Source organism: Pseudoneobacillus rhizosphaerae, assembly GCF_917563885.1.
Taxonomy (GTDB): Bacteria; Bacillota; Bacilli; order Bacillales; family Cytobacillaceae; genus Pseudoneobacillus; species Pseudoneobacillus rhizosphaerae.
In genome coordinates this window covers 29,550-87,220 of the sequence record NZ_CAKJTG010000004.1, presented here as the reverse complement: position 1 = coordinate 87,220, position 57,671 = coordinate 29,550, and the positions used below count along the sequence as shown (strand labels likewise).

At 37.2% G+C, this 57,671-nt stretch carries 45 protein-coding genes and 1 pseudogene (1 of these 46 only partly in view); 34 read left to right on the top strand and 12 right to left on the bottom strand.

Translation table 11 applies throughout. The features are described from left to right. The 10 genes from LRP83_RS04105 to LRP83_RS04060 all read left to right on the top strand — a co-directional run. Nucleotides 1–940, top strand: partial view of a spore germination protein gene (locus tag LRP83_RS04105; protein ID WP_230495408.1) — the 3' portion only. 527 nt of this gene lie to the left of the window's left edge; 940 of the gene's 1,467 nt are visible here — the last part of the coding sequence; the start codon falls outside the window, past its left edge; its stop codon occupies nt 938–940. Nucleotides 941–949: 9 nt separating this feature from the next. Continuing rightward, nucleotides 950–2,026 carry a GerAB/ArcD/ProY family transporter gene (locus LRP83_RS04100; RefSeq protein WP_230495407.1) on the top strand — a complete coding sequence of 359 codons (1,077 nt, stop codon included), beginning with the start codon at nt 950–952 and terminating at the stop codon, nt 2,024–2,026. Beyond that, complete coding sequence (locus LRP83_RS04095; protein WP_230495406.1) at nt 2,023–3,123, top strand: Ger(x)C family spore germination protein; 1,101 nt, start codon at nt 2,023–2,025, stop codon at nt 3,121–3,123. The genes LRP83_RS04100 and LRP83_RS04095 overlap by 4 nt, the downstream gene beginning before the upstream one ends. 99 nt (nt 3,124–3,222) lie before the next feature. After that, nucleotides 3,223–3,402 (top strand): histidine kinase, encoded by a 180-nt coding sequence (locus tag LRP83_RS04090; protein WP_230495405.1) that lies wholly within the window; start codon nt 3,223–3,225, stop codon nt 3,400–3,402. Between the two features lie 366 nt (nt 3,403–3,768). Beyond that, nucleotides 3,769–5,211: a GntP family permease gene (locus tag LRP83_RS04085; protein WP_230495404.1), complete on the top strand. Its 1,443-nt coding sequence runs from the start codon at nt 3,769–3,771 to the stop codon at nt 5,209–5,211. A 50-nt stretch (nt 5,212–5,261) separates the two neighbouring features. Then, nucleotides 5,262–5,963, top strand: a complete 702-nt coding sequence (locus tag LRP83_RS04080) for a CoA transferase subunit A (protein ID WP_230495403.1) — start codon at nt 5,262–5,264, stop codon at nt 5,961–5,963. A gap of 16 nt (nt 5,964–5,979) precedes the next feature. Next, nucleotides 5,980–6,633 (top strand): 3-oxoacid CoA-transferase subunit B, encoded by a 654-nt coding sequence (locus LRP83_RS04075; protein ID WP_435531326.1) that lies wholly within the window; start codon nt 5,980–5,982, stop codon nt 6,631–6,633. 13 nt (nt 6,634–6,646) lie between these two features. Beyond that, the gene (locus LRP83_RS04070; protein ID WP_230495401.1) at nt 6,647–7,432 is read left to right on the top strand and encodes a 3-hydroxybutyrate dehydrogenase; all 786 of its coding nucleotides are present in this window, start codon (nt 6,647–6,649) and stop codon (nt 7,430–7,432) included. A 212-nt stretch (nt 7,433–7,644) separates the two neighbouring features. Further along, nucleotides 7,645–9,186: an IS200/IS605 family accessory protein TnpB-related protein gene (locus LRP83_RS04065; RefSeq protein ID WP_230495400.1), complete on the top strand. Its 1,542-nt coding sequence runs from the start codon at nt 7,645–7,647 to the stop codon at nt 9,184–9,186. 480 nt (nt 9,187–9,666) lie between these two features. Then, on the top strand, nt 9,667–11,082 hold the full coding sequence (locus tag LRP83_RS04060; protein ID WP_230495399.1) for a sigma-54 interaction domain-containing protein: 1,416 nt from the start codon (nt 9,667–9,669) through the stop codon (nt 11,080–11,082). A gap of 66 nt (nt 11,083–11,148) precedes the next feature. Here the strand turns inward: LRP83_RS04060 and LRP83_RS04055 are convergent, their stop codons facing one another. Continuing rightward, entirely contained in the window at nt 11,149–11,994 is an 846-nt protein-coding gene (locus LRP83_RS04055; protein ID WP_230495398.1) for an SAM hydrolase/SAM-dependent halogenase family protein, read from the bottom strand. A gap of 346 nt (nt 11,995–12,340) precedes the next feature. On the opposite strand from LRP83_RS04055, the gene LRP83_RS04050 reads away from it, so the two are divergent. Both LRP83_RS04050 and LRP83_RS04045 read left to right on the top strand, forming a co-directional pair. Further along, nucleotides 12,341–13,504, top strand: a complete 1,164-nt coding sequence (locus LRP83_RS04050) for a YecA family protein (RefSeq protein WP_230495397.1) — start codon at nt 12,341–12,343, stop codon at nt 13,502–13,504. 280 nt (nt 13,505–13,784) lie between these two features. Then, nucleotides 13,785–15,023, top strand: coding sequence for an MFS transporter (locus tag LRP83_RS04045; protein ID WP_230495396.1), 1,239 nt, complete (start codon nt 13,785–13,787; stop codon nt 15,021–15,023). Between the two features lie 62 nt (nt 15,024–15,085). Here LRP83_RS04045 and LRP83_RS04040 read toward each other — a convergent pair whose 3' ends face one another. Next, nucleotides 15,086–16,702, bottom strand: coding sequence for a glycosyl hydrolase family 18 protein (locus tag LRP83_RS04040; RefSeq protein WP_230495395.1), 1,617 nt, complete (start codon nt 16,700–16,702; stop codon nt 15,086–15,088). 1 nt (nt 16,703) lies between these two features. After that, nucleotides 16,704–17,465 carry a hypothetical protein gene (locus LRP83_RS04035; RefSeq protein WP_230495394.1) on the bottom strand — a complete coding sequence of 254 codons (762 nt, stop codon included), beginning with the start codon at nt 17,463–17,465 and terminating at the stop codon, nt 16,704–16,706. Between the two features lie 226 nt (nt 17,466–17,691). Between LRP83_RS04035 and LRP83_RS04030 the strand changes: the two genes are divergently transcribed. The 6 genes from LRP83_RS04030 (at nt 17,692) to LRP83_RS04005 (ending at nt 23,050) form a co-directional block, all read left to right on the top strand. After that, nucleotides 17,692–17,949: a hypothetical protein gene (locus LRP83_RS04030; RefSeq protein ID WP_230495393.1), complete on the top strand. Its 258-nt coding sequence runs from the start codon at nt 17,692–17,694 to the stop codon at nt 17,947–17,949. A gap of 11 nt (nt 17,950–17,960) precedes the next feature. Next, the gene (locus tag LRP83_RS04025; RefSeq protein WP_230495392.1) at nt 17,961–18,449 is read left to right on the top strand and encodes a hypothetical protein; all 489 of its coding nucleotides are present in this window, start codon (nt 17,961–17,963) and stop codon (nt 18,447–18,449) included. Between the two features lie 169 nt (nt 18,450–18,618). Further along, nucleotides 18,619–20,004: a M20/M25/M40 family metallo-hydrolase gene (locus tag LRP83_RS04020; RefSeq protein ID WP_230495391.1), complete on the top strand. Its 1,386-nt coding sequence runs from the start codon at nt 18,619–18,621 to the stop codon at nt 20,002–20,004. Nucleotides 20,005–20,089: 85 nt separating this feature from the next. Continuing rightward, a complete protein-coding gene (locus tag LRP83_RS04015) occupies nt 20,090–21,427 on the top strand; it encodes an MFS transporter (protein ID WP_230495390.1) in 1,338 nt (445 codons plus the stop codon). Nucleotides 21,428–21,605: 178 nt separating this feature from the next. Next, nucleotides 21,606–22,316, top strand: a complete 711-nt coding sequence (locus tag LRP83_RS04010) for a glucosaminidase domain-containing protein (protein WP_230495389.1) — start codon at nt 21,606–21,608, stop codon at nt 22,314–22,316. A 32-nt stretch (nt 22,317–22,348) separates the two neighbouring features. After that, nucleotides 22,349–23,050 carry a gamma-glutamyl-gamma-aminobutyrate hydrolase family protein gene (locus LRP83_RS04005; protein ID WP_230495562.1) on the top strand — a complete coding sequence of 234 codons (702 nt, stop codon included), beginning with the start codon at nt 22,349–22,351 and terminating at the stop codon, nt 23,048–23,050. 53 nt (nt 23,051–23,103) lie between these two features. Here the strand turns inward: LRP83_RS04005 and LRP83_RS04000 are convergent, their stop codons facing one another. The 3 genes from LRP83_RS04000 to LRP83_RS03990 all read right to left on the bottom strand — a co-directional run bounded on the left by LRP83_RS04000 (nt 23,104) and on the right by LRP83_RS03990 (nt 28,353). Then, nucleotides 23,104–24,438 carry an amino acid permease gene (locus LRP83_RS04000; RefSeq protein ID WP_230495388.1) on the bottom strand — a complete coding sequence of 445 codons (1,335 nt, stop codon included), beginning with the start codon at nt 24,436–24,438 and terminating at the stop codon, nt 23,104–23,106. Between the two features lie 577 nt (nt 24,439–25,015). Further along, the gene (locus LRP83_RS03995) at nt 25,016–27,328 is read right to left on the bottom strand and encodes a thiamine pyrophosphate-dependent enzyme (protein WP_230495387.1); all 2,313 of its coding nucleotides are present in this window, start codon (nt 27,326–27,328) and stop codon (nt 25,016–25,018) included. Between the two features lie 17 nt (nt 27,329–27,345). Beyond that, a complete protein-coding gene (locus LRP83_RS03990; RefSeq protein WP_230495386.1) occupies nt 27,346–28,353 on the bottom strand; it encodes a 2-oxoacid:acceptor oxidoreductase family protein in 1,008 nt (335 codons plus the stop codon). Between the two features lie 378 nt (nt 28,354–28,731). Here LRP83_RS03990 and LRP83_RS03985 point away from each other — a divergent pair, with 378 nt between their 5' ends. The 4 genes from LRP83_RS03985 to LRP83_RS03970 all read left to right on the top strand — a co-directional run bounded on the left by LRP83_RS03985 (nt 28,732) and on the right by LRP83_RS03970 (nt 31,985). Next, nucleotides 28,732–29,148, top strand: coding sequence for a GNAT family N-acetyltransferase (locus tag LRP83_RS03985; protein ID WP_230495385.1), 417 nt, complete (start codon nt 28,732–28,734; stop codon nt 29,146–29,148). A 183-nt stretch (nt 29,149–29,331) separates the two neighbouring features. After that, nucleotides 29,332–30,135, top strand: a complete 804-nt coding sequence (locus LRP83_RS03980; RefSeq protein ID WP_230495384.1) for a hypothetical protein — start codon at nt 29,332–29,334, stop codon at nt 30,133–30,135. A 197-nt stretch (nt 30,136–30,332) separates the two neighbouring features. Continuing rightward, nucleotides 30,333–30,905: a TetR/AcrR family transcriptional regulator gene (locus tag LRP83_RS03975; protein WP_230495383.1), complete on the top strand. Its 573-nt coding sequence runs from the start codon at nt 30,333–30,335 to the stop codon at nt 30,903–30,905. Nucleotides 30,906–31,034: 129 nt separating this feature from the next. After that, nucleotides 31,035–31,985: an SDR family NAD(P)-dependent oxidoreductase gene (locus tag LRP83_RS03970; RefSeq protein ID WP_230495382.1), complete on the top strand. Its 951-nt coding sequence runs from the start codon at nt 31,035–31,037 to the stop codon at nt 31,983–31,985. Nucleotides 31,986–32,301: 316 nt separating this feature from the next. On the opposite strand, the gene LRP83_RS03965 is transcribed toward LRP83_RS03970, so the two are convergent. Continuing rightward, a complete protein-coding gene (locus LRP83_RS03965; protein ID WP_230495381.1) occupies nt 32,302–32,814 on the bottom strand; it encodes a DoxX family protein in 513 nt (170 codons plus the stop codon). A 242-nt stretch (nt 32,815–33,056) separates the two neighbouring features. Continuing rightward, nucleotides 33,057–34,358 carry a TraB/GumN family protein gene (locus tag LRP83_RS03960; protein ID WP_230495380.1) on the bottom strand — a complete coding sequence of 434 codons (1,302 nt, stop codon included), beginning with the start codon at nt 34,356–34,358 and terminating at the stop codon, nt 33,057–33,059. A 199-nt stretch (nt 34,359–34,557) separates the two neighbouring features. Here LRP83_RS03960 and LRP83_RS03955 point away from each other — a divergent pair, with 199 nt between their 5' ends. The 4 genes from LRP83_RS03955 to LRP83_RS03945 all read left to right on the top strand — a co-directional run bounded on the left by LRP83_RS03955 (nt 34,558) and on the right by LRP83_RS03945 (nt 38,932). Continuing rightward, the gene (locus tag LRP83_RS03955; RefSeq protein WP_230495379.1) at nt 34,558–34,743 is read left to right on the top strand and encodes a hypothetical protein; all 186 of its coding nucleotides are present in this window, start codon (nt 34,558–34,560) and stop codon (nt 34,741–34,743) included. A 128-nt stretch (nt 34,744–34,871) separates the two neighbouring features. Next, nucleotides 34,872–35,006 (top strand): RAxF-45 family protein, encoded by a 135-nt coding sequence (locus LRP83_RS23195; RefSeq protein ID WP_290369489.1) that lies wholly within the window; start codon nt 34,872–34,874, stop codon nt 35,004–35,006. Nucleotides 35,007–35,196: 190 nt separating this feature from the next. Continuing rightward, entirely contained in the window at nt 35,197–37,089 is a 1,893-nt protein-coding gene (abc-f, locus tag LRP83_RS03950) for a ribosomal protection-like ABC-F family protein (RefSeq protein WP_230495378.1), read from the top strand. Nucleotides 37,090–37,270: 181 nt separating this feature from the next. Further along, entirely contained in the window at nt 37,271–38,932 is a 1,662-nt protein-coding gene (locus LRP83_RS03945; RefSeq protein WP_230495377.1) for a glycerol-3-phosphate dehydrogenase/oxidase, read from the top strand. A 245-nt stretch (nt 38,933–39,177) separates the two neighbouring features. Here LRP83_RS03945 and LRP83_RS03940 read toward each other — a convergent pair whose 3' ends face one another. The 4 genes from LRP83_RS03940 to LRP83_RS03925 form a co-directional block, all read right to left on the bottom strand. Further along, a complete protein-coding gene (locus tag LRP83_RS03940; protein WP_230495376.1) occupies nt 39,178–39,849 on the bottom strand; it encodes a GGDEF domain-containing protein in 672 nt (223 codons plus the stop codon). Nucleotides 39,850–39,878: 29 nt separating this feature from the next. Then, complete coding sequence (locus tag LRP83_RS03935) at nt 39,879–40,856, bottom strand: HD-GYP domain-containing protein (RefSeq protein WP_230495375.1); 978 nt, start codon at nt 40,854–40,856, stop codon at nt 39,879–39,881. A 420-nt stretch (nt 40,857–41,276) separates the two neighbouring features. After that, nucleotides 41,277–41,693 (bottom strand): MarR family winged helix-turn-helix transcriptional regulator, encoded by a 417-nt coding sequence (locus tag LRP83_RS03930; RefSeq protein ID WP_230495374.1) that lies wholly within the window; start codon nt 41,691–41,693, stop codon nt 41,277–41,279. Nucleotides 41,694–41,737: 44 nt separating this feature from the next. Then, a complete protein-coding gene (locus tag LRP83_RS03925) occupies nt 41,738–42,217 on the bottom strand; it encodes a glutathione peroxidase (protein WP_230495373.1) in 480 nt (159 codons plus the stop codon). A 190-nt stretch (nt 42,218–42,407) separates the two neighbouring features. Here LRP83_RS03925 and LRP83_RS03920 point away from each other — a divergent pair, with 190 nt between their 5' ends. From LRP83_RS03920 to LRP83_RS23190, 8 genes and pseudogenes are all read left to right on the top strand, one after another. Then, nucleotides 42,408–42,566 carry a hypothetical protein gene (locus tag LRP83_RS03920; protein ID WP_230495372.1) on the top strand — a complete coding sequence of 53 codons (159 nt, stop codon included), beginning with the start codon at nt 42,408–42,410 and terminating at the stop codon, nt 42,564–42,566. Between the two features lie 210 nt (nt 42,567–42,776). Beyond that, nucleotides 42,777–43,985: an MFS transporter gene (locus LRP83_RS03915; protein WP_230495371.1), complete on the top strand. Its 1,209-nt coding sequence runs from the start codon at nt 42,777–42,779 to the stop codon at nt 43,983–43,985. 257 nt (nt 43,986–44,242) lie between these two features. Continuing rightward, entirely contained in the window at nt 44,243–45,133 is an 891-nt protein-coding gene (locus LRP83_RS03910; protein ID WP_230495370.1) for a cation diffusion facilitator family transporter, read from the top strand. Between the two features lie 62 nt (nt 45,134–45,195). Further along, nucleotides 45,196–45,309 (top strand): annotated as a pseudogene (locus tag LRP83_RS23360) (DUF2935 domain-containing protein); the annotation flags it as partial. A 129-nt stretch (nt 45,310–45,438) separates the two neighbouring features. Continuing rightward, nucleotides 45,439–46,629, top strand: a complete 1,191-nt coding sequence (locus LRP83_RS03900) for a DUF5667 domain-containing protein (RefSeq protein WP_230495369.1) — start codon at nt 45,439–45,441, stop codon at nt 46,627–46,629. Nucleotides 46,630–47,071: 442 nt separating this feature from the next. Continuing rightward, nucleotides 47,072–51,139 carry a S8 family serine peptidase gene (locus tag LRP83_RS03895; protein WP_230495368.1) on the top strand — a complete coding sequence of 1,356 codons (4,068 nt, stop codon included), beginning with the start codon at nt 47,072–47,074 and terminating at the stop codon, nt 51,137–51,139. Between the two features lie 92 nt (nt 51,140–51,231). Beyond that, nucleotides 51,232–53,025 (top strand): S-layer homology domain-containing protein, encoded by a 1,794-nt coding sequence (locus LRP83_RS03890; protein ID WP_230495367.1) that lies wholly within the window; start codon nt 51,232–51,234, stop codon nt 53,023–53,025. A gap of 192 nt (nt 53,026–53,217) precedes the next feature. Further along, a complete protein-coding gene (locus LRP83_RS23190) occupies nt 53,218–57,345 on the top strand; it encodes a S8 family serine peptidase (protein ID WP_290369488.1) in 4,128 nt (1,375 codons plus the stop codon). The last annotated feature ends 326 nt before the right edge of the window (nt 57,346–57,671 follow it).

The following is a 57,671-nucleotide window of genomic DNA, read 5'->3' as shown; positions in this document are numbered from 1 at the left end:
CTCTAAACTGAAGGCAATTAAATTATATGTTGGAAGTCAGGCTAAAAAGGTTGTCTATTTACTTTATTTAGAGGACCTTGTCTCGGAGACAGATATCGACCATTTAAAGAAACGGATAAGTTCTATAAAAAATGATGGAATAGTCGATACCAATATGCTTGTTCAATACATTGATGAACACCCAAATTCGCCATTTCCACAATTTTACACAACGGAAAGACCCGACGTTACAGTATATAAATTGTTTGATGGGAAAATAGTTGGGTTGCTTGATGATAGTCCATTCGCCTTTTGTACACCAGTAAGTTTCTTTGATTTTATGGAATCAATGGACGATTTTGGCCAACGTTGGGTTGTAAGTAGTTTTATTAGAATATTACGGTATATTGCCATCATGATCACGTTAGTCTTTACTGCTTTATATGTATCCGTTACAACCTATCATTACGAAATGATACCTCAAGCATTGTTACCTACCTTGCTTGAATCAAGGAGCAGAGTACCATTTCCACCAGTTATTGAAGCATTGTTTTTAGAATTATTATTAGAGCTATTAAGGGAGGCTGGGGCAAGGCTTCCGACAAAGGTTGGTCAAACAATCGGGATTGTAGGAGGAATTGTAATTGGCCAAGCTGCTGTAGAAGCAGGGATTACAAGTAATATCCTTATAATTGTGGTGGCAGCTTCTGCCATTGCATCCTTTGTTATTCCAAGTTATTTGATGAGTGCATCCATTCGAATTGTCCGTTTTAGTTTTATTATTATTGCAGGATTTTGGGGGAATATTGGGATTGTTTTTGGCATGGGAATCGTCATCATTCATTTATCAGGCTTAACCAATTTAAACTCTCCATACCTACTACCTATTTCACCAATGTATCCTAAATTTTTAAAATATACGCTTTTAAGAGGTCCATTTAAGAAAAAACTGAAAGGATAAGATGTGCATATGAAGGAAAAATTATCGCCCATTCAAGTGTCCATCTTAGTTTATATGATCCAGTCAGGGGTTATTTTGTTTTCCTTACCGAGGCTCACAGGGGAAGCATTTGGGACAAATGGCTGGATAAGTATTATTATCGTAAGCGTAATTGTAAATATCAATCTTATTTTGATATGGTTTGTCTTTAAAGTTGGTGCTGGTAGGTCAATGTTTGAGTTAGTGAATGGCATCCCTAAATGGATTAGGCTAATTCTGTCTTTATTCTTAGCGGGAATATGGCTAGGCTTAGGGACGATGGTAATGGTTAAATACATCCTTCTTCTAAAAATGTTGTTTTATCAAAACGTTTCAACACTATTACTTATGACAATGGGGTTAATATTAACGTATCTCCTCGTAAAAAGGGGGATTTATCATATTGCTAAAGCTACAGTTGTTTTGTTTTATTTTACGGTTTGGACTATATTTTTGCTATTATTTCACCTTCCTGACTTTAGTTTTATCCGACTAACCCCATTTATTTTTCAAGGAGAAAAAGACCTATTAAGAGGGGGAGCAGGAATTTATACGGCTCTTTTAGGTTACGAACTTGTTATTTTATTTTTACATAATGTTGAGGAGAAGCGGCTAAAAGCGATTCTAGTTGGAAATACAATAACATCCATTATTTATCTTGGCGTGTGTTTCGTAAGCTTCGGTTTTTTTAGCTTTGATATGCTACTAGAGGATATGTATCCAGTCGTCACTTTGTTAGAGTATATATCTTTTCCAGTGCTGGAACGGGTAGAAAATCTTATCTTTTCTCTTTTTGGACTTAAGGTGTTGATTACAACGGTTATGTATTTATGGGCTTCAAAGGAAGTATTAGAGCAACAATTTCAACGGATAAAACCAAAGTACCTATTACTGATTATACTATCACTTAGTTTTTTCATATCCATTTTTCAAAAAATCATGAGACAGGTGGATCAATGGTTAGAGTATCTAGCTTGGATAGAAGTAGTAATTGCTTTTTTATTACCGCTCATTCTATTGATTGTTGCCTTTTTTACAAGAAAAGTGAATAAGGAACATAGCCTATGAAAAAAACAATTATTGTATTCTGTATTTTATTAATGACTACAGGCTGTGCTCAAAAACGTATTATTGATGATTTAGCACTCATTAATGCTATCGGTTATGATCTCAGTGAAGAAAATGAGGAAAATCTAAAGGTAACCGCAACCTTTCCGATTATTACTAAAGATGGAAAGTATGATCGGAAAACTATAATTGTCGAAGGAAAGTCTAGTAAATCGGCAAGAGAAAAATTAAAACATAAAACGAATATGCAATTAGAGAGCGGACAAATAAGGGTATCTTTATTTGGAACTGAGTTAGCTAAACAAGGGCTACTAACGCAGTTAGATACATTTGTACGTGATCCCAACATTGGTTCGAGAGTATTGTTAGCTTTAGGCAAACCAGTAGCAAGTGATATCTTGACTTTACAAATTGAGAATGAAGGCCAGAATGCGACCTTTTTAGAACAGGCCATTACAAAGTTACATTCAGAAAGTAAGACCATTAACTATGATATTTTTCAATTCCTCCGGGATTTATATGATGATGGAATGGATCCGATTCTCCCAGCCTATAAGGTCGAAGATAATGATTTGAAGTATGATGGTGTTGGTCTATTCCAAGGTGATAGGCTTATTGACTACTTGAATCCTGAAGATTCTAAGTTGTTATTTTTGTTTCGTAAAGAAATCATACATGGTGATTTAGAACAAGAAATTGAACTGGAAGAGGGTAAAGTGCAACAAATCATGCTTAGCTATGTTCAAACGAAACATCATATTGATGTGAATTCGGTAGCTATGGATAATCTTGTTGCAACTATAGACCTTGAAATTCAAGGAGATGTACTTGAATTTACTGGAGAAGAGGATTTATCTGATCCGAACATTCAAATGAAGGTAGAGAAATTGATTAGTGACCAACTGAAAAGTAAAGGAAACAAGTTGTTATTACAATTACAAAAGATGCAAGTAGATCCAATCGGGATTGGCCAGCATGTGAGAAATCATATGAAATACATGAGATGGAAGAAATTAAATTGGTATGAGGAGTATCAGAATATGGAGATAAATGTGAATATAACAGTCAAATTTAGTAGTAACGGAAAGTGGAAGTAGACCCATATTTTCAAATTAGAAATGCGCATTCTTAATGGTTAATATAATATATAGGTAGAGACAATCATAGGTTGTTATGAATTGAAAGGAAGATATGAGTTGAAAAAGTTAACTATCGTAATTCCCATTATGATCCTTGTTGCCGTTTTGGCAATGTGGATGCTAGGGAAGGATTACGCAGAAATTGAATTACCAACAAGAATGCTCATTGCAGGTGGTGCTGCAATTCTATCTGGTGTCATATCCTATTTCCTTTTTTCTTTTGAAAAAGATAAATGATTTGTTAGAGGATAATTTGGCTATACGAGTGGTTATTCAGAGGAGAACTTTCCGTAAATACGGAAAGTTCCTGAATGACGGAATAGAACTGTTGAAAAATTTCCTGAAAAGCGGAAGTTTTTTTTGTTTTCTCGCCCCATTTACTAACATAGCTACAGGTTATATGTTTAAAACTATGATTCTACAATATTTCGTATTTTATTTTTTGATAATTTTGAATAGACTGTTGTTTTGGCACGGAACTTGCAAAACGGATATTTGTGAAGATTATTTGGAAAAGGAGGTTTTGGTATAGAAATGTAACCGCTTACTAAAAGGGGTTAAGAACAAGGGGTACGTAGAAACAATTTCATAAGGGGGATTTACATGGATTTAATCGTTATTTTATTGGCGCTTGGGCTATTAATGTTTGTAGCTTACCGAGGATTTTCAGTTATATTATTCGCGCCTATTTGTGCACTTTTTGCAGTTTTATTAACAGAACCAAGTCATGTGTTGCCATTTTTCTCAAGCGTGTTCATGGATAAGATGGTTGGATTTATTAAGAACTATTTTCCTGTCTTTTTATTAGGGGCTATTTTCGGTAAAGTTGTTGAAATGTCAGGACTTGCTGAATCGATTGCGAAAACAATCGTCAAAACAATTGGAACTAAAAGAGCGATGTTATCGATCGTTTTATTAGGAGCTATCTTAACGTATAGCGGAGTTAGTTTATTCGTTGCAGTATTTGCCATTTTCCCATTCGCAGCTCAATTGTTCAGACAAGCAAATATTCCAAAAAGACTTATACCAGGAACAATTGCACTTGGTGCATTCACGTTTACAATGGATGCCCTACCAGGAACACCGCAAATTCAAAACGTTATTCCAACAACTTTCTTTAAAACAGATATTTATGCAGCACCTATTTTAGGAATTTTAGGTGGGGTATTCGTCCTTATTGTGGGTCTTTTATATCTTGAATCACGACGTAAAAAAGCAGAGAGAGCAGGTGAGGGTTATTTCGGATTTGCCTCTGAAACAGCTGCAGCTGCAGAAGCACAAAAATTATCAGGTAAAGAAGAAGCAGTCACTACTTTATCAACTGAGCAGCCTCTTGGACGTCAGATTCTAGCTTTTGTTCCACTTATTCTTGTTGGAGTTATGAATAAATTATTTGTCACTATGATTCCCGAATGGTATCCAAGTGGATTTGATTTTACAAAAGTAGGTTTAGATACGCTTGGAGTTGTAGATGTTACAGCATTCGCAGGTATTTGGGCTGTAGAAATGGCATTGGTTGTTGGTATTATTTCGACCATTTTATACGACTGGAAACGAGTAACACTCAACTTTAAAGAAGGTCTTAATACTAGTATTGGAGGCTCGCTATTAGCAACAATGAATACAGCTGCTGAATACGGATTTGGTGGAGTTATTGCAGCGCTACCAGGTTTCGCTTTGATCAGTAATGGTATTTCTGGTACGTTTACTAACCCACTTGTGAATGGGGCTGTGACAACAACGACTCTTGCTGGTATAACAGGTTCTGCTTCTGGTGGAATGGGTATTGCGTTAAGTGCGATGTCTGAAACGTATAATAAAGCGATTGCTGTTGCTAATATTCCTCCTGAAGTCATGCACCGTGTTATTTCCATGGCATCTGGTGGTATGGATACACTTCCACATAATGGAGCTGTAATTACATTACTCGCTGTTACTGGTTTAACACATAAGCAATCGTACCGTGATATTTTCGCGATTACTATTATTAAAACATTAGCAGTCTTCTTTATTATTGCTTTGTACTCTTTATTAGGACTTGTCTAGTAAACTACCATACCGAGATTCATTGAAAAGCAAGAAAGGGGACGGTATCGATGGCAACTGGGAAAGTAATTTATTCTTTTGATGATGTATTTAGCCAAATTCAAGATGGAGCAACTTTAATAGTTGGTGGGTTTGGTCTTTGTGGAATTCCTGAAAAAGCAATCCTGGCTCTACGGGAAAAGGGAGTTAAGGACCTTACGATTGTAAGTAATAACTGTGGCGTAGATGATTGGGGACTAGGCCTTTTATTAGCAAACCATCAAATCAAAAAAATGATTTCGTCATATGTAGGTGAGAACAAAATTTTTGAAAAGCAATTTTTAAGCGGTGAATTAGAAGTCGAGCTTGTACCTCAAGGGACGCTTGCTGAACGGATACGTGCAGGTGGTGCAGGAATCCCTGGCTTTTATACGGCTACAGGAGTCGGCACCCCTATTGCTGAAGGCAAAGAACATAAAGATTTTGATGGGAAGACATTTATTTTAGAAAAAGGAATAGTAGGGGACTTAGCCTTCATTAAAGGCTGGAAAGCAGACCCTCATGGGAATATCATTTATCGAAATACCGCTCGTAACTTTAATCCACTTGCTGCGATGGCTGGGAAAGTAACTATTGCTGAGGTGGAGGAAATGGTAGGTGTAGGAGAGTTAGATCCAAATCATATTCATACCCCAGGCATCTATGTACAGCATGTTTTTGAGGGAACAGCCTACGAAAAACGAATCGAAAGACGGACTGTAGCAACAGTATAAGGGAGGTTTTAGTTTGATGGATGTACGTTTGAAAATCATTAAACGAGCAGTGTTGGAAATTGAAGATGGGATGAACGTCAATCTTGGAATTGGAATGCCCACTCTAGTTGCCAACGAAATTCCAAGCGAATACAATGTGATGCTTCAATCTGAAAATGGTTTGCTAGGAATAGGTCCATATCCTATAGATGATGAGGTAGATGCGGATCTAATTAACGCTGGTAAAGAGACCGTTACTGCAGTTTCAGGAGCCTCATATTTTGATAGTGCAGAATCTTTTGCCATGATTCGTGGTGGACATATTGATCTAGCTATCCTAGGTGGAATGGAGGTTGCCGAAAATGGGGACCTCGCGAACTGGATGATACCAGGAAAAATGGTAAAGGGAATGGGCGGGGCAATGGACCTTGTCAACGGAGCCAAACGAGTGGTTGTTGTAATGGAACATGTGAATAAACACGGGGAATCAAAAGTGAAAAAGTACTGTACACTCCCATTGACAGGACAAAGAGTGGTGCATCGGCTCATTACTGAACTTGCCGTTTTTGATTTTACAAATGACGGAATGCAACTGATCGAATTACAAGATGGGGTAACGATCAAGGAAGTACAAGAAAAAACAGAGGCTTCCTTTATTGTTAGTCCTCAATTGTTGTCAAATCAAAACTAGGAGGTAGTTTAGAATGGGAAAACTCCTTGATGGGAAATCAGCTTTTATTACTGGTTCTGCAAGTGGGATAGGGTTAGAAATTGCAAGGGCTTTTGCACAAGAGGGAGCAAAGGTTGTCATTTCGGATTTAAATAAGGAAAAAAGCGAGCAAGTGGCTGCCAGGTTAAAGGATGAAGGATTTGAGGCACTTGCAGCACCATGTGATGTTACAGATGAGGTAGCATTTAAAAGAAGCCTCGAATTAGCCTATGAAACGTTTGGGAGTTTGGATATTTTAGTCAATAATGCAGGGCTTCAGTACGTATCAAACTTAGAGGAATTTCCGACTGAGAAATTTGAACTTCTAATAAAAGTTATGCTAACGGCCCCGTTTGTAGGTATCAAGAATGTTTTCCCGATCATGAAAAAGCAAGGATTTGGAAGAGTCATTAATATGGCGTCGATAAATGGCCTTGTTGGATTTGCTGGAAAAGCAGCTTATAACAGTGCTAAACATGGCGTAATTGGCTTAACAAAAGTGGCTGCTCTAGAGGGAGCTGTGCATGGGATTACAGTAAATGCTTTGTGCCCGGGTTACGTCGATACACCACTCGTAAGAAATCAGCTAAAGGATCTAGCTACAACAAGAAATGTTCAGCTTGAAAGTGTACTAGAAGAGGTTATCTATCCTTTAGTACCTCAGAAGAGACTGTTAGATGTTTCGGAAATTGCTGATTACGCTGTTTTCTTAGCAAGTGAAAAAGCAAGAGGGGTTACTGGTCAAGCTGTCGTATTAGATGGTGGGTATACAGTTCAATAAGGAAAAAACAATCACTGGACCTTGTTTGCAACTTTTGTGGGCAGGGTTCTCTACAGTTTTAAAAATGTACCCATTTATAGACAAATAACTACAATATTGTCATAATATAAATAAGAACTAATGTTCGTTATTAATTTCGAGCTTTTGGAATAACGTAAGCTTAAAGAGATGTATGTTTTGGGTTGAATATTTATAAAAAAGGGGAATAGAAAATGTTACAAACATACCAAACCAAATTGAGGCGGATCCAATTGAATAATGGGCAGTGTTCCGAAAGCTATCTCGATGTGTTTGGACGGTTTTTTGGTTTCTTAGAACGAAGGCTTTTCTACTTGTTATATGTAAAAAAGCAATCTGCAGGCTCTATTAAATCTAATTTCTGTAAAATCTATCAGATTACCTCCAGGCAATATAATTCCATCCGAATTCAACTAGAAGGAAAAATCTCCTCCGTTCTAGAAGTACGAACTCTTCAGATTGAAAACCTAACACAAAACATCCGTGATATCCAAAAAACTATCCAGCATAAGACCTCCCAAAAAGAAAAGCTATGGATAAAAATTTCTCACCTGAAACAGAACGATTCCCCTTTCATCAAGACCAGCAAAAAATATAAAAATATCAAATTTGTCCTCCATCAGAAAAAAAGAAAACTTCGAAACGTTCAACAAAAACTTAAGAAACTAGAGTCTGATGAACAAGCTCAAATCGTTCGAATTTGCTTTGGCTCCAAAAAACTCTTTCATCAACAGTTCCATTTAGAAGAAAACGGCCTAAATAATCATGAAGAATGGAGGATTAGGTGGGAGAAAACGCGAAGCTCACAATTCTTAGTCGTAGGTTCAAAAGATGAATCCTTTGGGAATCAAAATTGTACCTATAATGGAGAAAATGAAATACGTCTTCGGGTGGCCAATCGATTTGAATCAGAATATGGAAAATATATCACTTTTCCACAAGTGACTTTCCCCTACGGCCAAGAGATGATGGATCTAGCTAAAACTTCTTTTATAGGTTACACAAAAGGTGGGAAGAAGCAAAAATACTTCAAATCCGTCACCTATCGTTTTATAAGAAAAGAAAAAGGCTGGTATCTAAATGCCACCGTAGATACAGAAATGCCTCCTGTTCTGACTACTGGACTTGGTGGGTATATGGGAATCGATTTAAATGCAGGATTCCTTTCCATCTGCGAAGTAGACCGAAATGGAAATCCAATAAAAGAATGGAAGTTAGTCGTGCCGATGTATGACCGCCATCAACATCAAGTCGAAGCAGCCCTCCAAGACGCCATCAAACAAGTGGTGGAATATGCCAAAAAAGCAGGAAAACATGTGGTCATCGAAAAATTAAACTTTACCAAAAAGAAAGCCTCCTTACGGGAGGAAAGTAAGAAAAAAGCTCGTATGTTGTCCGGTTTCGCTTATTCTAAATTTAAAAGGATTCTAGAGTCAAGGGCCAAAAAATTGGGGGTCGGTGTAAAGATAGTGAATCCCGCTTATACAAGCCAAATAGGTCAAATGAAGTTTATGGCTCGTTATGGACTCAGTTCACACGCCTCCGCAGCCTGTATGATTGCCAGAAAAGCGTTTTATTTTAAGATGGAGAAGCCTAAATATGATACCGTATTACAGTTACCCAAGAAATTTGATAAAGAAAAATCAAACTTTAGCAAATGGGTAAGTATCACGAAATCAACGAAAAAAAATTATCTCTTCCACGACAAAATTGAAATTCTAAAAGCAGATATTTAAGAGAATAAGAGTTAAAAATAGAGTGGGAGCAACGCCTCCTTACTACCTGTAAGGAAGGTAGGGACCACGTACTTTCATTCCTGAATCATACTTGAAATGACCTATTAGCGTGGCTAACAGCCTGATGAGAGTAAGGGTGAATAACACCCTTATCCTTTCACGTACTGCTTGTTGTATGACAGGTAGGGATTTGAATGAGACGGAAATATGGAAATTTATTTTGGTTGAAAAACTCGGATAAATGGATGTTTCCATTCTGATCTTGGAGTGTGAATCTCCAACGCGAATCGTAAGAAGCACTGTTCGTCTTACGTTCAAGAATGATCTTGAACAAGACATAGAAGTGTAGTTGTCTACATTTGTCTATGTTTTTAGGAACGGTTCTTTTGTACTAATTTTTCGAAATTTCTAAACTTGAAAGTCTGCCCTGTTTTCTTTTGATATAATGATAGTTAAATACTAGTGGCAAAGGTGAGTCTGATGATAAACACTGGAATTGATCGGATCCCTCATAAATGGCTAGAGGAAATAATAAACCTTTCGGTGGAACGCATTGTGGTAGTCAATCGAGAAGGAATGATTTGTTATATCAATTCAGCCTATTGTGAGTTTTTAGGAACGACTGTGGAAGATGCAACCGGTCGGGATGTAAGGGAAGTAATTGAAAATACCCGCATGCATATAGTAGCTAAAACAGGCAAGGCCGAATTAACCTCCGTTCAAGCTATTAATGGAAGTGATATGGTGGCGAACCGATATCCGCTTATTGTTGAAGGGGAATTGGTTGGGGCCTTAGGAACGGTTATGTTCCGAAATCCTGAGGAATGGTGGGATTATAAACGAAAAATCCAACCTTTACTTGAGGAGCTTAAATATTATAAAAAAAAGTTTGAGAACGAACTAAAAAGTAAGTATACATTTGGAGATTTAATTGGAAAAAGTCCTTCCTTTCTCTCTGCCAAAAACCTTGCCGAAAGAATTTCTGGAAGCCAGTCTGCTGTCTTACTTCTTGGTGAATCTGGTACGGGTAAAGAATTATTTGCTCATGCCATCCATGACAATAGCACTCGGGCATCCTTCCCATTTGTCCCAATAAACTGCGCGTCGATTCCAGAGCATTTACTAGAATCAGAGTTGTTCGGATATGACGAGGGTGCCTTCACTGGAGCTAAAAAAGGTGGTAGAAAAGGTCATTTTCAAGTTGCAAATTATGGTACGATTTTTCTTGATGAGATAGGTGATATGCCACTTTCGATGCAAAGTAAGCTTTTACGAGTCCTACAAGAGAAAGAAATCCAACGGGTTGGAGGACAAAAGTCTATTCCAGTTGATGTAAGAGTAATTGCAGCTACGCACAGAGATTTGGAGAAGATGGTTGAAGAAGGAAAATTCCGAAAGGATTTATACTACCGATTAAATGTAATCAAAATTGAAATTCCTCCTCTCAGAAATAGAAAGGAAGATATTCACCTTATCGCAAATAACTTATTAAAAAAGCTAGAAAAAAGGTTTTTCCAGCAGGGAATTGAACTATCGGAGCAAGTGATTGAGAAACTTCAACAGTATACGTGGCAAGGTAATATTCGTGAACTGGAGAATGTGTTAGAGAGAGCGATTAATGTCCTTGATGGAAAAAGGATTGAATTGATTCATCTACCTCTTTATTTACGCGATCAGGATAAAGAGACTGATTTTGATTTAGAATATCAAGTAGATAAAGATGTGGCTACGAACCATACTGTACAGCCTTTAAGGAAAACGCTGGCACATGCTGAAAAGCAAGCTATCCTTCTTGCACTTCGTGAAACGAACGGCAATAAACAGGAAGCAGCTAAGCTTTTGGAAATAGGGAAAACGAGATTTTATGAGAAATGCAAAATGTACGAGATAAAATAAATGGAGTGTGTCCTAAAAGTAAAGAGTCGGACACACTCTTTTTTGTTGGCACTTTTTGAATTAACCCTATTTGGGGGCTTTCTGAATAGATAGTAACCAATTCGACCCTGTACCAATATCATAGGATCTGGCAAAGGAGTCTTGATTAATTGCAATGGCGATATTGTCTATTGAATTGATGTATACTAGTGGCTCTCCGACTGGTATATCAGCAAACGAACGACCATAGGACATGATATGGTTATATATCATCTTAGATTGATTTTCGATTGTGACTTTTAATTTATCCCCGTATTCAATCCCGAGCTGTTGAAACAGCTCTCGACTAATATTAGTCCAAACATTCCCAAAACGAATATCTAAAATATCAATTAAACCTGTTATAAGTCCATCTGTTATTCTAGCTCGATGAAGGGGTAATTTTATGATGGAATCTTTTCGATAAGCTGGACCTACTTCAGTAAAGGAAATGGCTTTTGAAGCGATTCTTGCACCTGTGTACGCGTAAATATCACGTCCATGAAAGGTATGTGATGCCCCTGACCTAGGTAATCGATTAACTTCTTCATCTATTTCTCTAGCATCCGCGATACCGATACTATGATCTATATGTGTTAATGTTCCGTTATCAGGAGTGACGATATAGTGATTAGAATCTGTTTTCACAACAAGGCTTTTACGGTCACTTCCAACGCCGGGGTCTACTATTGAAACGAAAATCGTACCTTCTGGCCAGTAAATGATGGTTTGCATTAAGCGATAGGATGCTTCCCAAATGTTGTATGGGGGAATATCATGTGTAAGATCGAAAATGGAAATGGATGAATCAACTGACCGTGCCACCCCATACATGGCACTAACCGCACCGTCACTTAGACCAAAATCTGATTGTAAAACTAATGCAGCGCTCATAGGATATACTCCCCCTCTCGTTTTTTAAAAAGGCTGTTTTCGCAAAGATTGTTGCTTTTCGAACTAAGTTTAAACCCGTATTTATTAAGGCTTCGGGGCATCTTTTCGTCATTGTTTCAAGTTTTTTTGTGCTAATCTATGATTTTGTTTGTTATTTTATATGCATTAGCAACAATGTTTACGAAAAGAGCCTTTATTAACAAAGTTCTTTCTATAATACCCACTTTAAAAAATAAAAAAACGCAGATAGAATACAGCATTATTAAAAAATGAGAACTTATTATTAGTTTTTGATATTCTAAGTCTATAATAAGAGCAAGATGACATATTTGGAGGAAAACATTTTATGGATTTTTTACATAGGCTTGAAACTCATTTCGTGAGTGATGATGTTCATATTCAAAATTTTGTTTTACATATAATAGACGATATTCATCAGTTCGTTCCAGCAGAATGGACAGAGCGGCTATTAAAGGACGCAATAGAATCTAAAGAAAAAGAATTTATGAATTTGATGCACACAGATAAGCTTCCGTTAAATCATGGGGCCGTAAAGACATTGATTCAAGGGATGAAGGAGACGGATAAATCTTATTTACATTTATATAAAAGTTTATTGGACAACCTTGAACCAGAGATGGCTTTAGAGTATCAAAAAGAGTTAGCACCCTATATTGAGGAAAGTGGATGGGAATTTTATCAGTTGTTACTAAATGGGGAAGATGAGCAAATTTGGGAAGAGTACGGCTCAATCACAGCGAAGCTGGAAACAGAGAGAAATTTTAATCATACTTTATATGTTAGGGCGAAGTTTTTAGCAAAGACACTGATCAAAAAAGGTTATTTGGACGAACCCGAAATCGACCTTATCCTTCAAGAACAATTGGAAGAGCCGTACTTTAGGTTTTATGGTATTATGGCCATTTATGCCATTCGCCTAAGAAAATTACCGAAATACATACCGATACTAGTTAGCTTGTTAGATCGGGATGAAGATATTTTACTCGAGGAAGTGGCGGATACTTTAATTTCATTTCAAAGTGATGAAGTGGTGAAAATGGTACTCCCTTATGCTAAACTAGCGGATAGTTCCATTTTTGCTATTTCAGTCTTAAGTGGGACGAAAACAGCTTTTGCAACGAAGGTATTAAAAGAGCTCTTTCACGAGGTAGAGTTTGAGGATGAACAAGACCTTGTTTTTGAAGCACTCTGTCACCAGCTTTCAGCAGATGTGCAGCCTGAAATCGAAGAATATATGAATAATGATCCTGTATCTTTCATGATTGAGCCTGAAGAAAACGCATACGGATTTTATAAAATTATGGGCATCGATCATCATGATTTGCCAATATGGAAACAAATAGCCGATGAAAAAGATTCTAGGTTTACGGCTGAAATGGAGATTGATAGGCATTTATCTGTTGCTGAACCTATTCAACAGAAGGTGGGACGTAACGACCCTTGTCCTTGTGGAAGTGAGAAAAAATATAAGAAATGCTGTGGTGCATAAAAGACCAGATTGCGGTAAGTATGTAAGACCTATTTTTAATACTTCTAAACATTCTAAAACACTGTTAGATAACTCTGACAGTGTTTTTTATTCACAGGATGAAGAGGGGATTAAAAAAACTAGTAAGTAGAAATGGGAATGGCGGAAATTGTCGAACATCTCTAATACTCCTTATCTTAGTTTTCCGTGCTTTCAATCATAAAACCAATTAAACTAAAGAGATAAAGCTTCTTAGGTGTAAACTCTGAAAAATTTTTAGGTAGTTAGAGAGGGGTATTACATGTTACAGTTTCTCCGCGGAAATCCTTTGTTTTTACGTTATTGGATATCCACATGGTTTTCAGAGTTTGGTGATTGGGTAAGAAATATGACTCTTATGTTTTTGGTGCTGGATCTTTCCAATCACTCTTCAGTTGCCGTCTCAACAACAATGTTCTTTGAATTTGCTCCCATATTTCTCTTCGGTACTTTTGTAGGTGTGTTTGCCGATCGGTGGGATCGAAAAAAAACAATCATTTATTCCAATTTATCCCGTGCTTTCTTAGTTTTAACCTTTGTATTAGCGCTTTATTTTCAATCAATCGTCTTAATCTATATCGGTGCTTTTTTATGTGCGATTGGGACGTTGTTTTATCGAGCTCCAGGTTCAGCTTTTGTTATGCAATTCGTCCCAGAAGAAGATCGGAAAATGGCAGCAAGTCTACGTCAATTATCGATCAGTACGATGCTCATAATTGGGTCAGGATTAGGTACTACGATTTATTTTTGGCTAGGACCAGTTTGGTCTCTGATTATTAATGTCCTCTGCTTTGTGATTTCTGCTTTGCTAGTGCATACAATTCGAGTTCCCCGTAAAGAAGATATTTCTATTAAAAAAGTAACAAAAGGATTTAGCTCCGTTTGGGGTGATATGAAAGAAGGCTTCCAGTTTACTTGGAGAACTCCGATTGTGAGGTCATTGCTAATATCTAATATTCCTTTTGGAATAGGGGCTGGAATCGTGAATGTTTCAACCGTATTTGTTATAACAGAATTTCTTGGTCTAAGTGAAGAAGTTTACGGGTGGCTAATTGCTATTCAAGGGGCTGGAATGCTACTTTTTTCGCTTATCATTGGTAAAAGCAAACTCTCTAACACCCGTTTAATCTCATACGGAATGGTTATTATGGGAATTGGATTAGCTGGCACGGTCTTCTATCCTAATTTCTTTATCACATCAAGTTTTATTATCTTTTTTTGTGCAGGTCAAATTGCCTTTAATATTGGAATGTCCACACTTCTCCAAACAAAGGTTGATTATGCCTATCAAGGTCGGACGATGATGACAATCAACACAACATTTATGGGTTTTATGGTGACAACCATGCTGCTTACAGGCTGGCTCCATGAGCTTCTAACGATTCAACCACTTATGCTTCTTGGAGGAACTGCCATATTTATCGGAGGTCTCGTCTGCATCTTTATTTTTAAAAGAGTTGAATTAACAAGGCTTGATGTTCAAACTACAGTTGAAACATAAATCAAATGAGGTCAGTTTACCATAGTGGTAAAACTGACCTTATTTGATTTCGATGAATTGCGCTATTGTGCCTTCAATGCTTCAAATTCCTCGGACATTCTCGTCATCATTGTAGCCATTTGGGCTCTTGATGTGTTATCACCTGGTCGAAAACGCCCTTCTAGTCCTGTAATATATCCATGTTGACTCATTGCCTGAATCGCATCAAAATGAGTGTTAAGTGGAGAAACATCGGAAAACGGATTTGGTTCATTTTCATTTGGCGCATATTTAAAAATGTTGGAAAGCATAGTGGCTAATTGTGCTCGTGTTACAGGAGAATTTGGATTATAGTCAGTCCTACTAACACCTTTAATCATACCAAGTTCTCTTGCTATTTCAATTTCTTTTCGAGCATTATGTCTTATTGTATCCTTAAAAACATACTCCTTTGGATTCATCGACTCGTAACCTAATGCTCTAACTAAAATTAACGCTGCTTGTGCCCTAGTCAATGAGCCACCAGGTAAGAATTTTGTATTCGTAGTTCCGTTCATCCAACCTTTTGATGACACATGGAGAATGTCTTCCTCCGCCCAAAAACCGTTTGGTACATCCGCAAAAAACCTGTTATTTAACCATAAGGTATAATAGTCCCAAGTATCTGCAGTTTCATGATAAAGAGCCCAAGAACCAGTACCTTTTATGTTGTGTTTTTTTGGAAGTCGTAATTTTGTTTTAATTGAACGTTCATTTTCATACCAAACTATGTATTCACCTTCTGTAATCTTTAATGATCCAACAAAATCATACTGATTTTTAGGAATAGTGAATTTGGCATACGGTGTTTGTGATTTTTCATCAAAGAAAGATTTTCCGTTGAATTTATTTAAGAGAGGCTCAATCCTCGTACTAGAAAGTCCTCTTCCCGTTATATTTATACCTTCGGTCGTTGGCCCATCCAGCTTCCAAAGCCGACCATAAAAGGGTAAACCATAAACGATTTTACTCTTTGGAACACCTTGATTGATAGCATATAGAATGGAACGTTCTGAAAACGATAGACTTGCAACAGGTCCAATGGGGCTATCAGGAGATTCCCAGCTTTCATCATAAGCCATTATCATCAGATAATCAGAGTGATCTGACAATGTTTTATAATCATAAAACCCATGCCAGCCTTTTTGGTAATTGCTTGGATTAGCAGCAACTGAAACGGAAACCTGTTTTTGTTTTGGTATATACAAGCGAAGCAAGCGAAGCAATTCATTATGATCATTTCGGTAGCTATGACCAAGTCCTTCAATATCTACATTTACACCATCTAAATTATATTGGTCGATTGCTTTGGCAATATCCTTAGCAAGCTTATCACGATTCTTTAATCCATTAATTCCAGCTGTTAAATTCCAATGGTTAGCTAAAAATGGGACAACCTTAATCCCGCGTCGATGCATTTCATTAACAAAGGAAGATTGTAATTTCCAAGTGACCTCCAATTCACCTTGTTCATTTACATCAAAATAATTAGGAGAAACCACCTTTAAACTGCCTTTGGTTTTATCAACCTGTGCAACATAAGTATTCGGGCTTCCAAAATAGATGTAAGACATATTAAACATCGCTTCTTCAGCTTTTAAATCCTTCATTGGTAAGAGTAAAGTAGTCAAAAATATGAGGATTAAAATGAACTTATTCATATTAAGTCCCCCCTTGTAGAGATGGGTTCTTCGATAAATTTGGATAAATGGCCTCAAATAAAATACCAGTTTGGGAAGGAGTTACCTTATACTGAAGCCCTCCGAAGGTAAAAGACACAGTTTGTAAATCTTCAAAATTGGAATTTGGACCAATCCCAATTTCCGAAAAGATCGTGTCTATTTCATGGACCTCAGATTGAGGATTTGTGATTAATAAAACTTGCCACCAACTTGTTAGCATTTGAAGAATCTCACCCTTGGTCTTGCTCGTACTAATGATACTTATCTTGTTAATTTGTTTATTATCCTGTGTAAGGACTTCTATTATAAGCTGTTCTGTTAGAGAAGACTGAAAATGCCTTGCATTAGTCAGTTGCCGAAAATGATGAATATACAAGTCACCAGTTTGTTCATCCGAAATAGCATTCCATCTTTGTTGGAAATCAGTCATGAAAAGAGGAAAGGCTTCCTGGGCTGGTGAGTTTAAATCGATTTCTGCCTGACTGATTTTTTCTTGATCTGAAACATCATCATCGGTTTGTAATGAATCATTTTGAATGGGAGTTTCGTTAGTGTTTTCAGTGTATGGTTCTGTAATAGGGTCTTGGTTTGTATCGTAAGTCATATTTTCAAAGTTTGTATTAGTATTGCTTGTATTTCTTAAATTCCTATACTGGACTTCCTGAAGATCCTTCTGATTCTGATTACATGCAGTGACTAAAAGAATGGTTAAGGCCAATATGATATAGTGAATTTTAGACATATGCGTTTTTCCTTTCTTCAAAGAAAATTTGAAAACGATATCTTCAATAGTATTCGCAAATGTTTAACATAAATGTAAAAATCCTTCCACCTTACTGGTTTTAGTAAAAAAGTCACTTTAAGAATGGAAGAACATTCTTAAAACCTAAACTATAATATACTTCACTTCTTGCATTTAACATTCGAGCTATATTTAAAGTGTAAATATAAATGAAGGTGGAGACTAAATGTTAAATAGGCTAGTAAAATATAAGGAAAGGCAAACAATTATTAATGAATATCATGATGATGAATTGGTGAACAGATGTGGTTTTCATTTTGATAAAATCCAAACGGATAACAACTCGATACTATTTATGAAGGAATGTAAGCCTCTTAGGCAAATTGATCTACCAGCTCACTTTAAAATAAGGAAGGATAGTCAATTTCCGAATTTTTATGTCGTAGAGTGGGATGTATCTGTTATCGAAATCTACTTTCCTTAGGAGGTGTAAAATTGGTTGCCATTTGGCTTTTTGTTAATTTAATGATTATTGTCGGAATGGTGGCTTGGAGTTTACTTCATCAAACCGATGGTCTTTTCCTACAATTCGCCACTGTATTTTCTCAATTTGCGGTCATCCTGATATTATTAAATCTTAATATGTACTTTATTTTTCTCATCATTAGAAAATCGAAAAAGCGAAAAGTGAAATTAACCTTAGCCAAAATTTCAAGAAAGGTTATGAAGGTACACGTACCCATTGCCATATCGGCAGCAAGCTTAATCATCCTACATATTATCTTCATCGTTTTTAGTATTCCCTTTGACTTAACGAAACCGAAATTACTTACAGGTTTACTAGCCGCAATTGGCTTAATTTTCACATTAATAGCAGGCTATCTAAGAAGTAAAAAGGCAAGTGGGACACGGAGAAAGTCGCATATCCTGACAGCTTTTGTATTTTTTTTAATGGCATTACTTCATATTTTTAGTACCTATTAAATATAAAAGTCTAATTAAAAGGGGCGGAAGTTCAAACGAGCTTTTGCCTTTTTTAATTTGTCCTATTTGCATGTAAGTTAAATAATAATTTACTGATTATTCTCAAAAATAGAGGAATACTAATTCGTCTATCGAAATACTAATAAACAGGATAGAAGGGAGATTTAATATGAATCAGGTTAATTTAAATTCGCTAAAACATGAAGCAAATGAATTAGTTCCAACTGCATTAGATGTATTAAAGCAATATCTCAAATTTCCTACTGTTTCAGCACAGAATATGGCAATTCCCGAAACGGTTGAATTTGTTGTAAAAATGATAGAGGATGCAGATGGCGAAGCTGAGATTTTGGATGATTTAGGTGGAAATCCTGTTATCTATGGATTTTTTCCAGCGGGAAGTAATGGTGATGCTACAAAAACATTACTCTTTTATAACCATTATGATGTTCAGCCACCAGATCCACTTGACGAATGGGAATCAGAGCCCTTTGAGTCTACCGTTAGAGACGGAAAGCTTTTTGCTAGAGGAGTAGCCGATAATAAAGGGGATTTAGTAGCCAGATTAACTGCGATAAAAATACTGCAGAATCTTCAAGGGGGATTACCTTGTAACATTAAATTTCTCATAGAAGGGGAAGAAGAAATAGGTAGCCCTAATCTTGCACCATATCTTGAAAAATATCGGGATCGATTCCTAGCTGATGCCTGTATATGGGAATTTGGCGGTAAGGATGAACAAGATCGAATAAGTATGGTAGCAGGTATAAAAGGAATGGCGTACTTGGAGTTTACCTGTTTTGGAGCAGATATTGATATGCATTCTTCTGTCGGGGCATATGTAGATAATGCTGCATGGAGATTAGTTCAAGCACTTGCGACTATGAAAAATCAACAAAATGAAATAATAGTCGAGGGATTCTTTGATGGAATTGAGGAGCCATCAGATGAAGTAAAGAAGGCAGTTCAGGCTTTACCTTTTAGTGAAGAAGCAGTTACAAACTTATATGGCTTAAAAAGGCCATTAATTACGTCCGCAAAAGGTGAAGACCCAAGAACAGCAATGGTCTTACAACCAACCATGACGATTTGTGGTTTCGTTAGCGGCTATACAGGGGAAGGGGCAAAAACAGTCCTGCCTAAAAGTGCAAAGGCGAAAATGGATTGTCGTTTAGTTCCTGGACAAGACCCAAATCATATTCTTGAATGTATCCAAAACCATTTAGAAAAACATGGATTCCATGATATCAAGGTCACGATGGTAAATGGACAAAAGGCGTATCGTTCTGATTTTAGCCACCCATTTATTTCACATGTAATGGACACTGCTACGCAAGTATATGGAAAGGAAGGGATTTTAGCCCCTAACTCTGCAGGTACAGGTCCTATGTTCGAATTTGGTGAAAAGCTCAAGCTTCCCATTGTCAGTACAGGTGTTGGTTGGGTTGGCTCAAAGGCACATGCGCCAAATGAATCCATTAGACTGCAAGACTTTGAAGATGGGATTGTTCATATGGCTTATATGCTACAAGGATTTCCTGGAGCATTAGATTAAAATGATAATCATAATCCCCTTCGTGACAAGGCAGGTCTAAATAAAGTAAAATAATACCTTGGATAGAACATGGGGGTTAGTACATATGAATAGTAGAACTTCAGTAATGATAAGTATAGTCCTGGCGATGCTAGTCGCATCGATGGATACAACGATTATGAACACGACGATGCCGATTATTGCTGGTGAGCTAGGAAGAATTGAGTTGTATGCTTGGTCCTTTGCTTCTTATATGATTGCAAGTACGATTCTTGCACCAGTAGCGGGCAGATTATCCGATTTATTTGGTAGAAAAAGAGTGTTTGCCTCTGGAATTGTCGTCTTCCTTATTGGTTCAATGCTTTGTGGGACTGCAGACAATATGATTCAATTAGTCCTTTTCCGTGCCATTCAAGGGATGGGGGCAGGATTTATGATGCCATTTCCTGCGATTATAGCAGGCGATCTTTTTTCAATCGAGAAGAGAGGAAAAATCCAAGCTTTATTAACAGGAATGTGGGGATTATCAGCAATCCTTGCCCCTTTACTAGGTGCATTCTTCGTTGAATACATGACATGGAGATGGATTTTCTATGTAAATCTGCCTATTTGTATAATTGCTTTATTAACACTTATACCATACAAAGAAAAGTATCAGCCTAAAAAGGCTAGTGTCGATTATTTAGGATCCATTCTTTTTGGTGCAGGGGTCACTCTACTGCTTATGGTAACCATTGTGGAGCAGAATAGATGGATGTACCTTCTCATAGGGATAGTAGTACTTGTTGGTTTTTACTTTTATGAGAAAAAACAGACATCACCCATTATCCCTTTATCTATGTTTAAACATAAAACCATTACATGGATGAATTTAAACGGATTTTTAGGGAATGTTGCACTATTTGGTACTTCAAGCTTTATCCCGCTTTTCTTACAAAATGTAGCTGGGCTTTCGTTATTCGTCAGCGGATTGGCCTTACTTAGCCAGGCTCTTGGATGGATGAGTATGTCGGTTCCGGCTGGAAAATGGATCTTGAAATATGGTTATCGAAAATTGATCATCAGTGGAAATATCTTGTTGTTCATATCAGGGGTTTTCTTAATGTTATTAAATGAAAGTCATGGATTTTGGTATGTATTTGCGGTCATGATTGTCCAAGGAATGGCCTTTGGTTTATTATCGACTGTCGGAGTGATTGGAGTACAACAGCTTGTTGGTCCGCATGAAAAGGGGATTTCCACTTCGTTCTTTATGTTTTGCCGAAGCATAGGTACTGTCATAGGAGTAACGATAATGGGTGCGTTACTAATAAGTGGATCCGATAATATGGAGGGAATTCACCGATTGTTTGTCTATGGCTTTTATGGAAGTATATTAGCACTACTTTCCTCTTGGTTTATAAAGAATGCATCTTCAACCGATGAAAATCGAATGGTTGGGTAAAAGATTATTTGATGAAAGGGTTGCTTTTTAAAGCGATCCTTTCTTTTTTGTCCTGTACTAGTTGGGACACCCATTATAATTAGTTTCCTTTTTGGAGAATTATGCATAGTTTATCTATGATAACTTAATTCTTAAGGTTGTGCTTAATCGAAGTAAAACCACGAAAAGGAGGTGCAATATGAGTAGTTCCATCCTGAAAAACCCCATTATGGGATCCAATCAAGTATCAGCTGAGCAAATGATTCAGTTCGTTAAGCCGGTAAATCCCTCCTTTAATCCAGCGATTGCTGAGCAATTTTTAGCTGTAGGAAGAAAATATGGTGTACGTGGTGATGTGGCATTTTGCCAAGCCATTTTGGAGTCGAATTGGTTCCGGTTTGGAGGAGACATTAGACTTTCGCAAAACAACTTTGCTGGACTTGGCGCAACCGGTGGCACTTCTGGGGCTACTTTTTCTACGATAGAGCAAGGAGTTACAGCCCAAATTCAACACCTTTATGCCTATGCAACGAAGGCGGCATTACCTCCGGGCGAAAAAATAGTGGACCCGCGCTTTCATTTAGTGGTTAGAGGAAGTGCCCCTAATTGGGAAGAACTTGCAGGTAAATGGGCATTCCCAGGATACGACAAAACAAAATATCGTAATATTGATGAAGCCTTAGCGGCAAATGACACATATGGTCAGAAAATTATTGCCTTATATAATCGATTAAAAGGCGTGAATCAAGTAGATCCAACTGCATGGAAAATGGAAGGGATTAATTGGTTATACGAGCAAGGATTTTTAACAAACGAGAGATGGAAGGATCAAATTAATGAGCCTTTACCATTATGGGCAGAAGCGCTAATTTTACAAAGAATGTTTCAAAAACTATCAAGTGAACGATAAAGTCATTTGAGGAATGGATGTTGATGTTGAGTATGAGGAAACCAATCATTGGGGTAACATCTCATGTAGAACTGGATTATAAGCATAGTCTTTCAAGTGATTATATTAAGGCGATTATTGATGCAGGAGGAGTTCCTGTCATCTTACCGATTTGGCTTGATAGTGACGTCAAACAACTAGCCAATATGTTAGATGGACTTGTGGTTACTGGTGGCGGTGATATTGACCCCACGTTTTTCGGTGAGGAACCACACCCACAGCTTGGAATTATTTCACCAGGCAGGGATAGTTTTGAAATCGCGATGATTAACAAGATGCTCGAGTTAGATAAACCGATTCTCGCCATTTGTAGAGGGATTCAAATCTTAAATATTGCCCTAGGTGGCGACATGTACCAAGATATTTATAGTCAAAACAATGAGACATTGCTGCAGCACACACAAAAAGCCACACGTTCCCACCTAGCGCACTATGTAAATGTCGAAGAAAATAGTTTACTAGCGGCTATTGCAGGGCAAACACAATTCAAGGTAAATACCTATCATCACCAGGCGGTTCGTAACGTTCCGAAACCCCTTATCATTTCAGGTGTTGCTTCGGATGGAATTATTGAAGCTATTGAGAGTAAAGAGCATAAATTTGTCCTTGGCGTGCAATGGCATCCAGAGGCATTAGCAGTAAATGGGGATGAAATAGGGAAGAAGATATTTATTGAATTTATTATGAAGTGTTAAACCGTTTTGAGAAAAAAAGGCGCAAGGTGCGAGTGAATGCACCTGCGCCAATTTTATTTTTTTCTAAAGAAATAGGAAAGAATGGTAAGTGTTGATACAGTTACTACGCAAACGATAGTTCCGATAATGTTGTTGCTGTTAAATAGAAAAGCAAAGAATATAATAATTAAAACTATAATGGCCATGATTGTTGTGAATGGAAACCATAATACCTTAAAGTTAGGCGTTTTTTTATATAACCTGCGAAGTTTTAATTGAGCTAAACAAATACTTAGCCAAATTAATATGACAGTCATTCCAGGAATAGCCATTAAATAGCCAATGACTTCATTTGGGATCATATAAGCTAAAAATACACCCAATAAAATGAATATTGTGGTAAGGGTAATACCATTGACAGGAATTCCTTTTTTGGACGTTTTTCCAAGTGATTTAGGCGCCTCTCCATTTTGAGCCATCGAAAACAACGTTCTTGATGTGGCGTAAATACCTGAGTTTGCTGCAGACAGGACAGCGGTGATTAAAACAAAATTCATCACATCTGCTGCACCAGGAATTCCAGCTATACTGAAAACCTGAACAAAGGGACTTTCGTCAGAGGAGACCTGGTTCCAAGGGATAATGCCACAAATAATGAGAATTGGAAGCATATAAAAAAGAATAACTCGCCACACAGTACCTTTTATTACCTTTGAAAGCACGTTCTCAGCATCTTTAGTTTCCGCAACAGCAACCCCAATTAGTTCTGCTCCTCCATAGGAAAACATAACAACTAAGAAAGCGCTAAGAACTCCGCCCATCCCATTCGGGAAAAACCCACCATGTGCCGTGTAGTTTGAGAAGGGATCGGAAATAGAACTTGGAACGATCCCAAATAGAATCATAGTTCCTAAAATAATAAAGAGTGTGAGCGCTAAAATCTTGATACTTGCAAACCAAAATTCCATCTCACCATAGTATTTTACTTGAAAAAGATTAATTCCAATGATTAGAGCTGCGCACAATAGGCTTAATATCCACAATGGAACAGACGGATACCAGTATTGTAAAAAGCTCGCTGCAGCAATTAATTCGACAATTGTAACAAGAATCCAGTTAATCCAATAAAGCCAACCGACAATGAAGGATATTTGAAATCCAAAAGCTCTATGGACAAGACGTTGCACGCTTAAATTTGGATAAACAGTTGCCATTTCCCCTAAGGCTCCCATGACAATGAATAGTAGAATACCTCCGATTAAGTAGGAAATAACTACACTTGGACCAGCCATATTTAATGTTTCAGAGCTACCTTTAAAAATACCTGTCCCAATCATTCCCGCTAACGCCATAAACTGGACATGCCTTGGTAACAATCCCTTTTTTAAATTCTGATGATTTGTTTCCATGTTGGGACCTGACCTTTCTAGATTCTATTATACTATTTAGTTGCTTTATCGCTTTTATGCTTTTAGGTGCTAAAGAACTATATTAATATAACATATTTTAATTCGTTGTCAATTATCCAAATGGTAAGACATTTTAAAAAAATGTTCAAACTTTGCAATAGAAGGGGGGCTATTGGACAAAACGCTTTAAGAGAGAGATGAAATTGTCCGATAGAAGGGGTCTATTGGACAAAACGCAACAGGAGCCAGACTGAATTGTCCGATAGAAGGGCTCTATTGGACAAAACGCTTTAGAAGGCCGACGGAATTGTCCGATAGAAGGGCTCTATTGGACAAGACGGATCAGGAACCCGACGAAATTGTCCGATAGAAGGGGTTTATTGGACAAAACGCATCAGAAGACCGAAGAAACTGTCCAATAGAAGGGTTCTATCGGACAAACCGCATCAAGGAACCAAAGAAATTGTCCAATAGAAGGGCTCTATAGAAAACAAAGATAGCTATTGAAAAAAATTAAGCGGTCCAGAGCATCGCTAGCTCTGGACCGCTTTATGTTATAAAAAGGAACCAATCACTCCTACAAATCTGGACTCTCATGCTTAGCTTTAAGCTGTCTCCAGCGACGTTCAACTTCTTTATCGAACATCTGCAGCATTTCCTGACTACCTTCTTTTAGTAAATGCTTCGTTTTACCCATCATCTTCAGCCATTCAGAAACGTCAATTCGTTTGTTTTTCTCCTCTGGATTATAAGTAACCGTTGTGATTCCGCGCTCCACTTCATAAAGAGGGAAGAAACAGGAGTTTACCGCTGCCTCAACAATGGTTTGGCCAAGCTCATCCTTCGATTTCCAATTCAGTGGGCAGGTAATTAAAATTTTCCCATAAACTAATCCTTCATTTTTCGCATACCACTGCGCTTTTGCTGCTTTTTTCAACAGGTCACGATCAAAGGCTTCCGTTCCAGTGAACACATAAGGAATATGCGTTGCAGCCATAATTTGAGCCGTATCCTTATGATGGAATGGCTTACCATTTTGGAAGCTGCCAACACTTGACGTACTGGTCATATGTCCCATAGGAGTAGAATACGACATTTGTGAACCAGTATTCATATAGCCTTCATTATCATACTCTAAAATAATCATTTTATGGTTTCGTAAAGCCGTACCAATCGCTGGACCCATACCAATATCCATTCCACCGTCGCCAGTTACCATGACAAAGGTAAAGTCATCGCTTAAACCAAGTTCATCCAATTCGCCGCGACGCTTTCTTTCATGGAACATTTCAACTAGGCCAGATAATGTTGCAGAGCCATTTTGGAAAAGGTTATGGATGTAAGTTGCTTTATGGGAACTGTAAGGGTAACCAGTCGTTACAACCATTGCACAGCCAGTGTGGAAAAGGGCAACGATATCGCCTTCAATTCCTTTAAAAAACAATTCTAGCCCTGAGAAAATTCCGCAGCCTGGGCAGGCTCCATGACCGGAAGCTAGACGTTTTGGCTTTTTCGTTAAGCTACGTAATGGTGGGATCTTCACATTAAGCTCACCCGTTTCTTCATTAGGAGTAACGGTGATTAATCCTGTATTTAAATCTTCTTTCTTCATTGGATTCAATACGCGCTGTGGTTTTGAGTTAGCACTGCCTGGATTATGCCCAAAATAGTCAAACGGTTTTTCCACAAAGGATTGTTCTGCAGCTTCTTGTGCAAGCATGAAAAACGCTTCTGCGTCATCCGCATAAAAGTCCTTTCCGCCTAATCCATAAACGCGATTAACGACCTTAGTCGAAATATTGCCGAATGTTTGTAGGGCTGCTCTTACTTCAAGTGCCATATTTCCGCCATGTGCCCCATAAGAATCTGCACGATCGCCAACCGTAATGGCCTTCACATTCCGTAACGCTTCAGCCAATTGTTTTTGAGGGAAGGGACGAATCATATTTGGTGAAATGACACCAGCCTTTATCCCATTAGCGCGAAGTCGGTCGACGACGTCCTTGCAAACCTCAGCAGCTGAATTTAACATAAACACAGCAATCTCTGCATCCTCCATGCGGTATAAGTCAAGGACTGGATACTCACGACCTGTAAGCTCTGCATATTCTTTTGAAATTCTTTCAAAAACTTCCTCCGCCTTATACATAGCTTCAGATTGTTGATAACAGTTGTTAATATAATCGGGTTCATTCATGTAAGGACCAATGGTAACTGGATTTTCACGATCTAAGGCGTGAAGGAAGTTAGTTGGCATCTCACCGATAAACTTCTGAACATCCTCCTTACTCTTAATCACCTGAACACGTCTTTTTTGATGGGAAGTAAAATAACCATCAAAAGAAACAATAACAGGTAAACGAACCTCAGAATCCTCTGCTAGTTTGATAGCTAATAGATTCATATCATAAACAATTTGTGGGTCACGAGCGAGCAAAATAGGCCACCCTGTATTAAGGGCAAAGTATAGGTCGGAGTGATCACCGTGAATATTTAATGGTCCTGACACAGAGCGATTTACTAGGTTCAAAACCATTGGGAAGCGCGTTCCAGATTGAACAGGAAGCTGCTCTAACATATATAAGAAACCATTCGCACTCGTCGCGTTAAAAACACGTCCGCCGCCTGTGGATGCTCCGTAACAAATACCGGCTGAACCATGTTCACCGTCAGCAGGGATTAAGACGATATCATGCTCGCCCTTTGCTTTCATTCCATCAAGGAATTGAGCAACTTCCGTTGAAGGTGAAATTGGGTAATATCCCATAACATGATAGTTAATTTGGTGTGCTGCATAGGCAGCCATTTCATTACCAGATTCGAATACAACAGATTGTTCAACCATCCCAGTTGGAATGGAAACGTTTTCAGTTTTTACATCAGTGGACATGCAATTCCCGCCTTCCTTTAATTTTTAACTAAATCAAATAGGTGAGGTACGCGATTAACTTCGGCGTAGCCGTCATTGTATTCTCTTTCTCCTGACAGTGCTTCCACAGGACATGCTTCAACGCACTTTAAACAGCCTTTACAATATTGATAGTCGATTCCTTTAAGAAACATTTGCGGTCTTCCGCGCTTGTCTGCTCTTTCTTCCCAAACAAAGCAAAAATCAGGACAGGCTGTATCACAGGCTGCACAATTAATACACTTACTATCATGAAAATGAGGTAGCATCCCAGCACGAGATATACTTAAATCTTTTAGGATACTGTTTCCTGGATTAACGACCATTCCGCCAAGAGGCATTGTTTCATAACCAAGCAGCGGTTCAAGTCTCTTGAATGGTTTTGGTTCAATTCCTTCCTCAGGAATATACGTTTTAAATTCCACTTCATTGTAGCCGCGTTCAAAGGTTCGGATATTCGGCTCTACAAAATGAGGATATTTCTGTTCAAAGGTTTTTCGAATGGTATTTTTCATCGAATCAGGGTCTAAGAAGTCCAAGATTCGGTAAAGTGCGCCAAGCATCGCGGTGTTTACTTTTGTTTGTTCTTCCAAAGCGATCTCGGTCGCGTTAATTACAGCGATTGTGCCACCTTGGATATCCATTCCTTTTCTAAGTTCGTCTGGTGATTTTTGTGAGTTTACTAGAATAGTGCTGTCGGGATAGATTCCGCTCGTACAGTCAATGGTTTTAAATAAGGCATCATGGAAAATGCCGACAACGTGAGGGCGTTCAATAGGTGTGGTATCTCGGATGTTAGTGTTTGGTTCACAGAAACGAATATGTGCTTTAACAGGGGAGCCCTTTTTTTCTGACCCATAGGATGAAAAGCCGATGCCGTTTAGACCGTTGCCAACGACGCCATCTTCAGAAAGCATTTTTCCAGCTAAATTGGCTCCCAAGCCACCTATGGATTCGAGGCGGATTTCAAAAAAACCTAGTTCATTCATTTTTGGTAGATTTGCCAAAAAATATTCCTCCAATCTACTTGAGTTTTCTTAATTTTGTGTGATGGAAAATTATAAATATTCAATTAATTTAGATTGTAACAGGATATGAAATGAAATACAACAGATTTTCTTAGACAAACAAATCTTTAGGGGAACTGTTGTAATTACTCAATTTGTTTTCTAATCTGATGTAGTACAGAAGCAACTTTGTTTTATAACAGAAGAAAAAGAATAGTATAGTAGTAAAAATGCGAACAAGACGGTAATAGACAATCCAATTTACCATTTTGTATAGTTAAATATGTCTAAACTTACTAGCAGACTTTCCACACAAAATAGTATCAATGCCCAAATAGCACCAAAAGCATGGCTTATCGGCCTAAGGAGTGATAAATAGTGGAATATCATTTTGTAACTAAACTTAGTGAAAGTCAGATTGAGCAATTGGAGAAAATGTTCCAAGTAGAATGGTGGACAAAGGGGAGAGAATTCGGCGATATTAAAATGATGATTGAAAATTCTGATACTATTATTGGTTGTTGTGACCCTTCCAACAATGAACTAATTGGTTTTACAAGAGTATTAACTGATTATGTTTATAAGGCTTTCATTTTTGATGTGATTGTAAAGGAACCCTATCGAGGCAAAAACTTGGGGCGTGTTTTAATTGATTTTGTTCTTGAAACTCCTTCACTCCAAAAAGTGAAACACTTTGAATTATATTGTCTACCAGAGATGGTTTCGTTTTATAAGAAATGGGATTTTTCAGAAGAATTAGGCGAGCTAACTTTTATGAGAAAGGTTAGGAAGTAAATTAATCGGGTCTGTCTTCTAGAAACTTTGCCAAATAGTCACCTGTGATTCGTTATCGCGGTGACTATTTTTGTCTTATAAAATAACCGCGATTGCTAACGGTGTTTGTCCATACATCCTTTAATAATGATTCATATCTTATTAGTAACATGGAAAATACCTAATGAAAGGTAGGTGAACGGGATGTATTTGGTAGGTTTCTACTCGCCAAAAGCAAAATCAGGTGTAACAGAATTGTCGTTAGTGATCTATAACTGGCTCAAATTGAATACGAATTTAACGGTCGCATTTATTTCCTATGGGACTTTAGAAAAAGAAAAAATTTCAGACGAGCTAATACACGAATTCTCCAATTTAACTATTACCGAACAAAAAAGAAACATGAAAAAAATGAAAAAACAATACGATATCATCATCTATGACGCATCTAGCCAGCTTTCAGATGGAGTACTTAAACTATTACCAATTGTAGATAGACTTTTTGTTGTAGGGGAGGAACATGCTGATTTTGCTGAAAAACTCCACCAAATCATAGAATTCAATAAAATATTTGATAAAAGTGTAAAAAGTTTTATTACCCATTTACAAGGGAATAAAACGTTTATTATTCGTGAAAGCAAGGGGGAACATGTTATGGGTTTTAATCCCTCAAAAAAGGACACGAATGACATTGGCCAAATGGTGTATACAGATTATGTAACTTACTTTTTGGAACAGACTTTTATTAAAATAAATGAAAAATTATTTTATAAGATTAAGAGCATACCAAAAGAAGAGCTATTTCATGGGTTATATGAATTAGGAATTGATTTTGAAGTAGCCTTGATTTTCAATAAATACATTTCATTGCGAGAAGCCATTGGTCAAAATTATGATGAAGCCCTAGAAAACCTTTTCCCCCTCCTAATCAATACCTCATTTAGTGACCTTGTCAATCGATTTCAAAAGGAACTGGATATCATTGTGAGCTTTAAATTAGATTCATGACCACCTAGTATGGAGGAATAGATCCTAAAACCAGGCATGATCCTGAGGAAAGAGGATGGTGCCAGGTTTATCTTATAGCTACCTCTTGATTCGAAGCGATTACAAAAGTTCAAAATTTTAAAAATCCATTTGCTTAAAATGGAAAAATAAGTTATATTATTATTGACCAGTGTTCAAATAACGAAGGGTGAATTATATTGAGTCCTAGAAAATCTTCTCAAGAGGAGCTTTCAAAAGCTATAATCCTTGATGTAGCACGTGATTTATTTGCTTCAAATGGTTATGCCTCACTTTCCATGAGGAAAATTGCAAATGTCCTCCAGTGTAGTCACGGTGCCATTTATTATCACTTTAAAAACAAAGCAGAGATATTTTATGAAATTGTTGAGCATGATTTTGAAAAATTAGATCAAGAGCTACACGATGTCATGTCTGATCGAACGACAACAAGCGATGAGAAACTATTTCTCCTTTTATACCGATATATAAAGTTCGGTCTAACGAATCAAAATCATTATGAAGTCATGTTTCTAATCCGAGACGAAGATGTGAAAAGCTATCTCCAGGAAGGGCCAAATAAAAGTCTACAGCTTTTTGGAGAAGCAATAAGTTCATTAGTAGCAAAGCCAATAACCTCAAAAGAAATCTATTCAATATTCCTAAGCTTACACGGATTTGTAACCCATTTCTGTAGAGCAGAAACCAACTTCGAAGACATAAAAGACTTATCCAAATCACACGCACAATTCCTAATCAAAGCACTGCATTAACGCAGTGAAGCACTGGGGGACAGTCCCCCACTGCTTTAACGTGTTAAAGAGAAGGGGGCTGGAAGTTCTTTTCTTTTTATTTGTTTTTGTTTGAACAGTGGTCAATAAAAATTAATGGAGATGATGGAGATGAAAAAGGCGGTTGTTTTAGGGGCTACGGGGGGAATGGGTTTTTCATTAGTGGAGGAGTTAGTGAGCAGAAATATTGAAACCATTGCCTTTGCGAGGTCAAAGGATAAATTAGAACAGTATAGTCAAGAGTGGGGTCCACTAGCGACTATTTTTGCTGGTGATGTATTTAATGAAGACCAGTTAAAGGAGGCAATTTCCAAAGCCGATTTTGTCTTTCATGCCATTAGTATTCCTTATCAGAATTGGGACCCAAATTTATCAAACATCCTATCGCTAATCCTTGGGGAATGCCAAACTCAGAAAAAACCTCTCATCTATGTCGATAACATCTACGCCTTCGGTATTCAGCAGGAAAAAGTACATGAATTAACAACAAAAAATCCACATACTAAAAAAGGAAAATTTCGCTTAAAGCTTCAACAGCAAATAGAGACTTCTGGAGTGCCGTATATCATTGCACATTTTCCGGATTTTTATGGTCCAAAGGCAGAAAGCACTCTGCTTCAATATACGTTTGAACAATTACTAATAAAGAATAAAGCTGGATATATCGGTGATTTACATCTTCAAAAAGAGTTTATCTATATAAAGGATGGCGCCAAAGCTCTAGTGGAGCTAGCACTTCGAGAGGATACGTATGGTGAAGAATGGAATATACCGGGAGCTGGATCCATTTCTGGATTGGAAATGGTCGAAATTGCATCTACACATTTGGGGAAACCAATCAAGTTCAAACCAATTCATCGCTGGATGATCAATACCCTCGGTTTATTTAATCCCTTTATGAGGGAGTTTTCTGAAATGATGTATTTAAATGAAACGCCAGTTTTATTAGATGGCTCGAAATATGAAAAAAGAATTGGAACTCTTCCAAAGACGTTATATAAGGTTGGTATCTGTAGCAATTTAGATGAAATAGCGAAAAAGAATTCCGAACATATATCTTAATCAATCGTTTGATTAAATATGGATGAGTGCCTGGTATAATAGATTGAATTTGAATTCAATCAAACGTTTGATTGAAAATTGCAAAACCCACACCCTTAGGGATGGCAAAACGAACAGTCCAGTTAAACTGTTCGTTTTATGAATAATAGGTTCATAAAGACTAAATCATAAATTCATAATAAGGTTCGTCTTGCTTTGTATCCTCAAACCATTTTGAGCCTTTTGGATAAATCAGGTAAATTCCAATACTTAAGAAAAATAAAAGCGTCAGTCACCCCAAAAATTTCGAGGTAACTGACGCTAATGCCTTACGATGTTAGGCACGATTTCCTACAGCGTTTGTTTTCTTCAGTACTGTCTTGCGAATGAATGGGATAACCCAACGGTCTAAACCAACTCGACCAGCGTTGAAGCCAGCGAAAAGAATAATAGCGCCAAGGAATAAATCAGTTGGAATATGAGATACTGTGCCTGCTAAGAAGAAAGAGAAGTTCATGACAATTCCAAAGAACATAGCTGCTGTTGTTAAGCATCCTAGAATCAGTCCTAAACCAACTAAAAACTCTCCAAGAGGAACAATTGTGTTAAATATATCAACGTTTGGAATTGCAAAGCTTTCTAAAAATGATACATACCAGCCGTAAACCATGTTACCATCTGGACCTTTAACAGGATTTGCAACAGCATTTGCTAAATAACCAGAAGCATCAAATCCACCACCTGTTAATTTACCCCAACCTGCTGTTAACCAAGAATAACCTATATATAAGCGAATAACGGCTAATAATCCTGCTGCCACTTTATTTTCTCTTAACCAATTTACTAACATAAAAAACATCTCCTTAAATTTGTTTTTAAAAGTTTTATATATTAAGTACATTGCTAATATATCAAACTTGAAGAAAAAATAGGTATGTTTGTTTATTTGTTCACATAGTTGTAAAATCATTTTGAACAAATTTTGAATGAAACAGTATCATAAGGATTTTAATCAAACTTGAATATTTTTTATGTACAGAAGATAAAATGATTTAAATGGAATAAAAAAAGCGAAGGGCACTTCGAACAAGTTCATTCATACGGACTGGCAGCTTTTGAGTTCTGAATGAGTATAATATACTGAAAATAGTTCGTTGTTCCCTCTTTTACTTTTCGATCTGTAACAAAGTAGGTTTGAAGATGAAAAGGTGAATCTTCATTATTGAGTTTGAATAGCATCGCTTCTTGGTCTTTTGCATAGGGTGTTAATAAGTTAATGTTGGTTAGATCTTCATCAGCTGCTTGCGGGCTATTTAATGAAGGGGAATGCAATCTACTATTTTTATAAATAGTAGCAATTGATAATACCTTTCCTTTTGTCTCTTCTATTTCTTCGTTCAAAATTTGACCGAGATGTGGGATTTGCTCCGTATAGCCTTGCGCGGTTAATTCAGATAAATAGATATGTTCTCTTCCCCACAAACCGAAAAACTTTGCGTCAGTTGGCAATTTTTTGACTAAATGACTAAAGTTTTCTTTAAATACTCCTTCTCTAATCACATTGAATTCTGCATTTGAGCGGTTGTTTGCATCAATTAGTTCGGTTCCTTGTATCATATTTTTGACGATAAAGGAGAATTCTTCATAATCGGCCCCGAATGCCTTTTCATATAGATTCTTTCTAGCGATCATATCTTTAGATAATTGATCCAAATAGTTGCGGATTTCTGAGGTTGCTTGCTCTGGGAAAAAAACGTTTGGTTTAATGAGGGTGCTTATTTGTGTCAGTTGATCTGTTAACTCAGCCGGAATATTTTTATCCTTTAAAAATAGTTGTAATGTTGTAAATCCGACATTCATGTTTATATCTGAATCGATTGCTATAAATTGAATCTGCTTATCCTTTGGTTGTTGCTTATTATATTCATAAATATCGACAACAAAGTCATACTGTTCTTTAATGCCTCCAGCCGTACCAATACTTTCCTTTACCACATAATCTAGTATTTCAGTATTTCCTGTCCGTAAATATTCATTAAATAATACCCCATATGTATAAGGTAACTCTGCTAAATAATAGGTAACTCCCGCCTCTTGGTTTAAATATTGTAAAAGTTTTGTTTGTATTGGGAAATTTAAATGGACGGCATGCTGTTCCCCAATTAGAAAAACAGAATGCTTCCCAATATCCTCTTTTAATAAATCTAAATCCGAGAAATCTTTTAAATTTGAAAGTTGAAGAGCCTGAGCGTAATTTGATAAATACTCTACAGGTGTTACATCAGCAATAACGGTTTTAGTTTCTAGCTCATTGGGTGTTGCGATATCTTTTTCTTTAATCGAACAGCCCATCAGTGAAACAGCAACCAAAACCAATGGGATTAGTCTTTGCATTTCTAACCGCCTTTCGGGTAGTTTTTTTGCATGATAAAACGTAATTAATTTCCATATTTTCAAGAAAAATAGTAACAGATTATCGGACTTCTTACTAGTATTTGTAAATATCGTTTTAAACTATTTAAAAAAGGTCAATAAAGATAAGGGTGAGGTGCAAGTACTCTCAAACCCAATCTACAAAATGGAGGGGCTGAAAATGAAGCTCATAACGAAATTAAAAGGGTTATGGTTTTTCTCCTTAGTCGTTTTTGGAATTGGTGTTCTTTTAGAATTATCTAGTGGCCAGCTAAATTTATCTACGTTAATTATATTTTTTATTTACTGTGTTCTGTATTTTATTGCATCGAGGCAGAGTGATCAAAAATCAAATCGAAGTCTTTGAATATGCTTGTTTGTTAACATTACCCATTTCGTTTGAACAAAATAAGCTGAATACAAAGTTGCAGAAATAATCTGAACATCATATAATAAAAAAATAACAAACTGGAATTTTAAGGAGGTGGAATTGAGATGAGTCGTTCTGTCAGGTTGCATGGACAATTTTTAGCATATATCTACATTTGTCGTGCAATTTTTCATGAGATTGCTTTTAACGGGATACGTATGCCCTTTTTTAGCAAATTGAATATGAAAATAGAACGGTAAGAGGTCTCAATTCCAAACTCGATATATAAATCGGTGGCAAATGAGAGCGTCATGCTCTTTTTTTGTTGCACTTGCTTAATTCGTTTAAGCAAGTAAAAATGTCGGTAAGCCATGGAGGAGTATAGCCCCTCTATGGCTTTTTTTGTTTTTTACCTCTACTGATGACAATGGATAGGAAGGAAGAGGAAATATGATACTATGTAGCATTCAACAGATTTCAAAAATGTTTGGTGGGAATTTAATTTTTGAAAACTTATCACTTGAGATAAACGAAAATGATCGAATTGGATTAGTTGGCCGAAATGGTACTGGGAAAACGACGATTTTTAAATTGTTAGCCAATGTGGAAGTACCTGATGAAGGAAAAATTCATTTGAAAAAGGGAGCTAGAGTAGGGTATTTAGCCCAAATCCCTCAGTATCCAAACGGTACAACAGGATTGGATGTCCTACAGTCAGCATACGCTCATTTAATGAAAACAAGTTTTCGTCTTAGAGAGTTAGAAAATAAAATGGCTAGCGAAACAGATGAGTCTGAATTAGCAAAGGACTTAAATGAGTATGGTCGCCTACAGGATGCTTTTACTCTTTCAGGTGGCTATGAAATGGAGGCAAATATTTCTAAGGTGTCAAAGGGACTAGGCATTGAAGACTTACTTGATCAGTCGTTCCAACAATTAAGCGGAGGAGAGCAAACAAAGGTCTGTTTAGGTCTTGTCTTACTTCAACAACCTGACTTGTTGTTATTGGATGAGCCGACCAATCACTTAGATATCACGGCGGTAGAGTGGTTGGAAGAATTTCTAAAGGATTATCAAGGGACCATTGTTTGTATTTCCCATGATCGATATTTCTTAGATCATGTCGTAACAAAAGTAGTTGATCTAGAAGATGGTGAATTAACCGTATATCACACGAACTATTCTGGTTTCGTGAAAGAGAAGGAAGAACGCTTGCTACAAGAGTTTCAAGCTTATCAAGAGCAGCAAAAGAAAATAAAAAAGATGAAGGAAGCAATTAAAAGACTTCGAGAATGGGCGAATCAAGCGAATCCACCAAATGAGGGTCTCCATAAACGGGCACGAAATATGGAGCGGGCTCTTGAACGAATGGAAAAATTAAAGCGCCCTGTTATCGATCGAAAACAAATGGGCTTGGAATTTGAAAAAACAGATCGAAGTGGAAAAGATGTTTTTATCATGGAGAATGTTTCCAAGGCATACGGCAACAAACTTTTATTTAAGGAAGCGAATTTGCTTGTTCAATATCTGGACCGTACCGCGATTGTTGGACCAAATGGTACAGGGAAATCAACGATTATTAAGATGCTTTTAGAAGAAGTAAAAGCGGAATCAGGTAAAGTGAAGCTAGGAAGTAGTGTAAAGATTGGTTACCTATCACAGCATTTTACAGTAGCAGATCCGAATATGAGAATGATTGATGCGTTTCGCGAAGTGGTTCATGTAGCGGAAGGGGAAGCGCGTCACATCTTAGCACAGTTTTTATTCTATGGTCCAAATGTATTTCGTAGGGTGGGACAGTTAAGTGGTGGAGAGAAAATGAGACTACGACTAGCCCAATTAATGCATCAAGATATTAATTTTCTAGTATTGGATGAACCCACAAATCATCTGGATATTGAGTCCCGTGAAGTATTAGAGGATGCCTTAGAGGAATTCAAAGGAACGATTTTAGCGGTATCACATGATCGGTACTTTTTAAATAAGCTTTTTCATAAAACTTATTGGGTATACGACCAGCAGCTTCATTATTTTAATGGTGGGTATTCTTGGGCAAAAGCAAAGCTTGATGAGAAGAGAGAAAAGGAAGTTGAATTAAAAGAAGTTCCTATTGCTTCAAAAGAACTGAAGGTATTCGCTAAAGCCCCAAAGGAAAAGAGCCAACAAAAACAGATTGAGGAGCTTGAACTTTCACTTGAACAAATAGAAGAGAAAATGGCGAAGCTTGAGGCTGAATTGATTATGGAAAAAGAGTTGAAGAAGCTTCAAGAAATGTATGAGGAGAAAGAAAAATTGGAGAAAGAACGAGAGACATTGTATGAGCTGTTAGGTGATTTGATTTAGAATTAGAATATAAAGGTAAACTTTAAGAATACTTTAACTTACAACAGGCATATAAATAGTAAAAGAATGCTACTGACACTTCCCTACCGTAAAGGTGGTTAATGGTAGGTATGTCATTACACAAGAAAACCACCCCTTTTCTCCTGAATGGGTGGTTTTCTTGTGTGTAAGGGGGATTATAATGAGTTTTTCAAGTTTAGAGAGGGGTTTAATCATTGATTCATTGGAAAAAGAGGAACATGATTTATTAATTATTGGCGGTGGTATAACAGGGGCAGGGATAGCTCTTGATGCTGCAAGTAGGGGTATGAAAGTGGCATTGCTGGAGATGCAGGATTTTGCAGCAGGCACATCTAGCCGCTCTACTAAACTCATTCATGGTGGTTTACGTTACTTAAAACAATTGGAGATCAAGATGGTCGCTGAGGTTGGAAAAGAACGTGCCATAGTATATGAAAACGGACCACATGTTACTACTCCAATAAGAATGATATTACCCATTTATCAGGACGGCTCTTTAAGCAAATTCAGTACTTCTATCGGTCTACGTGTCTATGACTTTTTAGCTGGAGTTAAAAAAAATGAACGTCGAAAAATATTATCCAGAGAAGAAGTGTTAGCTAAAGTACCATTGTTAAAGAATGATGGTTTGATTGGTGGAGGCTATTATGTGGAATACCGGACAGACGATGCCCGTTTAACGATCGAGGTATTAAAAAAATCAATAACGTACGGAGCAAAAGCCGTTAACTATATGAAACTAGTAGAGTTACTTTATGAAAATGGTAAGGCAACAGGAGTTAGGGCGATTGATGAATTATCTGGAAAAGATTATCAAATCTATGCTAAAAAGATTGTCAATGCTACGGGTCCATGGGTGGATAGTATTCGCACTATCGACAAGTCTAAGGAAGGAAAGTTTTTAAGTTTAACAAAAGGGACCCATCTAGTATTTGATGAAAAAGTATTCCCGTTATCACAGGCTATTTACTTTGATACAGAAGATAGGCGTATGGTTTTTGCGATTCCACGGAATGGAAAAGTCTATGTTGGAACAACAGACACAATATATGAAGGGGATACGGCAAAACCCAAAATGACAAATGAAGACAGAAATTATATTATTCATGCAATCAAATACATGTTTCCTAACCTAAACATTTCAAATAAAGATATGGAATCAAGTTGGGCAGGCTTAAGACCACTTATCCATCAAAAAGGGAAATCACCTTCTGAAATATCGCGAAAAGATGAAATTTGGGAATCACATTCAGGCCTTATTACAATCGCAGGTGGTAAATTAACGGGTTATCGTAAAATGGCTGAGATGATTGTTGATCTTGTTAACCGGAAATTTCAAGAAGAAGGTTACAAGTTCTACCCACAAAGTCAAACAAAAAGTATCCCCATATCAGGTGGAGATATCGGAAAAACAATCTCCTTCGATGACTTTGTTAAGAAGAAAATAGAACAGGGGATAGAAATTGGGCTAAGTAGCAAGGAATCTGAATGGCTAGCTAAACGATATGGCTCAAATGTTAATGACGTATATGCTATGATTCAATCGAGTTTACTAGAAGCTGAGAGTTATAAGATTCCGCCATTTATTCTAGGACAATTAAAATATTCTATTATAGAGGAAATGACTTTAAAACCAGTGGACTTTTTTATTAGGAGAACAGGAGCTTTATATTTTGATATTAATTGGGTTATTCAATGGAAAATTCAAATAGTTGAATGGATGGGGAAACAATTTAATTGGTCGATTGAGGAAAGGGAAAAATATACGGATGAGCTAGACAAAGAACTGATAGCCGCAGGAAACCTCATGAGCGGACATTAATTAAAGCATCACATTACACCCCCCTCTAAATATTGGAAGGGGGTGTTTTTTGCTAGAATAAGAAAGTATACTTTTTTGACTTCGAGAATTGTCCAGCTCCAGCGCCCAGCGTCTAGTGGACTTCACTCTCCTTCCCTACGATAAGTCAACATCGAATCGCAACAAACGCGATTCGTGTTTCCTTTATCGAAAGGGAGGAGAGCTCCAGTCCATAAGCCGCTAAACGGGCGCTTGCGCTTTTCTTACTAAAAAGCAGTTTGGTTCAAAGTGTGATTCCAGTTTTTTGTGTCTGATTTGATCGTGTACATATTTTTATCAGCCATATTTAATAATTCTTCAAAGGTTCTTCCTTCACTCGGATAAAAAGCAGAGCCAATGGAAACGCTTAACTCTAAATCGGATTTTGATATATTTTTTAAATTTTGGTGGATGCGATCAATCATTTCATCTAAATATTCCTGTTTCTGTATATCTGGTAAAATGATCAAAAATTCATCTCCACCATAACGTGCGACAATATCCGTCTTCCTAATACTCTTCTTTAGTAAATTAGCAAGAACGTTTAAATATTCATCGCCTACTTTGTGCCCAAAATGATCATTTATATTTTTAAAATCATTAACATCGATAAGCAGAACGGCAACTCTTTGACTATTTTGTTCTGTCTTGGCTTTAATTTTTGGAAAAATAGTTTCTACATATCTTCGGTTGTAAATTCCAGTAAGAGAATCCTTTTCTGAATAATACTTGGCCATATCAAATTGTTTTCCGAACCACCAAGCGATTGGTAGCATAATCGGATATCCAAGATACTCAATCCAATCAACGAAACCATCTCTTAGATAATAATGGGTAGAATAAATTAAATTAATAAAGAGGACCAATGACACCGTTACAAATCTACCTTTATATTTCATGTATAATCACCATCCTACTTATGATGAATTTAACTTACTTGAATGTTCAAATCTTTCACTATTTCGTATTCTTCAGAGGTTTTTAAATGATTAATGAATGCCAAGTTTTCTTTATCATTTTTAAATAAACTAAGAAAAACTTCGGTGATTTCAGGGTCAAATTGTGTTCCTTTATTTTTTTTTATTTCAATAAGAGTATTTTCTAAATCGATTTCATTGCGATAGACACGTTTTGACGTCATCGCATCAAAAGAATCGGCTATGGCCATTATTCTTGCAACTAATGGAATCTCTGTTCCTGATAATCCCCGTGGGTAACCTTTACCATCATAACGTTCGTGATGATATAAAACGATGTCAAGAACACCAGTTTCATTAAAGTCGGATACATGTCTAATCATTTCATATCCAATGTTTGGATGATTCTTAATAATATGATATTCTTCATTCGTTAATGAACCTGGTTTCAATAATATATTTTCTGGAATACCAATTTTTCCGATATCGTGTAAAATGCCACCTTTATAAATGATTTCAATGTCATTTTGAGGCAACTTCATCTTCTTAGCTATTTCACTAGCATACTTTGCTACATTAGTAGAATGATTGGAAGTATAAGTATCCCTTGAATCCAAAGCTTTTGAAAGAGCCAATATTAATTCTAATTGATCTTCTTTAATCTTTTGATTACTTTTCATTAAGGAAACTGAAATAAACATGATGATCAAATAGGTTGCTTCTAGTAAAAGTAGCGAAACAAGAGTAGTAAGTTCAGGTGCATGGAGATACCTAGAGATAACAACCAGAGTTGTTAATAAGATTAAAAATAAGGGAGGCTTATTGTAAAAGCCGATACCTAGAAAGATAGTAGCAAGAATATAAAAAACATATAAATGATTCTGATTAAAATGGTTGAAATATAAAAAATAATTAAGGAGCATTAAAATAAAAAAGCCATAACGAAAAAGGGCTGGATTCTCTAACCATTTATTCATTTTGTTCTTCATAGATAGTAACTCCTATACTCTAATATATAATTTTAATAGGAAATAAAATAGATTACCCACAGTTTGAGGGCTACTTAATTTTACTATAAAAATATTGTAAAATTGTTTATTTAGATCAATAGTCAAAAATTGGACATAAATCAGTACTTATTTAGGATAGAATTATTTGAATAAATATATATAATGCCGATGTTATGAGAAAAGATTATATGCGAACATAGATAGTAATCAATCGATTGATTGAAATGGCTCAAACTCTTGATAATACTAGTAATATTAGAATCTAATCAAACGTTTGATTAAAAATAAAAAGCACCTAAAAAAGGTGCTAGGATAGATATAATTCTATGAATTTCTTCTTGGTGATAGTGGGGAAATCCATTTTATTCAAACCTATTTGGTTAGGTCATTCAAAGAAAGTCATTTTCTTTCTCTCAACTTACGTTGCAATTGATTCAATTGTTTCAAGAGCTGTTCGTATTCTTCGAGTTCAATTTTGCAAGTTAGTAATTCTTCACTAATTTTTTGAGTAATTGCTTTTTTTTCTTCTTTGGCTTTTGCTTGTAAGTGAATATAAACTTTCCGTTCGTCCACTTTTGACCTTTCTTTTCGGACCCATCCGTTTGCTTCCATTCGAGAGATCATTGGTGTCAATGTTCCTGTACCTAGATTTAAGGTTTCTCCCAGTTCTTTTACTTTTAAGCCATCCTTTTCCCAAAGTGCTAGTAGAACAAGATACTGTGGGTAGGTTAAGCCAAAGGGGTGAAGCACATTGGTATATAATTTTGTGAATTCACTAGATGTTTCATAGATAGCAAAGCACAGTTGATTTTTCAAAGTCAGGAAATCGTCCATCCATATCACCTTTCAAGTAAATAAGATTACATAAAATATTTGATTAAATCTTCTTCAATCTTACTTGGGTCAGTGGTTGGTGCATAACGTTCGACTACATTACCCTTACTGTCCACAAGAAACTTTGTGAAATTCCATTTTATGTTTTTGGAGAGGATTCCTTTTTTCTGTTCTTTTAAAAATGTAAATAAAGGATGAGCATTTTCGCCATTTACATCAATTTTTGCAAATATCGGAAATTTAACACCGTAATTTAATTGACAAAATGCTGTTGTATCCTCAATATTATCGAATTCTTGATTGTTAAATTGATCACACGGAAACCCCAAAATTTCTAAACCACGATCTTGATACTTATCATACAATTCCTGGAGTCCTTTAAATTGAGGAGTAAATCCACATTTGCTTGCGGTATTCACAATGATTAACGGTTTACCTTCATAATCACTTAATTCCTTTTGATGACCATTCGTCAGCTTTACAGTAAAATCATACACATTTGTCATAATAAGTCCTCCTATATTTTTTAAAGTGGCCAATTTATATTATATATCTTTCACGATTAAATCGCATGCGATTTATATTAACATGCTTAGCGGGAGATATCAATTAGATAAATGGGCATACAATAGAGAGAGATAAACATCGCAACCATGCATATTATAAAGGGTGATCAATTAAAAGGGAGAGGATTTATTGAATACAAATGATTCGAATGTAGAAGTATCCTATAAAGTCATTTCGGAATCAAAGGATATAATAACAGTCGCCTTCTTTGTCGATAAGAAGCTAATCCATATTTTCGCTGGTCAAACTAACGTGATGATCCCTAAAATAAATAAGCTTTTCGGGTAAAAAAGTTATCAAAGTTGCATACACTTTAGTACTTTAAAGCCATGGGGGACTGTCCCCCATGGCTTTAAAGTGCTAAAGTGTATTTTTATTTCATGATTCGAATATTTCGGGAGTGAAAATAAATGTCTTTTGTGATACTATGAAGTTATTAAAAATAGGAATATTGAAAAAATATAAGATACTTTTTCTTTTACTGGGAGATGGAACAGTATGCCAAGATGGAAAATTAATTTGTGGGTGCTTTGGATTGGCGTCTTTTTTACAGCAGCAAGTTTTTCCATGGTAATTCCCTTCTTGCCAATTTTTCTTCTACAAATTGGAGTACATGAAAACACCGAAATGTGGTCTGGACTGATATTTAGTTCTGCTTTTTTCGCAGGGGCCATTGCAACACCGTTTTGGGGGAATTTGGCTGATAAATATGGAAGGAAACCCATGATTGTTCGCGCGGGATTTGCCCTTTTTGTTATCTATACATTAATGGCATTTGTTACGAACCCTTACCAAATATTGGCGCTTAGAATCTTACAGGGATTACTAAGTGGTTTTATTCCAGGAGCAATTGCTTTAATTGGAACAAATACGCCAAGTGATAAGGTAGGCTATGCTCTATCCCTCATATCTTCAGCAGCTGCATCAGGCATGATCATTGGGCCACTTTTAGGTGGGGGAATTGCCGAACTAGCCGGAAATCGGTGGGCATTTGGTAGTGGTGGGTTAATTGTCGGTCTAGCGACTTTTTTGATTATCTTTTGGGTGAAAGAGGAGAATTTTAAACCAAGTAAGATAAAAGGGTCTATTATTAGTGATTTTAAAGTGGCAATGAATAATCGGCCCTTCTTATTAGTTATTATCCTTACACTAGTTACTAGTTGTTCGATTATGACAATTGATCCGATTCTTCCTTTGTACATTGCAGATCTAAGTAGTACTTCAAATTATGCTTCGCTCCTTACTGGTGTAATCATTGCTCTACCTGGAATTGCAAGTGTTCTTTTTGCCCCTCGTTGGGGGAAATGGGCAGACAAAGTTGGATTTCACCGTGTTTTATTTATTGGACTTATGGGCGGTGGATTAGGAATATTAGCTCAAATTTTATTCACCCAAATTTGGGGATTTTCGATTATGCGCTTTGTTTACGGTATCTTTTTCTGCGCGGTTTTTCCAGCATTAAATGGTCTTGTCGTAAAATCAACCCCAGAGGATTTTCGAGGAAGAGCATTCAGCTTGAATCAAACGGCGAACCAAATTGGCGGGATGATTGGTCCAATTATTGGTGGGTTCATTGGCGGAATCTTTCCAGTCCAAAGCGTATTTATGGTGACAGGAATTTTACTTTTAGTAGCCATGGGAACTGTTTATTGGAATGCGGGTGACTTAAAGGGCACATTTAAGAGAGAGGTTGTATCTGGGAAGTAAGGGGGATTTTTAGTATGATTAAAGGTGTTGCTTGTAACAGAGCATCGCCTTTTTTTTATGCAAAAATAATAATCATTTATATGTCAGAACATTGTTTAGTTTAAAGAGAATTTTCCTATAAGCAACTTTTTTGAATATGAATTAAACTTTTTATTAATACTTAAAAGAATGGAAATCAACAAATTTGTTGCTCTAGACCCACCGATTCACACTCTGCTATGATACTTAAGGTTACCTAAGAGGGGGATTTACGTTAAATGGGAAACAGAGAATCATTAGCAAAAAAGGTTGCGTGGATAAGTGTAATCAGTAACATTCTTTTGACTATTGGAAAATTAACGGTAGGTTATTTCGGAAAAAGTGACGCAGTGTTTGCTGATGGAATCCACTCCGCTGCTGATGTATTTGCCTCTGTTATCGTTCTTTTAGTGATTAAATTAGCTAATAAGCCAGCTGACCAAGAACATCCATATGGTCATGGGAAGGCAGAAGTCATTGTTTCCGGAATTGTAGGGATTCTATTATTTACGGTTTCAATTTACATCGTCTATGAAGCAATAGTAGGGTTTATTCATCCCATTTCCACACCAAATATAATGGCCATGTGGGTTGCGATTATTTCATATGGGACAAAAGAGGTTCTTTATCGTTATTCATTGAAAATTGGTAAACAGTATAGTAGTAAGGCTATTGAGGCGATAGCCCTTGATCATAAAGCCGATATCGTTGCTTCAGTAGCAGCAGCAGTAGGTGTGATGTTATCGATTATTGGTGATAAATTTAATCTACCGTTTTTACTTTATGGCGATAAGGTTGCAAGTATCGTGGTAGCCTATTTAATATTCAAAATTGCTAAAGAGATGCTGAAAGAATCGTTTGACATTTTATTAGAGCGTAATATTGAATCGGACATCATAGATGAGTATTTATCGTTAATTTCTTCTTTTTCGGATGTGAAAAGGATTGATCGAATTAGAGCAAGAGAACATGGACACTATGTTATCGTAGATTTAAGGGTTTCTATCAATCACGATAAAACGATAAAGGAAGGACATGACCTTTCTAGAGAAATCAAAAAAGGCCTCATGAACAAACACGATAATATTGAAGAAGTTCTTATTCACCTAAATCCTTATTTTCCAGATTAGTTATGAAATGAATCCGCCAAATTTTGGTGGATTTTTTATTTTGCAAGCCAATAATGAGAATGAAGAAACTAGCAAAAGATTTAATTGGAGCTTGCCGTAATAAGAGTAATATTCATTTGCTGTTAGCAGACCATAGCTTTAGAGAAGCTTCCAGGTTTTTAGAGAAAGATGTTTAGTACTTTTTTCACAAAATATATAGAAATAGTAAATTTTTATTTAAATACGCCCAAAAGACACAAGGCCCCCCCGAACTACTCTAGTGAAAAAAGCGGCCGCTTAGAAACTAACTTACGAGGTGAATGGAATTGAAAAAATATATCAATCAAATAGAAATGAATAAAATCGCAAAAACTGCATTAGCAATGGTCTTAGCTGGATCATTTACCTTTTCATCTTCTGTAGCATTAGCAAATGACACGACTAGTGAGCAATCTCAGTCGGTTGAAGCTCCAACTGAAACATCCGTAAAAAACGATACAGTAACACTTACAAATGATGTAACGGTTCAAGCGAAGGATGAAACCAAAGTAGAAGCACCAAAGCTCGTTCCTGGAGACTTTTTCTATTTTGCTAAGTTAACCCTTGAAAAAATTAGACTGATGTTAACAATTGATGATGTGAAAGAAGCGGCACTATTAGCAACTTTTGCATCTGATCGATTAGCTGAAGCGGAAAGTTTATTTAAAGAAGGTAAAGAAGATCTTGCAGTTGAAACGATTAAGAAAGCACTTGAAGGTATGAAAGTAGCAGATAGTGTAGTAGAAGAAGAAAAAGAAAAAGAAAAAGATACAACAACAGTTGAAGGAGAAAAAGTTACAACGGAAGATCAAACGAAAACTGACGGTCAGGTGGTAACAGAACCTACAGCAGACAAAACAACTGACACTGTTGCTGTTTTGGAAGATGAACCTACAAGTGATGAAAAAGCTGTTGAAGAAGTCAAAGTAATCTTATCACAAAATATTATCGCATTAACTGCGGCAATGGAAAAGGTTAAGAATCCTGTGGCTAAGGCAGCACTGCAAAGAAATATTGAAAAAAGCTATGCAAAATTAGAGAAAAAATTAGCTAAAATTGAAGCGCGTTTAGCAAAGGACACTGAAGAAACGGAAGTTGAAGAAGATACGGCCGTAGTTATTACTGACCAAGAGAAGACAACTAATACAGAAGTAGAAGTAGAAGTAGAGAAAGATAATACAGTGACTGAAACTACTGAAGTAACAGTAACTGATGAAGAAACTGAAGAAGCAACTGCAGTTATTCCAGTCGTTAAAAAAGCTAAATCTGAAGAAAAGAAAGCTAAAGCAGTAGTAAAGCAAGAAGAAAAAGGTAAAAAGCAAGAAGAGAAAAGTAAAAAGCAAGATGCAAAAAGTAAAATGCAAGAAGCAAAAAAAGTAGCAAAAGAGAAGCAACAAAAAGAAAATAAAGAAACAAAAGGTAACGCACATAAAGAGAATAAAGGTAAATCTCAAGAGAAAAAGAATGATAACAAATAAGTAGTATTATTTTATTATTGAACCCAAAAAAGCGGTCCTGAGCTAATGATTGAGCTCAGGACCGCTTTTTTAATACATAAACTGAGTAGTGTACCACTGCCTCAAAGCGATAAACCGACTATTTTAATATAGTTAACGCATTTTTTTCCAAATTAATGAAATTATTCAAGAAAAACATTTCGACGGCATTCGGGAAATTGCTGATTTTACTATATTCATATATTTAAACTAGTTTACTTATGAAGGATTTATTATTCTGTTTTTTTATTGAACTACCGGTGGTAAACTGACTAGTCAGTCGTGTGTGAATTTGTTCTAAATTACTCAAAAAGCAATTCTACTATAATATTGACAGTTTTATCCATTTTAAAGAAAATGAAAAAGCAATACTTAAAGATGGTAAGGAGATTGGGAAAATTTTAAGAGGAGGCGGGAAAATAGGTTGAAAAAGAGAAAAAGACTGAGACTAGTCATTGTTGGTGCTATTTCACTAATGATGGCAACACCTTTTAATGTAATGGCAATAGGTCCACAACTGCAGCAAGCACAATCGGACTTGATCCAAAATATTCATTCAAAAGTGCTTGATCAAGTAAAAGCAGTTGGTAAACAGGAAACGGTGTTCATTGAAGAAAGCCTAGACACAAAAACGACTAGTTTACTAAGTGTGATTGTTGAATTGAAAGAAAGCACAGAGCAAGGTATTGGATCCGAAACAATTAAAGCGCAACAGAATTCTTTTATACAAACCTTGAATAACCGGGGCTTGGATATTACGGTTGGGAGAACTTTTCAAAAAGTGTTTAATGGAATGGCGATGACGATTCCAGGAAACAAAATTGCTGAAGTGGCAGCTAATCCGAATGTCAAAGCGATCTATGAAGATGGCGTGGTTATGGCTACCCCATTGTATTCACAGGATGCTTCTGACGGTGCTCCGTACATAGGCGCTCATGACATGAATGCTGCTGGCTTCAGTGGTCAAGGTATGAAAGTAGGGGTAATTGATACCGGAATTGATTATCTTCACCCGGATTTGAAGGATGCTTTCAAAGGGGGATATGATTTCGTCGATAATGATGAGGATCCTTACGAAACAAAACCAAGTCGTTGGACGCAAGAGACCACTCATGGAACCCATGTTTCAGGGACAATTGTCGGGAAAAATATTTCTGGTCATGGAGTAAGAGGTGTAGCACCTGAAGCTGACTTGTATGTGTATCGTGTGTTAGGCTCTGGTGGATCAGGCTCAGATTCCAATGTCATTGCGGGAATTGAAAAGTCAGTCGAAGACAATATGGATGTTATTAATCTATCGCTTGGAAGTGGAGTACAGCATGATCCGTTCTCTCCAACGGCAATTGCAGTGAATAATGCCATACTAGCAGGTGTGACCGTGGTTCTTTCAAACGGTAACGAAGGAGCAAGAGGACGATATTCGGTTGGATCTCCAGCATCGTCGGATATGGCTATTTCAGTAGGAGCTTCTACTTTACCGAGTACTCGATATACGGGAGATGTAACTATTTCATATCCAAATCCGTCAACAACTGTAGAGACTCAGCAAACTAAAATAAACACCAAATTTCCAGTTAAAGTAATGGCTTGGGATGAGAAGGATGGTCCAGAAGGCTATGCGAAAAATTTACAGGGTGTTCCTTTAGTTTATGTTGGTGAAGGGGCAAGTACCGATTATAAATCGCATGTGAAAGGAAAGGCAGTTTTAATTACTCGCGGCGATGTCACCTTTGACGAAAAAATCAGAAGTGCTAAAAATGCAGGTGCGGTTGCAGCCTTTATTTTTGACAAAGATTCGATTAGCAAAGGGCCAATCACCTACTTCTTAGGCGCGGGAGACTACGTTGCTACCTATAGTCTTTCAGAAGAAGCCGGTGTTGAACTATTAAATGCTGTAAAAGCCCATCCAGAGGAAGAATTTACGTTAGACTTTGGGGCGTTCCAATCGGTGTCCATTCAAGGAGACGAAGTGGCTCCATTTAGTTCAAGAGGCCCAACCGTTAATTCGAACATTAAGCCAGATGTGGTTGCGCCAGGTGTCAATATTCGTTCTTCGGTTGCAGCTTATGGTGGTAATTATACAGATGCTTATCAAGCAATGAATGGAACAAGTATGGCCGCGCCAAATGTAACAGGATTAGCTGTTTTATTAAAGCAAGCCCATCCAGAGTATTCTCCGTTTGATGTTAAAGCGGCATTAATGAATACGGCGAAAGTGTTAGAAACACCAAAGTATACGATGTTTGACCAGGGAGCAGGACGTGTACAAGGGCTAAATGCTTTGACGACTGATGCGCTTGTGATGGTCAAAGAACAATCAAAATCAGATAACAATCATGATCAAAGGTTGGAGTTAGCTGATCATTACACAGGTAGCGTTCTGTTTGGAAAAATCGCCCCTAGTGAGACGGATGCTATCACTCAAAAGAAAACGGTTCTGTTGAAGGATGTTGCTGGGAAAGCACAAGATTATACGGTTCGTTATCAATTTACTGGTCCTGAGAACACCAATAATGTAACGGTAACAACTCCAGAAAGTGTTCATGTTGATGCAAAGGGAGAAACAAACTTTGATGTTTCCATAAATGTACCAGCAGGCACTCCATCTGGAGAATACCAAGGCTACATCTATTTATCGAATGTAGTATCAGGTGCTGAATTACACTTACCATTCGTTAGCTTTATTGGTGATACAGAAATGGGAGAAGGATTCACGCATATTGAAGTGAAAGACCCAGGATTTTCACCAGATGGTGATGGTGTACGTGACACTATACCAATCAAATTTGGTTTATACAACAAAACGGAAGTAGTATTCGGTGAACTATTTGATAAGAATGGTGGTTACCTTGGAGTGGCTTTTGAGTATGTCGCTCAAACTGACCATCCAGTTTTAAAGGCTGGGGAACACACGATTGAATGGGATGGAACATACTTTTACGGGAATGAAATCATGCAAGCACCTGATGGTGTTTATACGATTGCACTAATTGGTTTTTCAAAAATCCCACAATCAGAAACTGATATGCCGTTTATAAAATGGATAGAATCTGATTTATATTTACAGACGCAAATGCCAAAAGTCGAAGTGAAGAACTCTGACTTTATAGGAGAAAAGGAGACGTATCATCTTTCAGGCAAAGTTAAAGATGAGTACTCTAGCAATGGTGAAGGTGAAAAGGTAAAGGTTTTCTATACTCTTAGAAATTTACGTGCGAATGGCATGGAAGCAGTGGATAGTGGCTTTTTCTTCGCCAATTCTGATGGTACGTTTGGGCATGATATTAAAGTATTCCCTGGATATAATATTATCTATGTTTTTGCATCAACACCGGCATTTGATTTTGGTGGTGGAATGGGACCTAACAATGGCTCTTACATGCATCTTCGTGTCGGAGAGCCAACTCAATATTTTGTGAATCCTGATCGTGATATTAAGTTAGGTGAAGAATTTGAGGTAACGATTGATGCTCGTTATGTTAAGAATTTTATTGGTGGGGATTTAGGTTTTATGGTTGATGAATCATCGATGAAGTTTTTAGGGGCAGAAGCAACAGCAGAAGTAAAGGCCTATGGCGATGTATCGATTGTTGTTAAGGATCTTGGTGAATCTGAACCACCTGTAACATTCCCAATTATCGGTCCGGGGCCAGGGCCAGGACCAGGGCCAGGGCCAGGGCCAGGTGACGATTTTCCGCCAGTCGTCATGCACGGTTATAAAGTTGGGTTAGCTCTTAAAGGCAAAACGAATGGAATCAATGGAAACATACGATATTTGAAGCTTAAATTCAAAGCCACTTCTAATATTGAAAAAGTAAATCAAACCTATCCAATTGTGGTAACAGAGAGTTCAATTGTTAATCTTGACCAAAATGGTAAGGAAGAACTGACTGGTACATTTGCTGTTGACGGTACTATTATTCTTAATGCGCCAAATCAAAAGATTAGTGGTCATGTAAATAATCTTTCTCCAGAAGCGTTTGAAAGTGGTGCTGATTTCTCTAAAAAAGGAATAAAAGTATATGCTTCTTGGGGTGGTTATTTGGACCGTAACAATGAATACCACAATGGAATCACGGTTGAGGGAGTAGTTAATCCAGATGGTACCTTTGTTATTGACGATCTACCAGCTGACCAAACCTTCACCGTTCGATTATTTGTACCAGGACATTTACCTGCCGTCATGGATTATCTTCAGCTTATAAGCAATGAAGATGGAATCTATGTTCCTGGAGACGTCGAAGTACAATGGTCCAATATCATGTTAGCAGGGAACGTAAATCAAGATAATTATATTAATATCCTAGACTTAGCCATTGTATCTAGAAACTTTGGAACAACAAATGCTACTGCGGAGCTTGGGGATATTAACCTAGATGGGGCAATTGATATCCTTGATTTAAGCTACGTTACAGCAAATTATGATAAGTACAATGAAAATAGTTTGATGTCAGATATTTCGATCCCGATTCCACAACGACCAATAAATTAGCACCTACCTGGTGTTTTTGAAAGATTAATAGCGGAGGGAGGAGTTGGTTCATCACCCCCCCCTCTGCTATTAAAAAAGTATAGGAGGTAATTATGAGGATACATAAGTGTTTGAAGGTGTTGTTTACCGTTGTTTTAATTCTTGCGTTTATCCCCTTTTCAACGAAAGCGGCTGAAACTCCGTCTGTAAATGTTGTTGCTAGTAAAGCAAACCCTGGAGTGGGAGAGGATGTCACTTTTTCTATTAATCTAAAAAACTTCATTGCCCCATCTAACAATCTTTCTTCCTTTGAAGTGAAGTTAAACTATGATTCTGCGTATTGGGATGCTGGATCGGAAAAATCAGAATTTGGTGATTTTCTAAAATCGCTGCAACCGAGTCAGTATGAAATGCCTGTTAATTCTATAAGTAATGGGACGGTGCATTTTGCATTAAGTATGTTTAAAAATGATCAGGCTTCCTATTTCTCAGGTGATGGCACCTTGTTCACCTTTAAATTAAAGCCGAAGAAAAACGGCTTAACCAATGTAAACATTACAAAGTCATTATTTGTTCAAATAACGAAGCCTGGTGTGAATGTCGCACATGGCAAGGGTAATTCAGATGTGAATATCGGCGGAGAAACTGCCCCACCCCCTCCACCTGTCATTCCTCCCTTTGATCCCGGTACAGGTGGAAATCCAAATCCGGAGGTCATACCCGTAATGCCAGCAGAAGTTGACCGTACAGAATCGACTTTGGATAGTGGGCAAGTGAAAGAAACAATTAGTTTTACGGGTGACAAAGCAAAACAAACGATTGAGAAAGCGAAGAAAAGTAAATCGGTTGCGGTTGAAATAAAGGTAAATGATGCCACACAAGAAGCAGATTTTATTAGGTTTACCACTTCTTCCGATACGATTTCTCAGCTTGTCGCTAATAATCTTTACTTAATTTTTACAAGTGAAAAAGGGCAAATGGAACTGTCTGTTGAGACGTTAAAGACAATAAAAGGGGATGTAAGCATTGACCTATTCTTGCTTACAGATCCAAATAAAGTGGATAGGACAAATCAATTAATCTCTGAAAATGTAAAAAATGGGCACAGGGTCGGGCAACTGACTGAAATTGCTACGAATTACTCAGGTAAGACAAAAATTAGTCTTCCACTAGATACATCTAAATTACCAAAAGGGGAAGAAGCTCTCTCTGAATATTTAAAGTCTTTAGGTGTGTTCGTTCAGCATAGTGATGGCTCCCTAGCGTATGTAAAAGGGGAGATTCAGTTTAATAAGGACGGTAAACCACTAGCTATTTCAATCATGGTAGATAAGTTTAGTACCTTTACCATTGTTTCGGACCTTTATGTGAAACAAATATATGTGGACGATAAGGAGATTTCTTCTTATGCCTATGACGCGGTTTACAAGGCTCAACAATTAGGAATTATGGGTGGGGTAAATGGTAAGTTTAGCCCAATCCAGCAGGTAACAAGAGCTCAATTCACAAAAATAATTGTCGAGATGCTGGGTGAGAAGCCTGTAGCAACAAATTCAAAATCCTTTAAAGATGTTCCAAGCACTTATTGGGCATACGGCTATATTATGAAGGCGGTTGATCTCGGAATTATTAAGGGTGCCACACCGGATACCTTTAAACCTGGAGCAACCATCACCCGGGAGCAAGTGGCATTGATGTTAGGCAGGGCTTACAAATTAAAGGCAAGCAGCACACCAGTTAAGTTTAATGATCAAGAGAAAATAACGAAGGAGGCTTTACCGTATGTTCAAGCTCTCCAAGAAAAAGGGATCATGAATGGGAACAAAGGTAGCTTCAATCCAAAGCAAAACGTAACAAGAGAAATGGCAGCTGTTATTGCGGTAAGGATACTAGAAATAATAAAATAACCTTTTTGAGCCTCATTTTCAGCCAGAATCCTTCAATGGATAAACCCAAAATGACGAGGTACTTCCATGTACCTTGTCTTTTTTTGGACATAAAAGTTAGAATATTCAAATTTCATAACTGAAGGGAGGTGAAAAGGACCGAGCTTAGTGAGTTTAGCTTAGCAGAGAAAAAAGATTAAGGGGGAAACAGAGTTGGCACAGAAGAGATATAGGAAATGGTTACATTTACTTTTAACATTTGTTCTCGTATTTTCATTCCTGCCGGTAACATTTGCACAGGATGATAGTTCAACTAGTACAAAACAAATGGACCCTGGATATTTGAAAAGTCTAAAGGAACGTTATATGAAAAATCGTTCCGCAAATGCAGGAACAAAGATCGATTCGAAGATTAATGTTCATTCAAATGAGAGAATTAAGGTCATCGTCGAATTCGAAGCAGCTCCAATCGCTGTTCAAAAAATTCTGGCTAAAGAAAATAACCAAAAGTTTAATAGCTTGCAAGCAAAATCATCCCTGAATAGTATGCTAGCCACATTTACAAAGGCAGTATCTGCAAAGGGATTGGATGCAACTGTTCAGCAAAGCTTTGATACTGTGTTTAGTGGAGTAGCTTTGGAGATGAAAGCGAGCAATCTTCCAAAACTCCAAAATGTACCTGGCGTCCGTGCCATTTATCCAAATAATAAGGTCGAAGCCATTCCGATTGAAAAAGCAACCGATTCTAAACCGTATATGGCTGAAAGTGCTCCAATGATTGGAGCCAATCAATATTGGGACCTTGGTTACGAAGGGGAAGGAATGAAAGTCGGGGTTATTGATACAGGAATAGACTATAACCATCCGGATTTAAAGGATGCCTTTAAGGGTGGATATGATTTTGTTGATAATGATGCTGATCCCTATGAAGGAAATGAAATGATTCCATCAGACCATGGTACTCATGTATCAGGAATAATAGCAGGCAGGGGTAATTCAGAAGTTGGTGGCGTTCGCGGAATCGCACCGAAATCTGACCTTCATGTGTACCGAGTACTTGGTGAAAATGGAGGCGAAGATGCATGGGTTATCGCTGGGATTGAGCAAGCAGTAAAAGATGGGATGGATGTCATAAACCTTTCGCTTGGTTCCCCTGAAAATAACCCAGATGCTCCAACTGCTCGAGCCGTTAACAATGCCATGCTAGCAGGGGTTGTCACAGTGGTTGCAAATGGAAATTACGGTTCTGCAGGGTATGGAACAGTCACATCGCCAGCTACTGCAGCACTAGCTATATCCGTCGGCGCTTCCTATCCACCAATTTACTCATACTCACATCGAGGAGTTGCTTCTGCGACTGGTGAAAAGGAATATAGACTGAATTGGATGTTAGACTGGAGACCGGATGAAAGAGATATCGACTTCATAAATACCGCCTATGAATTAGTCTACGTAGGATTTGGTAGACCAGAAGACTTTAAAGGGAAAGATATTACAGGGAAAATAGTCTTAGTAAAACAAGGTGGAATTGGTTATACAGAATTAAATAACTATGCAGAGAAACTCGGTGCTAAAGCGGTCATCTTTTTCAATGAAGATACGTATAACGAGCATATCAATTTTCCGTTTCCGAGATCGGGGAATCTACCGATGTTCGATATGCGTGGAGATGACGGGCGTGAATTAGTAAGGGCGATAGCATCAGGTGATGGCCATACCTTTACATTTACTGGAATGGCAAAAGAGACGTATCCTGGTGATGATATTGTTGACTTTAGTTCAAAGGGACCGGTAGTTCAAAGCTTTGATATCAAACCAGATATCGTTGCACCAGGGGCCAATATCTATTCTACCGTACCTGGGTTTGGAGGCGATTACGCAAAAGCGTATCAACGCTTATCAGGAACGAGTATGGCTGCTCCACATATCGCAGGATTATCAGCTTTAATTTTAGAAGCAAAACCATCATTCTCTGTATTTGATGTGAAAACCGTATTAATGAATACAGCGAAAAAGCTAAATCCATTATTAAGAGAAAAAAGATACAATGTTCTTGAAATGGGAGCGGGTCGTGTTCAAGCATTAGATACCCTAAATACACCAGTATTAGCACAAGTACAAGAAATGGCAAACTATACGAAAGATCCTCTTGGCAGTCAACATATCGAAACCTTTGGACATTGGACTGGTGCACTTAACTTTGGTTTATTGTTGGAAGGTGAAGTAACCAAAACCGTGACTCTTAAAAATGTAACGGATAAGGCAATCACTTATCAGCTAACAAGTGAAATGAATCAATTATACTCAGGGAGAGAAATACCTGATGATGGTGAAATCATCATTTCAAGTTTAAATAATGCGAATGACGAGGACACACCGTATAGCCCACCTACCATCACATTTAGCCAAAATGAAGTCGTAGTCCCAGCTAACGGTATAACAACGATTGATGTCACTTATCATTCTCCAAGTGTAGTCAACGAAGCTTTTGATGGCTATGTTTATTTGACACCTATTAACGAGGAAAACGCACCTGATTTACAAATTCCTTTTATCAGTTATCATTCTAATGGGTTGATTCCAGGTATAGGAAATATGGGATTCTCTCCAAAGTATCTTTCATTAAACGGAGACGGGATGAATGAACAAACGACTTTGACCTATGAATTTTTGTTTGATATGGAAGAAGCCTATCTGTTCATTGAAGATACGTTAGACTGGGAGAGCACAGGCCCAATTGGTGTGGTGAAAATGGAAAAAGATAAAGTGAAAATGGGGCAGCATTCATTTGTATGGGATGGTCATTATATGGATATAAATACAGGTGAAATGAAGCTCATTGATAGTAGTTTATATGGAATGGAGTTAGTTTCTTACGATAAATTAGGCTTGGAATACCACGATCCAAATCTAACTTCATTTATTGTCTATAATGAAGCAAGTTCTATTCTCGTCGATGGGGTACTGGAGAATAATCGAATCGAAGTGACCGAAAATAAAATTTCTGGTCAGTTATCCGGAACGGCTGCTGAGGTATTCAGGGATTGGAATTTCCTTGATCAAGATTATTGGAATTCACTGAACCTTGATTACAGAATAAAAGTGGATGAGGAAGAATATTCGAGCGGTTCTATAATCCTGAAGAATGAGTATGACACTCCTGAAAAAGTAGTGGAATTTGATCTTGAAGGTGAGCTTCCAGCCGGTGAAAGTACATTAGAATTAACGGCATGGGATAAGGCTGGAAATAAAAATGTTCAAACTTATTCCGTTTGGTATGATGCAGATACTTCTGTAAAAGGTCCAAAAGAAGTGCGATATGGGGAACCGTTGAAATTGACATTATCTGCTTTACAGGTTGAGAATTTGGTAGGCTCTGAGTTCTTTTTAGAATATCGTGCGGATGTGTTCAAATTCGATAGATTTGAAGTAACCGAGGAGTTTGCTACGTTAGGTAATTTACTCACTCCTTCCGTAACGGACGGTCCAGTTCGAATCGACGATGAGGGTAAAGAATATCAGACTTTACAGTTAGGCGCAGTTGCAAAGCAAAATCCGGGTGATGCACCTGTTGCAGGGATTTCAGGTAATGTCCCAGTTCTTCATGTGTATTTCACTCCTAGGAAGGATGTACGTTATTTAGGAGAGCACAACTTTACCATAACAAAAGCGCAAAAAATTTATCGCATGTATAGCGCGATTTTAAAAGCACCTTTAGAAGGAAGTTTTCTACCAGTAGAAGTATACACAAATCCAGTCACCATTAAAGGAAAGTTGAAGCTTCAAGCCTTTTTAGATGAGAATGGAGAAATGAGAAAAGACATCAATCTCGGTCATTTATATGATCTAGGGGGAAATGTCATTGAAATTTATGACCATGAAACGAAAAGATACATTAATCCTTATGATGGATATCGTCTGAACCGATGGGGTAGTAGAGATATAGGAATTAGTTTATTTGCTGATGGAAGATTTGAAATCTCAAACTTACATCCTGGCAAAACATATGACATAAAGATCAAATACCCAAGCCACTTTGAAACATTTGTCGGAAATATCATAACAACTGCTGATGCCATTGAAGGAAGAAAGATTGCTATGGAGGAAGTGGAGATTACACCGGGCTTACAATTCGCTGGAGACCTTGACGGAAATAATGTCATTGATATTTATGATGTTGCATTAACTTCACTTCTATTCGGATTAAAAACAGTGGATGGTCGTTGGGGTGATGACGTCAATTATAATGCTAGGTATGCGGATATTAACAAAGATGGGGAAGTTGATATTTTGGATTTGAGCTTTACGACGGCTAATTATGGGAAAGTTAATACGCCATAGGTAAATGTGGGTATTCCTGGGTTTGCTAAACTATTTGATTGATAAGAAGGATTCTTGTTCTTTTAGATAACGGATTCTCTTTTGAGGTGCAAAATCTGTAATAACAGTATAAAAAGCGTAGTAAAAAAGCATGGTGATTAGCAATTTAATCATCATGCTTTTTCATTTGCGGGCATTATCCGTGATCATTCAAGGCCATTATAATTGGAATTGCAAGTTTAAGAACAAGTGGATTCGCTCTTAATGGTGGATGAGCCAGATAAACGCCACCAATCTGAAAAATAGACGGAGAATTTCCGCTTAAATAGAAAATAGCATTGAAAATA

Excerpts from the sequence above, each read along its gene's own strand:
- LRP83_RS03890 (WP_230495367.1), top strand. The coding sequence starts at position 51,232 with ATGAGGATACATAAGTGTTTGAAGGTGTTGTTTACCGTTGTTTTAATT.
- LRP83_RS04010 (WP_230495389.1), top strand. The coding sequence starts at position 21,606 with ATGAGTAGTTCCATCCTGAAAAACCCCATTATGGGATCCAATCAAGTA.
- LRP83_RS03910 (WP_230495370.1), top strand. The coding sequence starts at position 44,243 with ATGGGAAACAGAGAATCATTAGCAAAAAAGGTTGCGTGGATAAGTGTA.
- LRP83_RS03945 (WP_230495377.1), top strand. The coding sequence starts at position 37,271 with ATGAGTTTTTCAAGTTTAGAGAGGGGTTTAATCATTGATTCATTGGAA.
- LRP83_RS03970 (WP_230495382.1), top strand. The coding sequence starts at position 31,035 with ATGAAAAAGGCGGTTGTTTTAGGGGCTACGGGGGGAATGGGTTTTTCA.
- LRP83_RS03960 (WP_230495380.1), bottom strand. The coding sequence starts at position 34,358 with ATGCAAAGACTAATCCCATTGGTTTTGGTTGCTGTTTCACTGATGGGC.
- LRP83_RS04000 (WP_230495388.1), bottom strand. The coding sequence starts at position 24,438 with ATGGAAACAAATCATCAGAATTTAAAAAAGGGATTGTTACCAAGGCAT.
- LRP83_RS04060 (WP_230495399.1), top strand. The coding sequence starts at position 9,667 with ATGATAAACACTGGAATTGATCGGATCCCTCATAAATGGCTAGAGGAA.
- LRP83_RS04020 (WP_230495391.1), top strand. The coding sequence starts at position 18,619 with ATGAATCAGGTTAATTTAAATTCGCTAAAACATGAAGCAAATGAATTA.
- LRP83_RS03935 (WP_230495375.1), bottom strand. The coding sequence starts at position 40,856 with ATGAAGAACAAAATGAATAAATGGTTAGAGAATCCAGCCCTTTTTCGT.
- LRP83_RS04015 (WP_230495390.1), top strand. The coding sequence starts at position 20,090 with ATGAATAGTAGAACTTCAGTAATGATAAGTATAGTCCTGGCGATGCTA.
- abc-f (WP_230495378.1), top strand. The coding sequence starts at position 35,197 with ATGATACTATGTAGCATTCAACAGATTTCAAAAATGTTTGGTGGGAAT.
- LRP83_RS04050 (WP_230495397.1), top strand. The coding sequence starts at position 12,341 with ATGGATTTTTTACATAGGCTTGAAACTCATTTCGTGAGTGATGATGTT.
- LRP83_RS03925 (WP_230495373.1), bottom strand. The coding sequence starts at position 42,217 with ATGACAAATGTGTATGATTTTACTGTAAAGCTGACGAATGGTCATCAA.
- LRP83_RS03915 (WP_230495371.1), top strand. The coding sequence starts at position 42,777 with ATGCCAAGATGGAAAATTAATTTGTGGGTGCTTTGGATTGGCGTCTTT.
- LRP83_RS04005 (WP_230495562.1), top strand. The coding sequence starts at position 22,349 with ATGAGGAAACCAATCATTGGGGTAACATCTCATGTAGAACTGGATTAT.
- LRP83_RS04095 (WP_230495406.1), top strand. The coding sequence starts at position 2,023 with ATGAAAAAAACAATTATTGTATTCTGTATTTTATTAATGACTACAGGC.
- LRP83_RS04070 (WP_230495401.1), top strand. The coding sequence starts at position 6,647 with ATGGGAAAACTCCTTGATGGGAAATCAGCTTTTATTACTGGTTCTGCA.
- LRP83_RS04040 (WP_230495395.1), bottom strand. The coding sequence starts at position 16,702 with ATGAATAAGTTCATTTTAATCCTCATATTTTTGACTACTTTACTCTTA.
- LRP83_RS04055 (WP_230495398.1), bottom strand. The coding sequence starts at position 11,994 with ATGAGCGCTGCATTAGTTTTACAATCAGATTTTGGTCTAAGTGACGGT.
- LRP83_RS03980 (WP_230495384.1), top strand. The coding sequence starts at position 29,332 with ATGTATTTGGTAGGTTTCTACTCGCCAAAAGCAAAATCAGGTGTAACA.
- LRP83_RS04035 (WP_230495394.1), bottom strand. The coding sequence starts at position 17,465 with ATGTCTAAAATTCACTATATCATATTGGCCTTAACCATTCTTTTAGTC.
- LRP83_RS03965 (WP_230495381.1), bottom strand. The coding sequence starts at position 32,814 with ATGTTAGTAAATTGGTTAAGAGAAAATAAAGTGGCAGCAGGATTATTA.
- LRP83_RS03995 (WP_230495387.1), bottom strand. The coding sequence starts at position 27,328 with ATGTCCACTGATGTAAAAACTGAAAACGTTTCCATTCCAACTGGGATG.
- LRP83_RS04080 (WP_230495403.1), top strand. The coding sequence starts at position 5,262 with ATGGCAACTGGGAAAGTAATTTATTCTTTTGATGATGTATTTAGCCAA.
- LRP83_RS04065 (WP_230495400.1), top strand. The coding sequence starts at position 7,645 with ATGTTACAAACATACCAAACCAAATTGAGGCGGATCCAATTGAATAAT.
- LRP83_RS03955 (WP_230495379.1), top strand. The coding sequence starts at position 34,558 with ATGAAGCTCATAACGAAATTAAAAGGGTTATGGTTTTTCTCCTTAGTC.
- LRP83_RS04085 (WP_230495404.1), top strand. The coding sequence starts at position 3,769 with ATGGATTTAATCGTTATTTTATTGGCGCTTGGGCTATTAATGTTTGTA.
- LRP83_RS04075 (WP_435531326.1), top strand. The coding sequence starts at position 5,980 with ATGGATGTACGTTTGAAAATCATTAAACGAGCAGTGTTGGAAATTGAA.
- LRP83_RS04045 (WP_230495396.1), top strand. The coding sequence starts at position 13,785 with ATGTTACAGTTTCTCCGCGGAAATCCTTTGTTTTTACGTTATTGGATA.
- LRP83_RS04100 (WP_230495407.1), top strand. The coding sequence starts at position 950 with ATGAAGGAAAAATTATCGCCCATTCAAGTGTCCATCTTAGTTTATATG.
- LRP83_RS23195 (WP_290369489.1), top strand. The coding sequence starts at position 34,872 with ATGAGTCGTTCTGTCAGGTTGCATGGACAATTTTTAGCATATATCTAC.
- LRP83_RS04030 (WP_230495393.1), top strand. The coding sequence starts at position 17,692 with ATGTTAAATAGGCTAGTAAAATATAAGGAAAGGCAAACAATTATTAAT.
- LRP83_RS03940 (WP_230495376.1), bottom strand. The coding sequence starts at position 39,849 with ATGAAATATAAAGGTAGATTTGTAACGGTGTCATTGGTCCTCTTTATT.